The organism is Pseudomonas mendocina (genome assembly GCF_003008615.1).
Taxonomy (GTDB): Bacteria; Pseudomonadota; Gammaproteobacteria; order Pseudomonadales; family Pseudomonadaceae; genus Aquipseudomonas; species Aquipseudomonas mendocina_C.
This window is the reverse complement of record NZ_CP027657.1, coordinates 168,612-225,841: the sequence shown is the minus strand read 5'-3', so window position 1 is coordinate 225,841 and position 57,230 is coordinate 168,612. Positions and strand designations below refer to the sequence as shown.

General features: G+C 61.4%; 47 protein-coding genes and 3 tRNA genes (2 of these 50 cut by a window edge). 28 read left to right on the top strand and 22 right to left on the bottom strand.

Annotated features, from left to right (window positions below; translation table 11 throughout):
- The 4 genes from C7A17_RS01125 to C7A17_RS01110 all read left to right on the top strand — a co-directional run.
- On the top strand, positions 1-565 hold the 3' portion of the coding sequence (locus C7A17_RS01125; RefSeq protein WP_106736276.1) for a dicarboxylate/amino acid:cation symporter. Its footprint begins 749 nt before the window's first position; the window shows 565 of its 1,314 coding nt (coding positions 750-1,314); its start codon lies off the left edge, out of view; it ends in the stop codon at positions 563-565.
- A 175-nt stretch (positions 566-740) separates the two neighbouring features.
- On the top strand, positions 741-1,880 hold the full coding sequence (locus C7A17_RS01120; RefSeq protein ID WP_106736275.1) for an acyl-CoA dehydrogenase family protein: 1,140 nt from the start codon (positions 741-743) through the stop codon (positions 1,878-1,880).
- Between the two features lie 80 nt (positions 1,881-1,960).
- Positions 1,961-3,607, top strand: a complete 1,647-nt coding sequence (locus C7A17_RS01115; protein ID WP_106736274.1) for an AMP-binding protein — start codon at positions 1,961-1,963, stop codon at positions 3,605-3,607.
- A gap of 72 nt (positions 3,608-3,679) precedes the next feature.
- Positions 3,680-4,861: a CaiB/BaiF CoA transferase family protein gene (locus C7A17_RS01110; RefSeq protein ID WP_106736273.1), complete on the top strand. Its 1,182-nt coding sequence runs from the start codon at positions 3,680-3,682 to the stop codon at positions 4,859-4,861.
- 111 nt (positions 4,862-4,972) lie between these two features.
- Here C7A17_RS01110 and C7A17_RS01105 read toward each other — a convergent pair whose 3' ends face one another.
- The 4 genes from C7A17_RS01105 to C7A17_RS01090 all read right to left on the bottom strand — a co-directional run bounded on the left by C7A17_RS01105 (position 4,973) and on the right by C7A17_RS01090 (position 7,682).
- Entirely contained in the window at positions 4,973-5,467 is a 495-nt protein-coding gene (locus C7A17_RS01105) for a SprT family zinc-dependent metalloprotease (protein WP_106736272.1), read from the bottom strand.
- A gap of 61 nt (positions 5,468-5,528) precedes the next feature.
- On the bottom strand, positions 5,529-6,191 hold the full coding sequence (locus C7A17_RS01100; RefSeq protein ID WP_106736271.1) for a Yip1 family protein: 663 nt from the start codon (positions 6,189-6,191) through the stop codon (positions 5,529-5,531).
- A gap of 132 nt (positions 6,192-6,323) precedes the next feature.
- Complete coding sequence (locus tag C7A17_RS01095; RefSeq protein ID WP_106736270.1) at positions 6,324-6,923, bottom strand: Yip1 family protein; 600 nt, start codon at positions 6,921-6,923, stop codon at positions 6,324-6,326.
- A 165-nt stretch (positions 6,924-7,088) separates the two neighbouring features.
- The gene (locus C7A17_RS01090; RefSeq protein WP_106736269.1) at positions 7,089-7,682 is read right to left on the bottom strand and encodes a DNA-J related domain-containing protein; all 594 of its coding nucleotides are present in this window, start codon (positions 7,680-7,682) and stop codon (positions 7,089-7,091) included.
- A gap of 101 nt (positions 7,683-7,783) precedes the next feature.
- Between C7A17_RS01090 and ttcA the strand changes: the two genes are divergently transcribed.
- From ttcA to C7A17_RS01075, 3 genes are all read left to right on the top strand, one after another.
- Entirely contained in the window at positions 7,784-8,608 is an 825-nt protein-coding gene (gene ttcA, locus C7A17_RS01085) for a tRNA 2-thiocytidine(32) synthetase TtcA (RefSeq protein WP_106736268.1), read from the top strand.
- A gap of 513 nt (positions 8,609-9,121) precedes the next feature.
- Positions 9,122-10,180, top strand: coding sequence for a 3-deoxy-7-phosphoheptulonate synthase (locus C7A17_RS01080; protein WP_106736267.1), 1,059 nt, complete (start codon positions 9,122-9,124; stop codon positions 10,178-10,180).
- A gap of 122 nt (positions 10,181-10,302) precedes the next feature.
- Positions 10,303-10,974, top strand: coding sequence for a DNA-3-methyladenine glycosylase I (locus C7A17_RS01075; RefSeq protein WP_106736266.1), 672 nt, complete (start codon positions 10,303-10,305; stop codon positions 10,972-10,974).
- Here C7A17_RS01075 and C7A17_RS01070 read toward each other — a convergent pair.
- The 5 genes from C7A17_RS01070 to C7A17_RS01045 all read right to left on the bottom strand — a co-directional run bounded on the left by C7A17_RS01070 (position 10,964) and on the right by C7A17_RS01045 (position 19,265).
- Complete coding sequence (locus C7A17_RS01070; RefSeq protein ID WP_106736265.1) at positions 10,964-11,215, bottom strand: YheU family protein; 252 nt, start codon at positions 11,213-11,215, stop codon at positions 10,964-10,966. The genes C7A17_RS01075 and C7A17_RS01070 overlap by 11 nt on opposite strands.
- A gap of 242 nt (positions 11,216-11,457) precedes the next feature.
- On the bottom strand, positions 11,458-14,202 hold the full coding sequence (locus tag C7A17_RS01060; protein WP_106736264.1) for a hybrid sensor histidine kinase/response regulator: 2,745 nt from the start codon (positions 14,200-14,202) through the stop codon (positions 11,458-11,460).
- Between the two features lie 160 nt (positions 14,203-14,362).
- Entirely contained in the window at positions 14,363-15,562 is a 1,200-nt protein-coding gene (locus C7A17_RS01055) for an osmoprotectant NAGGN system M42 family peptidase (protein WP_106736263.1), read from the bottom strand.
- A gap of 62 nt (positions 15,563-15,624) precedes the next feature.
- Positions 15,625-17,364 (bottom strand): N-acetylglutaminylglutamine synthetase, encoded by a 1,740-nt coding sequence (gene ngg / locus C7A17_RS01050; RefSeq protein ID WP_106736262.1) that lies wholly within the window; start codon positions 17,362-17,364, stop codon positions 15,625-15,627.
- 131 nt (positions 17,365-17,495) lie between these two features.
- A complete protein-coding gene (locus C7A17_RS01045; protein ID WP_106736261.1) occupies positions 17,496-19,265 on the bottom strand; it encodes an N-acetylglutaminylglutamine amidotransferase in 1,770 nt (589 codons plus the stop codon).
- 113 nt (positions 19,266-19,378) lie between these two features.
- Between C7A17_RS01045 and C7A17_RS01040 the strand changes: the two genes are divergently transcribed.
- From C7A17_RS01040 to C7A17_RS01025, 4 genes are all read left to right on the top strand, one after another.
- On the top strand, positions 19,379-19,852 hold the full coding sequence (locus C7A17_RS01040; RefSeq protein WP_106736260.1) for a MarR family winged helix-turn-helix transcriptional regulator: 474 nt from the start codon (positions 19,379-19,381) through the stop codon (positions 19,850-19,852).
- 97 nt (positions 19,853-19,949) lie between these two features.
- Positions 19,950-20,025, top strand: a tRNA-Val gene (locus C7A17_RS01035).
- Between the two features lie 35 nt (positions 20,026-20,060).
- A tRNA-Asp gene (locus tag C7A17_RS01030) sits at positions 20,061-20,137 on the top strand.
- Between the two features lie 108 nt (positions 20,138-20,245).
- Positions 20,246-20,322, top strand: a tRNA-Asp gene (locus C7A17_RS01025).
- A 219-nt stretch (positions 20,323-20,541) separates the two neighbouring features.
- Here the strand turns inward: C7A17_RS01025 and C7A17_RS01020 are convergent.
- Entirely contained in the window at positions 20,542-21,393 is an 852-nt protein-coding gene (locus C7A17_RS01020; protein WP_106736259.1) for an IS5 family transposase, read from the bottom strand.
- Between the two features lie 313 nt (positions 21,394-21,706).
- Between C7A17_RS01020 and C7A17_RS01015 the strand changes: the two genes are divergently transcribed.
- Together C7A17_RS01015 and C7A17_RS01010 are read left to right on the top strand one after the other, a co-directional pair.
- Positions 21,707-22,501, top strand: a complete 795-nt coding sequence (locus C7A17_RS01015; RefSeq protein ID WP_106736258.1) for a hypothetical protein — start codon at positions 21,707-21,709, stop codon at positions 22,499-22,501.
- Between the two features lie 395 nt (positions 22,502-22,896).
- Complete coding sequence (locus tag C7A17_RS01010) at positions 22,897-23,703, top strand: hypothetical protein (RefSeq protein WP_106736257.1); 807 nt, start codon at positions 22,897-22,899, stop codon at positions 23,701-23,703.
- Between the two features lie 41 nt (positions 23,704-23,744).
- On the opposite strand, the gene C7A17_RS01005 is transcribed toward C7A17_RS01010, so the two are convergent.
- The 5 genes from C7A17_RS01005 to C7A17_RS00985 form a co-directional block, all read right to left on the bottom strand.
- Entirely contained in the window at positions 23,745-24,698 is a 954-nt protein-coding gene (locus C7A17_RS01005; RefSeq protein ID WP_106736256.1) for a relaxase, read from the bottom strand.
- Between the two features lie 3 nt (positions 24,699-24,701).
- Positions 24,702-25,058, bottom strand: a complete 357-nt coding sequence (locus tag C7A17_RS01000) for a relaxase/mobilization nuclease domain-containing protein (RefSeq protein ID WP_106736255.1) — start codon at positions 25,056-25,058, stop codon at positions 24,702-24,704.
- Positions 25,055-25,507: a hypothetical protein gene (locus C7A17_RS00995; RefSeq protein WP_199796383.1), complete on the bottom strand. Its 453-nt coding sequence runs from the start codon at positions 25,505-25,507 to the stop codon at positions 25,055-25,057. Before C7A17_RS00995 ends, C7A17_RS01000 begins: the two co-directional genes overlap by 4 nt.
- A gap of 290 nt (positions 25,508-25,797) precedes the next feature.
- Positions 25,798-26,880 carry an AraC family transcriptional regulator gene (locus C7A17_RS00990; RefSeq protein WP_106736254.1) on the bottom strand — a complete coding sequence of 361 codons (1,083 nt, stop codon included), beginning with the start codon at positions 26,878-26,880 and terminating at the stop codon, positions 25,798-25,800.
- Positions 26,877-27,902 carry a carbon-nitrogen hydrolase family protein gene (locus tag C7A17_RS00985; protein WP_106736253.1) on the bottom strand — a complete coding sequence of 342 codons (1,026 nt, stop codon included), beginning with the start codon at positions 27,900-27,902 and terminating at the stop codon, positions 26,877-26,879. The genes C7A17_RS00990 and C7A17_RS00985 overlap by 4 nt, the downstream gene beginning before the upstream one ends.
- A 202-nt stretch (positions 27,903-28,104) precedes the next feature.
- Here C7A17_RS00985 and C7A17_RS00980 point away from each other — a divergent pair, with 202 nt between their 5' ends.
- A complete protein-coding gene (locus C7A17_RS00980; protein WP_106736252.1) occupies positions 28,105-30,138 on the top strand; it encodes an NADPH-dependent 2,4-dienoyl-CoA reductase in 2,034 nt (677 codons plus the stop codon).
- A 205-nt stretch (positions 30,139-30,343) separates the two neighbouring features.
- Positions 30,344-30,775, top strand: a complete 432-nt coding sequence (locus C7A17_RS00975) for a nuclear transport factor 2 family protein (protein ID WP_106736251.1) — start codon at positions 30,344-30,346, stop codon at positions 30,773-30,775.
- An 8-nt stretch (positions 30,776-30,783) separates the two neighbouring features.
- Here C7A17_RS00975 and C7A17_RS00970 read toward each other — a convergent pair whose 3' ends face one another.
- Positions 30,784-31,740 (bottom strand): TAXI family TRAP transporter solute-binding subunit, encoded by a 957-nt coding sequence (locus C7A17_RS00970; protein ID WP_106736250.1) that lies wholly within the window; start codon positions 31,738-31,740, stop codon positions 30,784-30,786.
- 595 nt (positions 31,741-32,335) lie between these two features.
- Here C7A17_RS00970 and C7A17_RS00965 point away from each other — a divergent pair.
- From C7A17_RS00965 to C7A17_RS00955, 3 genes are read left to right on the top strand one after another with little or no spacing between them, the layout of a single operon-like run.
- Positions 32,336-33,703, top strand: coding sequence for a chromosome partitioning protein ParA (locus C7A17_RS00965; protein ID WP_106736249.1), 1,368 nt, complete (start codon positions 32,336-32,338; stop codon positions 33,701-33,703).
- 2 nt (positions 33,704-33,705) lie between these two features.
- The gene (locus C7A17_RS00960; protein WP_106736248.1) at positions 33,706-34,644 is read left to right on the top strand and encodes a 1-aminocyclopropane-1-carboxylate deaminase/D-cysteine desulfhydrase; all 939 of its coding nucleotides are present in this window, start codon (positions 33,706-33,708) and stop codon (positions 34,642-34,644) included.
- Positions 34,645-34,666: 22 nt separating this feature from the next.
- Positions 34,667-35,776, top strand: coding sequence for a cyclic nucleotide-binding domain-containing protein (locus C7A17_RS00955; RefSeq protein ID WP_106736247.1), 1,110 nt, complete (start codon positions 34,667-34,669; stop codon positions 35,774-35,776).
- A gap of 47 nt (positions 35,777-35,823) precedes the next feature.
- Here the strand turns inward: C7A17_RS00955 and C7A17_RS00950 are convergent, their stop codons facing one another.
- A complete protein-coding gene (locus tag C7A17_RS00950; RefSeq protein WP_106736246.1) occupies positions 35,824-36,750 on the bottom strand; it encodes a DUF1853 family protein in 927 nt (308 codons plus the stop codon).
- Positions 36,751-36,834: 84 nt separating this feature from the next.
- Between C7A17_RS00950 and C7A17_RS00945 the strand changes: the two genes are divergently transcribed.
- The 10 genes from C7A17_RS00945 (at position 36,835) to C7A17_RS00900 (ending at position 51,235) form a co-directional block, all read left to right on the top strand.
- Positions 36,835-37,722 carry an NAD(+) kinase gene (locus C7A17_RS00945; protein WP_106736245.1) on the top strand — a complete coding sequence of 296 codons (888 nt, stop codon included), beginning with the start codon at positions 36,835-36,837 and terminating at the stop codon, positions 37,720-37,722.
- A complete protein-coding gene (locus tag C7A17_RS00940) occupies positions 37,723-38,697 on the top strand; it encodes a metallophosphoesterase (RefSeq protein WP_106736244.1) in 975 nt (324 codons plus the stop codon). It begins immediately after the preceding gene.
- Complete coding sequence (locus C7A17_RS00935; protein ID WP_106736243.1) at positions 38,694-39,554, top strand: rhomboid family intramembrane serine protease; 861 nt, start codon at positions 38,694-38,696, stop codon at positions 39,552-39,554. The genes C7A17_RS00940 and C7A17_RS00935 overlap by 4 nt, the downstream gene beginning before the upstream one ends.
- A 57-nt stretch (positions 39,555-39,611) precedes the next feature.
- Positions 39,612-39,875 carry a YeaC family protein gene (locus C7A17_RS00930; RefSeq protein ID WP_074681470.1) on the top strand — a complete coding sequence of 88 codons (264 nt, stop codon included), beginning with the start codon at positions 39,612-39,614 and terminating at the stop codon, positions 39,873-39,875.
- Positions 39,875-40,711: a DUF2797 domain-containing protein gene (locus tag C7A17_RS00925; protein WP_106736242.1), complete on the top strand. Its 837-nt coding sequence runs from the start codon at positions 39,875-39,877 to the stop codon at positions 40,709-40,711. The genes C7A17_RS00930 and C7A17_RS00925 overlap by 1 nt, the downstream gene beginning before the upstream one ends.
- A gap of 50 nt (positions 40,712-40,761) precedes the next feature.
- Complete coding sequence (gene pepN / locus C7A17_RS00920) at positions 40,762-43,419, top strand: aminopeptidase N (RefSeq protein ID WP_106736241.1); 2,658 nt, start codon at positions 40,762-40,764, stop codon at positions 43,417-43,419.
- A gap of 483 nt (positions 43,420-43,902) precedes the next feature.
- Positions 43,903-45,912 (top strand): DUF1302 domain-containing protein, encoded by a 2,010-nt coding sequence (locus tag C7A17_RS00915; RefSeq protein WP_106736240.1) that lies wholly within the window; start codon positions 43,903-43,905, stop codon positions 45,910-45,912.
- A gap of 67 nt (positions 45,913-45,979) precedes the next feature.
- The gene (locus C7A17_RS00910) at positions 45,980-47,350 is read left to right on the top strand and encodes a DUF1329 domain-containing protein (RefSeq protein ID WP_106736239.1); all 1,371 of its coding nucleotides are present in this window, start codon (positions 45,980-45,982) and stop codon (positions 47,348-47,350) included.
- A gap of 410 nt (positions 47,351-47,760) precedes the next feature.
- Complete coding sequence (locus C7A17_RS00905) at positions 47,761-48,840, top strand: WD40/YVTN/BNR-like repeat-containing protein (protein ID WP_106736238.1); 1,080 nt, start codon at positions 47,761-47,763, stop codon at positions 48,838-48,840.
- 16 nt (positions 48,841-48,856) lie between these two features.
- The gene (locus C7A17_RS00900; RefSeq protein WP_106736237.1) at positions 48,857-51,235 is read left to right on the top strand and encodes an efflux RND transporter permease subunit; all 2,379 of its coding nucleotides are present in this window, start codon (positions 48,857-48,859) and stop codon (positions 51,233-51,235) included.
- A 444-nt stretch (positions 51,236-51,679) separates the two neighbouring features.
- Here C7A17_RS00900 and C7A17_RS00895 read toward each other — a convergent pair whose 3' ends face one another.
- The 5 genes in view from C7A17_RS00895 to C7A17_RS00875 are tightly spaced (each overlapping or abutting the next) and all read right to left on the bottom strand, a layout consistent with a single transcriptional unit that may run on beyond the window.
- Positions 51,680-53,317 carry a BatD family protein gene (locus C7A17_RS00895; protein ID WP_106736236.1) on the bottom strand — a complete coding sequence of 546 codons (1,638 nt, stop codon included), beginning with the start codon at positions 53,315-53,317 and terminating at the stop codon, positions 51,680-51,682.
- Entirely contained in the window at positions 53,314-55,065 is a 1,752-nt protein-coding gene (locus C7A17_RS00890) for a VWA domain-containing protein (RefSeq protein ID WP_106736235.1), read from the bottom strand. The genes C7A17_RS00895 and C7A17_RS00890 overlap by 4 nt, the downstream gene beginning before the upstream one ends.
- A complete protein-coding gene (locus C7A17_RS00885) occupies positions 55,062-56,069 on the bottom strand; it encodes a vWA domain-containing protein (RefSeq protein WP_106736234.1) in 1,008 nt (335 codons plus the stop codon). Before C7A17_RS00885 ends, C7A17_RS00890 begins: the two co-directional genes overlap by 4 nt.
- Entirely contained in the window at positions 56,062-56,556 is a 495-nt protein-coding gene (locus C7A17_RS00880) for a DUF4381 domain-containing protein (RefSeq protein WP_106736233.1), read from the bottom strand. The genes C7A17_RS00885 and C7A17_RS00880 overlap by 8 nt, the downstream gene beginning before the upstream one ends.
- Positions 56,553-57,230, bottom strand: the 3' portion of a protein-coding gene (locus tag C7A17_RS00875; protein ID WP_106742659.1) for a DUF58 domain-containing protein. Its footprint extends 270 nt past the window's final position; 678 of the gene's 948 nt are visible here — the last part of the coding sequence; its start codon lies beyond the right edge, outside the window; the stop codon is at positions 56,553-56,555. Before C7A17_RS00875 ends, C7A17_RS00880 begins: the two co-directional genes overlap by 4 nt.

The following is a 57,230-nucleotide window of genomic DNA, read 5'->3' as shown; positions in this document are numbered from 1 at the left end:
CGGTTTCAGCGTCGTGCGCCTGATCCGTTACATCCGTGAAGAGCTGATGATCGTGCTCGGCACCTCGTCGTCCGAATCGGCACTGCCGCGCATGCTGACCAAGATGGAGAAGCTGGGCGCGAAGAAATCCGTGGTCGGCCTGGTGATCCCCACCGGTTACTCCTTCAACCTCGACGGTACGTCCATCTACCTGACCATGGCTGCGGTATTCATCGCCCAGGCCACCGATACGCCGATGGACATCGGCCACCAGATCACCCTGCTGCTGGTGCTGCTGGTCGCTTCCAAAGGTGCTGCAGGCGTGACCGGTAGCGGTTTCATCGTTCTTGCCGCGACCTTGTCTGCCGTTGGCCATCTGCCGGTTGCCGGCCTGGCGCTGATCCTCGGTATCGACCGCTTCATGTCCGAAGCCCGTGCGCTGACCAACCTGATCGGTAACGGCGTGGCCACCATCGTGGTTGCCAAGTGGTGCAAGGAGCTGGACGAAGACACCCTGCAGCGCGAGCTGGCATCCGGTGGCAAGCCTGAGGTTGCCGCTGCTCCGGCCAATCGCGAACTGGTCTGACGTACTGCTCCTGCCACGCACAGGAGTCACCTTCGGCCCGCCTTCATGGCGGGCTTTTTTTGGCCCGGCGTTACGTGACCGAATGGGTCAACCCGGCTGAGCGCATGGGTCATTGAGCAGGGCGAGGCGGCGCACCTAACCTTCGTGCAATAACAAGCAGCGGAGGAACCGCACCATGCAGCGCAACCATTTCGATACCGAGCACAACCTGTTTCGCGACGCGTTCGCCGCCTTCCTGAGCAAGGAGGTAGTACCGCATCAGGAGGCCTGGGAGGAAGCGGGCGTGGTGGATCGCAGCGTCTGGCGCAAGGCTGGCGAGATGGGTTTCCTGCTGCCCTGGGCGGATGAGGAGTACGGCGGCGCCGGGCTCAAGGACTTTCGCTACGAACAGATCATGTGCGAGGAGCTGGCGCGCATCAACGAGCCGGGATTCATGCTGCCGCTGCACTCGGCGCTGTGCGGCCCTTATATCGCCGAGTACGGCAATGCCGAGCAGAAGGCGCGTTTCATGCCGGGCATCATCAGCGGCGAGACCATCCTCGCCGTGGCCATGACCGAGCCTTCGGCTGGCTCCGACCTGGCCGGCATGCGCACCACCGCCGTGGACAAGGGTGATCACTGGCTGCTCAACGGCTCCAAGGTATTCATCTCCAACGGCTACCTGGCCGATGTGGTGATCGTCGCGGCCAAGACCGACCCGGCCAACAAGCACGCCATGGGCCTGTTCCTGGTGGAGCGTGATATGCCCGGCTTCGAGCGCGGCAAGAAACTGAAGAAGCTCGGCATGCACAGCCAGGACACCGCCGAGCTGTTCTTCAATGACGTCAGGGTGCCCAAGGAAAACCTGCTGGGCGATGCCAAGGGCGGTTTCTTCTACCTGATGAACATGCTCGCCCAGGAGCGCCTGACCAACGCCTGTGGTGCGGTGGCCGGGGCAGAGGCCGCGTTGCAGACCACCATCGAGTACGTGAAGGAGCGCCAGGCGTTTGGCCGTCCGGTATCGCACTTCCAGAACACCCGCTTCAAGCTGGCGGAAATGCGTACGCAGGTCGACGTGGCGCAGGTGTTCACCGACCGCTGCGTGATGGATCACAACCAGAAGAAGCTCACGCCAGAGGTGGCCGCCGAGGCCAAGCTGTTCACCACCGAACTGCTCGGCAAGGTGGTGGATGAGGGCGTTCAGCTACACGGCGGCTGGGGCTACATGTGGGAATACCCGATCTGCAAGATGTACGCGAACGCGCGCATCCAGCGCATCTTTGCCGGTACTTCGGAAATCATGAAGGAGATCATCAGCCGAGGGATGAAGCTGTAGGATCGTGCAGGCTTCATCCGTAGGGCGGGTTGCACCCGCCCTACGGGCAGCTACCTATAACAAAAACCAAGGTCAGCGCGATGAGTCAATCCCTGCAACTGCCTCTCGAACGTTTCAACCATTGGCTGGATCGGCAGCCCGATGCCATCTGGCTGCGCCAGCCTGTAGAGGGCGTCTGGTATGACTACAGCTGGCGTCAGGTCGATGACCAGGCGCGTCGGCTGGCCAGCGCGTTACTGGCGCTGGGCTGCGTGCCGGGTGAGCGCGTGGCCCTGTTGGCGAAGAACTGTGCCGAATGGTTCATCAGTGACCTGGCGATCCAGCATGCCGGGTTGATCAGCGTGCCGCTGTATCCGCTGCAGGCGCCGGAGCAGATCGCCTACGTGCTGGAGCACGCCGGCTGCAAGGTCATACTGGTGGGCAAATTGGACGAGCCGGACAAACTGGCGACCGGTATCGCGCCGCATATCACCCGCATTGCCATGCCGTATCCGACCATGCCTGCCGAGCATCAATGGCAGGCCTTGCTGGAGGCGCATGAGCCGCTGCCCGGTACGCATCTGCAGCATGGCGAGGATCTGCTGTCGATCCTCTATACCTCCGGCACTACGGGGCAGCCCAAGGGCGTCATGCTGTCGGCTCATGCCATGGCCTATTCCGCCGCCAACGCCACGGCGGAGATGAAGATGACGCCGCAGGATCAGTTCTTCTCCTACCTGCCGCTCTCGCATGCCGCCGAGCGCTTTCTAGTGGAGTTCAACAGCCTCTATTGCGGTGCGTCGGTGGCTTTCGTCGAGTCGCTGGAGACGTTCGCCAGCGACTTGCGCCAGGTTCGTCCGACCGTCTTCTTCTCCGTGCCGCGGCTGTGGACGCGCTTCCAGCAGGGCGTGCTGGAAAAACTGCCGGCGCAAAAGCTCGAGCGTTTGCTGCGCATTCCGTTGCTGGGGCGTCTGGTGGCACGCAAGGTGCGCGCAGGGCTCGGTCTGGATCGAGCGCGCATTCTGGTATCCGGCGCTGCGGCGATTTCCACCGGTTTGCTGGCCTGGTATCAGCGCCTGGGCATGACCATCTGCGAGGGCTACGGCATGACCGAGCACTTCGCCTATGGTTGTTTCAACCGACCAGGGCAGGTGCGCTTCGGCACGGTCGGGCGACCGATGCCGCATTTGCAGCTGCGCCTCGATGACAGTGGGGAAATTCTGCTGCGCAGCGAGACGCTGATGCAGGGTTATTACCGCGAGCCGGAAAAGACCGAGGAAACCCTCAAGGATGGCTGGCTGCACACCGGCGACCGGGGACAGCTGGATGACGCGGGTTATCTGCGCATTACCGGGCGGGTCAAGGACATCTTCAAGACCAGCAAGGGCAAGTACGTGGCGCCGGCGCCCATCGAAGGCGAAATCGCCAAGAATCACTGGATCGAGCAGGTGTGCCTGATGGGCAGCAACCTGGATCAACCCTTGGCGCTGATCGAACTGTCACCGGCCGCCCGCCAGCAGCAGCGCCAAGCGCTCGATCGATCCCTGGCGGAGCATCTATCCGTGCTCAACCAGCAGTTGGCCCCGCATGAGCGGATCAGCCATTTCTATCTGGTAAACGAGCCCTGGACGGTGGATAACGGCAGCATGACGCCGACCATGAAGATTCGCCGCAATGTTCTGGAGGCGCGCTATGCCGAGGTCGTCGCCAGGTTACCCGGCGATGAAGTCATCGTCTGGGAAGACTGATCTGCAGGGCGGGGGAAATCCGCCACTGAACCATTGGGCGGCTCGCGCCGCATCGTCAGAATTGGAGTCACCATGTCCGGCCCGCTGTCATCGTTGAAAGTTCTCGATTTCTCCACCTTGCTGCCGGGGCCGTTCGCGTCGTTGCTGCTGGCCGACATGGGCGCCGAGGTGTTGCGGGTGGAGTCGCCCACGCGCATGGATCTGGTGCGCGTGCTGCCACCGCACGAGGGGGGTACGTCCACCAGCCACGCCTACCTCAATCGCAACAAGCGCAGCATTGCCCTCGACCTCAAACGCCCCGAGGCGGTGGAAGTGGTCAAGCAACTGGTGAGCGAATACGACATCGTGCTGGAGCAGTTCCGCCCAGGCGTGATGGACAAGCTGGGCGTCGGCTATGAGGCGCTCAAGGCGATCAATCCGCGGCTGATCTACGTCTCGATCACCGGTTACGGCCAGAGTGGGCCTTATCGCGACCGTGCCGGGCATGACATCAACTACCTGGCGTTGGCCGGCATCGCCAGCTACACCGGCCGCCGCGACAGCGGTCCGCTACCGCTGGGGGTGCAACTGGCCGACCTGGCCGGTGGCTCGTTGCACGGCGTGATCGGCCTGCTTGCTGCCGTGGTGCAGCGCCAGGTGACTGGCCTGGGCCAGCAGGTCGATGTGAGCATGACCGACTGCGCATTCAGCCTGCATGGCATGGCCGGGGCTGGCTTCCTTGGGGCCGGAGTACAGCCTGAGATGGAAAACCAGGCGCTCAATGGGGGCAGCTTCTACGACTACTACCGCACCCGCGACGGCCGCTGGTTTTCCGTTGGCAGTCTGGAGCCGCAGTTCATGCAGCAGTTCTGCGCCGCCATCGGCCGGCCGGAGCTGGCCGCACGTGGCTTGTCGCAGAAGCCCGAGGATCAGCAAGCGCTCAAGCGCGAGATCGAGATCGAGTTCGAGAAACGCGATTTTGCCGAATGGAGCCAGGTGTTCGCCGGGCTGGATGCCTGTGTCGAACCCATGCTGCCACTGGCCGAGGCGGTCGAGCACCCGCAGATCAAGGCGCGTGGCCTGGTGGTGGAGGTGCCTCGCGAAGGATTGCCGGCGCAGTCGCAACTGGCCTGCCCGCTGAAATTCTCCGAAGGTTTGCCACCGCCCAGGCATGTGGGGACGGCAGTCGGCGCACACACCGAGCAGGTGCTGCTGGAGTTGGGTTATGACGCCGAACAGATCGCGGCGTTGAGGGCAGCCAGGGCACTGGGGTGAGTCGAACGGTGCAGCGCGTGGCGATTGTCGGTGCGCGCGGCGCACCCTACGGGATTTCGATACTGGTGTAGGGTGCGCTGTGCGCACCAATGCCTTATGGAGGGCCTGCGGTCATTCCTGGCGGTGTTCACCGGTAAAGTGCAGCGTCACCTTGCAGCGTCGGCAATAGTAGCGACGCCCCTTGGCCACCAGGGCGTGGCGCTGGGCGGAGAAGGGAAACTCGCCATCGGGGCAACTGCAGCGATAGATGAAGCGGCTGACCTGGCGTCGTTCCACCTCGTAGCTGTGACAACGATGTGGCGGCAGTTCGTACACGCCACGCATGATCAATTGCCACTCTTCGCCATGCGGCTGAATGCGTGGGCCGAACAGTTGGTGGGCGATCATATGTGCCACTTCATGAGGCACCGTCTGACGCAGGAAGTCTTCGTGATTGTCCCGGTACAGCTGCAGGTTGAAGCGCAGCTTGTTTTCCGTCAGGTGCGCGACGCCCGCTTTCTGCCCACGCAACTTGAAGCTGACTTCGGGGCGGGTAAAGCGCTGCTTGAAGAAGGCTTCAGCCTGCTGGTAGCAGGCTTCGACACGGGCGTGAATCTGTTCGGGCATGGTGGGGCGCAGGTGCAGGCTGACGGCGAATTATGCCGCAAGCCGCCAACCAGCGCAGGTATCACTCGTCGCCAGGCGCCTGCATTCGCTCTTCCTGCGTGCCACGACTCTGATCCTGCTGCACGGTGCGCTGATAGTCAGGCTCCAGGGTATACGTCCAGAACAGGATCATGTTGACCAGGATGGTCACGATTACCAGCAGCCCCACGCCAAGCATCGAGGAGGCGTAGAGAAAGCCCTGCTGGTTGTCGATGCGCATGAAGCGCGGCAGCCCGACGTACATCAGGTACGCGGCATGGGCGCAGGCGAGCAGCAGCACGCCGATCGCCAGCCAGCGCGTGGGGTAGAGCGCTGCGATACCGGCCAGAAAAAAGGGCGTGCAGGTGTAGGCGATAAAACCGATGCACTGGTTGAAGGTGGGCCTGGCTTCGAAGGTGCGCGACATGTAGCGCAGGAAGTAGCCCATGATGATCACGCCGATCAGGGTGGCCAGGTAGAGCAGCACACTTAGTTGCAGTGCGCTTATCGCTTCCAGGCGGATGCGCTCCTCGTCGACCAGGCTCCAACCGACCCAGTGAGTGCCGATGAACAGGCTGACTGCCGGCAACAGACTCCAGAGCAGCAGGTAGGGCAGGTAGCTGGCGCTGTTGCGTTCCTCGTCCTGGCGAATGGCCGTCCAGGCCTGGTCGGGGCGAGTGAGGACGGTGAGAGGGTTCATGAACATAAGGAGATTCCATCCGTTGACTGCTTCTAAAGTTCGGGCAGTCATAACGCCGGGTGGTTCAACCCAAATCTTTTCCCTGTAATGACAAAGCCGCCCGAAGGCGGCCTGTCGTTCAGTGGGTGTACGTTCGATTCAACTGGTGTAGACCGGGCCGATGCCCATACCCCAGAGAATGACCGAACTGGCGATCATTGCCACCAGCACTACAAGGCCTACTGCAAGCACCGAGCTGGAGAACATGAAGCCCTCGTCTTCGGGGATGTTCATGAACGTCGGTATGCCGACATAGAGCAGGTACACCGTGTAACAGATGGCGACCGTGCCGACGACCATGCCTAGCCACAGGTGTGGGTAGAGCGCCGCGAGGCCGGCGATGAACAGCGGAGTAGCAGTATAGGCCGCGAACACGATGCATTGGGTCAGGCTTGGGTTGGCGTCGTAAGTGCGCGCCATCCAGTGGATGAAGGCGCCCATCACGGCCACGCCGGCAAGCATCGCCAGGTAGGACATGATGGTCATCACCATCGCACTGCCTTCGGTCAGCATCACCGGGGCTCGGTCACCGATGGCCCAGCCTACCTGGGTGGTGCCGATGTAGGCCGAGATTGCGGGAATCGCCGCAAGGATCAGCACATGAGTGAGGTACATGTGGCTGATGGATTCCTCCTCGCCACGGATTTCTTGCCATTCTTGGTCGGGATGGGTGAAGAGCCCCCAAACGTGGTGGATCATGTCAGACACCTCCTTTTTCTTATTACGGCCGCCCCCCAGCGCAAGTCCGGTTCGCATGTAGCGTTACCGGGTGCCAGACCGAATCTGTGCGACCTTATGTCGCAGTATAGGCAGGGGCTGGAGGGCGCGTGGTGTCTGGCTTTAGAGCAAATCGCTCTCTATATGTCAGCTGTAATAGCGCTCAAGAATTTCCATGGCCTTGTTGATCGACTGCAACCGCTCTGTGCTGCCGCCTCGGTCCGGATGATGCTGGCTGACCAGTTGCCGATAGCGGTGCTTGATACGCGTCATATCCAGTGGTTTTTCGTCGTCCAGTTCGAACAGCCCCAGAGCGGCCTGCTTTTCTTCACCGCCCTGCATGCGCGTCCAGAAGCTGGCCAGCAGGCGTTCGACGTCGCGCTCATCGGTGTCGCGCAGGTTGTCGAGGTTCAGATAGTAGTCACGTAGCGCGTCACGTTCGCTCAGGGCTGCACTTGCGGCCTGGTAGGGCAGAAGCTGGATGCACAGCGGGCTGATTTGCAGCAGATGGGTTTGCCGCTGCCAGAGCGTATCGCGCAGACGATAGAGGGCGTTGAACAGGAGAAAATGGGTGCGAAACAGCACCAGCCTGTCGGTCAGTGGCAGGTTGGGCAGGTGGCCGCTGTGGCGGGCCTTGAGTTGCTGGATCAGGGCATATTCAGCCAGTCCGTTGGGCGCTGCTTGCAGCACCTGCAGCACCTGATCGGCAAGATCCTGGCTGGGGTCGAGGTCGTCGTTCATCGGCCGAGCCTAGCATTTCGTTGCGGGTGGGGTAGGGCGCAGGCGCCATTGTGCGTAAAATGTCGCGCTTTCGTTCTCACCCCCTCGGATCTCGACGCACCATGGGCACCCTCTCGGTCAACCAGAACAAACTGCAGAAGCGCATTCGCCGCCTGGCCGGCGAAGCCATCACCGACTTCAACATGATCGAGGATGGCGACAAGGTGATGGTCTGCCTGTCCGGCGGCAAGGACAGCTACACCATGCTCGACGTGTTGCTGTATCTGCAGAAAGTGGCGCCGATCAAGTTCGAGATCGTCGCGGTGAACATGGATCAGAAGCAGCCCGGCTTCCCCGAGCACGTGCTGCCGGCCTACCTGGAATCGATCGGTGTGCAGTACCACATCATCGAGAAGGACACCTACTCGGTGGTCAAGGAGAAGATCCCCGAGGGCAAGACCACCTGCTCGCTGTGCTCGCGCCTGCGTCGCGGCACCCTGTACACCTACGCCGACGAGATCGGCGCGACCAAGATGGCGCTGGGGCACCACCGCGACGACATTCTGGAAACCTTCTTCCTCAACATGTTCTACGGCGGCACGCTCAAGGCCATGCCGCCCAAGCTCTTGTCCGACGATGGCCGCAACGTGGTGATCCGCCCGCTGGCCTACTGCGCCGAGGCCGATATCGAGGCCTACAGCCAGCTCAAGGAATTCCCCATCATCCCGTGCAACCTCTGCGGCTCGCAGGAGAACCTGCAGCGCCAGGTGGTCAAGGAAATGCTGCAGGACTGGGAGCGCAAGAGCCCGGGCCGCGTCGAGATCATGTTCCGCGCCCTGCAGAACGTGCACCCCTCGCAACTGGCCGACCGCAACCTGTTCGACTTCAAGAGCCTGAAGATCGACGACAGCGCCACGCCGCGCTTTCTCGATGTGATGAGCCTGTAAGGCATCGCGGCTGAAGCCGCTCCCACGGTTTGTCTTGCGTGTGGGAGGGGCTTTAGCCGCGACGCTTGCCAGGCGATAAAAGCCTGGAGTATGGTTCGGCCATCGCTTTGGAGAATTCCATGTCCGCCAGCCTCAACCTCCTGTCCATGCTGCAAGCCGGTGCCTCGCGCGCTGCGTTGGCGTGTGCGCAGTCGGTCGCGGCTGCGGCGTATTACTTCTTTGGGTATTGGTTTAGCCACAGGCGCGCCTGATACCCCACAGGCGGCCTGAGAAACCAGGGTCGCCACCAGAGACGTTTTCCACAAAACCCCCGGTCGGCAACCTGATCGGGGGTTTTGTTTTTTCCGGCCGAAAACGGCCACAGATCGAGGACTCACAGATGAACCGTTATTACCGTAACTACCGCAACGACTGGCGATTTAGCAGCGTCACCACCGCCCTGATACCCCTCGAACGAACAACTCGATAGCGCCGCCGCGGCATCGACCGCGCCGGCCAAGGAACCGCCAGATCATGAACAGCTCCGCTCAACTCGCTTCCACCGTCACCACCATCGCCCGCCGCAGCGCCCAGCCGCTGCCCAGCCCCGCCGTATTGCGCCAGCGCCTGCCATTGTCCGTCGCACTTGCCGAGCGTATCGCCGCTGACCGCGACGCCATCCGCGCCGTGCTCGATGGCACCGATCCGCGCCTGCTGGTAGTCGTCGGCCCCTGTTCCCTGCATGACCGCAGCAGCGCCCTCGAATACGCCGAACGCCTGGCCGAACTGGCACCGCAGGTCGATGACCAACTGCTGCTGGTGATGCGCGCCTATGTGGAAAAACCGCGCACTACCGTGGGCTGGAAGGGACTACTGTACGACCCGCATCTGGATGGCAGTGGCGACATGGCCGAAGGCCTGCGCCAGTCGCGGCAGTTGATGCTGGATATCCTCGAACGTGGTTTGCCGCTGGCCACCGAGCTGCTGCAACCGATGGCGGCCGGTTACTTCGACGACCTGCTCGGCTGGGCAGCGATTGGCGCACGCACCAGCGAGTCGCAGGTGCATCGCGAGATGGTCAGTGGCCTGGATCTGCCGGTCGGTTTCAAGAACGGTACTGACGGTAGCGTCGGCATTGCCTGTGACGCCATGCGCTCGGCGGCGCATCCGCACCAGCACTTCGGCATCGACGATCTCGGTCACCCCGCGCTGCTGCACACTGCCGGCAACCCAGACACCCACCTGGTGCTGCGTGGCGGCCACGGCGCGCCGAATCATGATGCCGCCAGCGTCGCCGCCGCGCGCGATGCCCTGCAGCGCCAGGGTATTGCGCCGCGCATCATGGTCGACTGCAGCCACGCCAACAGCGGCAAGGATCCGCTGCGCCAGCCGGCCGTACTCGACAGCGTGATCGACCAGCGCCTGGCCGGTGATGCCAGCCTGCGCGGGGTAATGCTGGAGAGCCATCTGTTCGACGGCTGCCAGGCGCTGTCCGGCGAGCTGCACTACGGCGTATCGATCACCGACGGCTGTCTGGGCTGGAACGGTACCGAGGCTACGTTGCGTCAGGCAGCGGCACGTTTGCGCGGGTAGGGCGGGTGCAACCCGCCGGTTCGAGATTGGCGGGTTTCACCCGCCCTACGGTTTTACAGGGCTTGCGGTGTTCGGCTTACTGCATGCAGGCTTCGTCATCCGTCTCATGAAGGGTTCGATTCATGCGTGATTACAAGTGGCTGCACGAGTTCTGCCTCAACCGTTTCGGCTCGGCGAAGGCACTCGAGGCCATGCTGCCGCAGCCGCGCAGCGACGCCGAGTTGCGTGCGCTGAGCGATGACCGCTACCTGTCGCTGATCAGCCTGCGCATCTTCCGCGCAGGCCTCAAACACAGCCTGGTGGATGCCAAATGGCCGGCGTTCGAGGAGGTCTTCTTCGGCTTCGATCCGGAGAAGGTGGTGCTGATGGGCGCCGAGCGTCTGGAGAACCTGATGCAGGATGCGCGGCTGATCCGCCATCTGGGCAAGCTCAAGAGCGTGCCACGCAATGCCCAGTTCATTCTCGACGTGCGCCGCGAGAAGGGGAGTTTCGGTGCGCTGATCGCCGACTGGCCGGTAACCGATATCGTCGGGCTGTGGAAATACCTGGCCAAGCACGGCAGCCAGCTAGGTGGATTGTCTGCACCGCGCTTTCTGCGCATGGTGGGTAAGGATACTTTCATCCCGACCGACGATATGGTCGCGGCGTTGAAGGCGCAGGGCGTGATCGACAAGGCGCCGACCAGTCAGAAGGATCTGGCTGCGGTGCAGGCTGCTTTCAACCAGTGGCACGCCGAAAGCGGCCGACCACTGTGCCAGCTATCGGTGATGCTGGCGCACACGGTCAATCACTGAGTGAGTCCTGCAAGGCCTCCAGCCATTCCTTGGGCACGTCGCGCTTCATCGCCAACTGGCATTGCTGGCTGTCCGGGTCGAAGACGATCACCGCTTCACTCTTGTCCAGGGCTCGGCGTACCCGTTGTACACGGGTTTCCAGCGGGGTTTCGTCACCGTTGTCGGTACCGTCGCGGGTGACGAAGTCTTCGATCAGCGCGGTGAGCGTTTCGGCTTGCAGCAGGTGAGCGGGGATCAGCACGGTAGGTAGGCTCCAGTTGGCGCTGTCTATGATAGAGCTGTCGCCGACTCCCCGCGACAGCGCCTGCTGGGCATCTCTAAAAACTACCTGCGTTGTCATCGCTGCGTTAAAAACAGGCTCAAAATGCTCATTTACAGCTCGTAAAGTCGAGTGCGACTCCGAGCGTTTTTCGCCTGTTTTTGCGGGGCCGCCATCGGTATTGCGCTGACTGCCTCGCCTACGTTTTTAGAGGTGCCCTGCAGTCAGGAACCGGACATTTTCAGGTAACGTTCCAGCGTGCTGTAGAGCAGTGTGCTGTCCAGCGGCTTGCCGAGGAAATCGTCCATGCCGGCGTCCAGGCCGTGCTGGCGGTGTTCGTCGAGGATGTGTGCGGTCAGGGCGATGATGGGCACCGCGCCGAGCTGCCTGTCGTGCTCCAGGCGGCGAATCTGCCGGGTAGCTTCGAAGCCGTCCATCACCGGCATCTCGCAATCCATCAGGATCAGGTGCACGGCGCCCGGGGCGCGGCTGTATTCGTCGAGAGCGGCCTGGCCGTTGGTCACCAGGCGCACGTTGTAACCGCGTTTCTTCAGAAAACCCTGAACCACCAGCTGGTTCACCGGGTTGTCCTCGGCGACCAGGATGCAGGGGGCGTCGCCATTGTCGCTGCGTATCTCTCTGACCAACTGATGTACCTGTGCTTTGGGTTTTTCGTAGAGTCCGCGCAAGGCCTGACGCAGGGCAGTGATCGCCATCGGTTGGGCCAGGTGTTGCAGGCGCAGTCCCTGGCTCGCCGGCAATTGCTGGCAGGCCTCGGGTGGGCAGACCAGCAGTACGCGCTGCTGTATCTGCAGCATGGGTCTGAGCGAGTCGAGCCAGTGATTGACGCTGCCGGGCCAGGGTGCCATCAGCACCAGCAGCGGCGGTGCGTCGAAGTCTTCCAGATAATCTTGCAGGCGCTCTGGTGTCTGACAGCGTTCGGTGCGCATGCCCCAGCGGCCGAGCAGTCTGCTCAGGGCATCCAGGCCGAGGCCGTCTAGTGAGGCGAGCAGGGCAGTGCGCCCAGCCAGCAGGCGGGTGAGCTCGTCAGGGGCTTCCTGTTCGCTGAGCAGCGGGATGTCGAAGGCGAAGCGAGTACCCTGACCAAGGGTACTCTGGACTTCGATGCGTCCACCCATCATTTCCACCAGCTCCTTGCTGATGGCCAGGCCCAGGCCGCTGCCGCCATAACGGCGGGTGGTGCTGGAGTCACCCTGGGCGAAGGATTCGAACAGCTGCGCCAGGGCCTGCTCGCTGATGCCGATGCCGCTGTCACTGACGGCGAAGATCAGGTGCGGATGACCGTGGCTATCGCTGCGGCGGCTGACGCTGATCGCCACATGACCTTCTGCGGTGAATTTCAGGGCGTTGCTGAGCAGGTTCATCAAGATCTGCTTGAGTCGCGTCGGGTCGCCCTGGATGCGCCGTGGTACGCCGTTTTCGAGGCTGACGTAGAGGCGCAGGCGCTTGTCCAGGGCTTGCCCGGTGAACAGGCTGAGGGTCTCGGAAATCAGGTCTTCGAGATCGAATTCGATCTGCTCCAGGCTGAGCTTGCCGGATTCGATGCGGGCGTAGTCGAGGATGTCGTTGATCACTGCCATCAGCGAACTGCCGGAGCTGGAGATGGTATCGACGTAGAAACGCTGGCTACGATCCAGCGGCGTTTCACGGAGCAACTGCAACATGCCCAGCACACCATTGAGTGGCGTGCGAATCTCGTGGCTCATCTTGGCCAGGAAGCGGCTCTTGGCCTGGCTCTCGAATTCGGCCTGTTCCGCCGCGCGGCGTGAGCGGAAGCCTTCTTCCTTGAGCAGGTTGATGCGATCAGCAAGACCGATGGACAGGGTGATCAGCTCGATGGTCACGCCGATCTTCACCGCCGTGGCACCGAACACGCCGAACACCTCGAGCCCCAGCGAGCCGGTGGTGGCCTGGATGAAGGCGAACAGCAGGATGGCCCAGGCCAGGGTGTAGTAAGAGCCGTAGCGAACACCACGGCGCCAGACGTAGATGCCGGTGAGCAGCAGTACCAGCGACACCAGGGACACCGTGACGCTGGCCAGGATGTTCCAGGCGGCGAAGCCCACCAGCGGCACCGACAGCAGGCAGCCTACGCAGATGAGCATCATCAGACGCAGGCCAGTGTCCAGTTTCGGGAAGTACTGGCGGGCGTGGAGAAAGTGACGGCTGAACTGGATGGCAGTGAGGCAGTGCACAAACATCAGGATGTAGATGCTGACCGACTGGAAGGCCACGTGCTCGGGCAGCAGCTTGAACAACATGCCGTCGAAGCAGGCGGCCAGCAGGCCGACGTTGAGGTTGTAGGCCAGGTACCAGAGGTAGGCCGACTCACGTAGCGACAGATAGAGGAACAGGTTGTAGCAGAACATCGCGAACAGCACGCCGTAGAACGCGCCGTTGAAACCCATCAGGTTTTCCTGTGCCGCCGCGCTGGCGCCGTAGGTGGCGAAGAACAGCGGTACGAACACCGTGCTGGTGGTATCCACGCGGATCAGCAGAGTGCTGACGCCCGGCTCCAGCTGCATGGGAAACCAGAAGTTGCGCACCTGCACCGGACGCTGCGAGAAGGCAAAGCGGTCGCCGCTCTCCTGTTCCAGGCGACTGCCGTCGGGGCCGACGAGATACACCTGCAGATGATCGAGCAGCGGATAGTTGACTTCCAAGTAGCCGCCCAGCGAGTGCTCCAGGCCATTGCGCAGGCGTATCTTGAACCACCACACCGAGTCGTTCTTGCCCAGGTTCGCGTGCTCGCTGCGCAGGCCTTTGAAGGCATCGTCGTCCAGCGCCTGGATCTGTTCGAGGCTCAGGGTGCCGTCTACGTCTTCGTAATAGCTGGTGTAGGTGCCTAGAGAAATACGTATGTCGTCGCTGTCCAGCGGCGCAGGCGTAAGGGCCCAACTGGGGCAGGCAAGCCATAACAACAGCAAGGCCAGGCAAAGACGAGGCATCCGTGAACCTCAGTGGGCCATGACAAATGGCCGGGAGTCATTTTTAACGTCGCGGGGCGACGTCCCTAAGGGTAGCCGGCAGAGATAGCAGGCCATAAAAAGGGGAGCTGATGCTCCCCTGTCGTCCTTTGTGTCACTTTGCCTTTATGTGCCGAAGCCTTCAAGCATCCCGATCATGTTGGCCGACCAGGCTGTCCACCGGAGGAACACGGGTATCGCTTTCCATCTGTGCGTCGTGCTCCAGCTGGTGACTGAAACGCTCCAGTGAACCCTGGGCTGGCTGCGCATCACTGGCGAATACCGGTGGGCTCATCATGTACGCCGTGAGCAGGCGGCTGAGGGCCTTGAGACTGTCGATATGGGTGCGTTCGTAGCCATGAGTGGCATCGCAGCCGAAGGCCAGCAGCGCAGTGCGGATATCGTGGCCGGCGGCCACCGCCGACTGTGCATCGCTGTGGTAATAGCGGAACAGATCGCGGCGTACCGGTACCTCCTGTTCCGCGGCCAGGCGCAGCAATTGGCGTGACAGGTGATAGTCGTAGGGGCCGCCGGAGTCCTGCATGGCGACGCTGACGGCGTGCTCGCTGGACTGCTGGCCTGGTGCGACCGGCGCGATGTCGATGCCGACGAACTCGCTGACGTCCCAGGGCAGGGCGGCAGCGGCACCGGAGCCGACCTCCTCGGTGATGGTGAACAGCGGGTGGCAGTCGATCATCGGCTGCAGACCGTGATCGCGAATTGCCTTGAGCGAGGCCAGCAAAGCAGCTGCGCCGGCCTTGTCGTCAAGGTGACGGGCACTGATATGACCGCTTTCGGAAAACTCCGGCAGCGGGTCGAAGGCGACGAAGTCACCCACGGCAATGCCCAGTGAATCGCAATCGGCGCGCGTGGCGCAGTAGGCGTCCAGGCGCAGTTCGACGTGATCCCAGCTTACCGGCATGGTATCGACGGCGGTATTGAAGGCATGCCCCGAGGCCATCAGCGGCAGCACGCTACCGCGAATCACGCCGTTGTCGGTGAACAGGCTGACACGGCTGCCTTCGGCGAAGCGGCTTGACCAGCAGCCGACCGGGGCCAGCCCCAGGCGGCCGTTGTCCTTGATTTCGCGAACGATGGCGCCAATGGTGTCCAGGTGTACGGAAACGGCGCGGTCGAAACGCTCGTACTCGCTCTGACGCCCACGCAGGGTAGCGCGGATGGTGCCCCGGCGGGTCAGCTCGAAGGGAATCTCCAGCTCTTCGAGACGCTCGGCGACATAGCGCACGATGGTGTCGGTGAAACCGGTGGGGCTGGGGATGGCGAGCATCTCCAGCAGCACCTTCTGCATGTAGTCGAGGTCGGGTTCGGGGAATTGTTGCATGCAAGCTCCTCGGCGTTCAGGTGTCCCCTCTCCCTGTTCGAGAGAGGGCCGGGGGAGAGTGTTCAGCTCGGTACCTGGCTGAGCGGAAACAGCAGGTCGACGAAACGTTCGGCGGTCGGCTGCGGCTCGTGGTTGGCCAGGCCGGCACGCTCGTTGGCTTCGATGAATACGTATTCTGGTTGATCGGCGGCCGGCACCAGCAGGTCGAGGCCGACCACGGGAATCTCCAGCGCGCGCGCGGCCTTGATGGCGGCATCGCGCAGCGTCGGGTGGAGGATCGCCGTGACGTCCTCCAAGGTGCCACCGGTGTGCAGGTTGGCGGTCTTGCGTACGGCCAGGCGCTGGCCGGCAGGCAGCACGCTGTCGTAGTCGAGGCCGGCACCGTGCAGGGTGCGCAGGGTTTCTGCATCTTTGGGAATACGGCTCTCGCCACCGGTGGCAGCCTGGCGCCGGCGGCTCTGTGCATCGATCAGTTTGCCGATGCTGTGGCGGCCATCGCCGATGATCTCGGCCGGGCGACGGATGGCGGCGGCCACCACTTCATAGCCGATCACCAGCACGCGCAGGTCATGGCCTTCGTGGTAGCTCTCCAGCAGTACGCGCTGATCGAACACACGGGCGCGCTCGATGGCTTCCTGTACTTCGCCCGGCGTGCGCAGGTCGACCGCCACGCCTTGGCCCTGTTCGCCGTCGACGGGCTTGACCACCACCGAATCGTGCTCGGCGAGGAAGGTAGCGTTGTCTTCGGCGCTGCCGGCCAGGCATTGCGCCGGCACACTGAGACCAGCGCGCGACAGGGTGCGATGAGTCAGGCGCTTGTCCTGGCATAGGGTCATGCTCACCGCGCTGGTCAGGTCGCACAGCGATTCACGGCAGCGAATGCGTCGGCCGCCCTGGCTGAGGGTGAACAGCCCGGCTTCAGCGTCGTCCACCTGCACCTCGATGCCGCGCCGCAGCGCTTCGTCGACGATGATCCGCGCATAGGGGTTGAGTTCGGCCTGCGGGCCGGGGCCGAGGAACAATGGCTGGTTGATGCCGTTCTTGCGTTTTAGGCTGAAGGTTTGCAACTCGCGGAAACCCAGCTTGGCGTAGAGTTTCTTCGCCTGCTTGTTATCGTGCAGCACCGACAGGTCGAGGTAGCTCAAGCCGCGACTCATGCAGTGTTCGATCAGGTGGCGTACCAGCACTTCGCCGACGCCGGGGCGGCTGCACTGCGGGTCGACCGCCAGGCACCAGAGGCTGCTGCCGTTTTCCGGGTCGCGGAAGGCGCGCTGGTGGTTCAGGCCCATCACGCTGCCGATCACCGCGCCGCTGTCTTCGTCCTCTGCCAACCAGTACGTCGGGCCGCCCTCGTGATAGGGCGTAAGTTTGTCCGGGTCGATCGGCAGCATGCCGCGTGTCTGGTACAAACAATTGATAGCCTGCCAGTCCGCCTCGTTCTGTGCACGGCGAATGCGGAAGCCGCGGAAGCTGCGGCGTGCCGGTCGGTAGTCGGTGAACCACAGACGCAGGGTGTCGGAGGGGTCGAGGAACAGTTGCTGCGGGGCGTGCGCCAGTACCTGGTGCGGGGCGGCGACGTACAGGGCGATGTCGCGTTCACCCGGTTGCTCGCCGAGCAGTGCTTCGGCCAGATCGCTGGCATCCGGATAGGTATGGCCGATCAGCAGGCGACCCCAACCGCAATGGATGGCTTGTGGTTGGCTGGGCTGGCTGGTGTGATCTTCGGCCAGGCGCGCCTGTAGACGCTCGTAGGAGGGTGTCTGGCCGCGCAGCAGGCGCTGATTGAAGGCAGTGGAGCGCATGAATAGTAGTCCCTGTCCGTTATCACTACGTCCGGTCTGAGCCGAATCGTCATTGAGTCGCGACAAACTCCGGTCTAACCGGACGACGACCTTGATCCTGCAAGAGCGGCCCGTGGGCCGCTCTGTGTGACTTACAGGCCCTGTTCGCTCAACCACAGGTTGAGCGCCGCGAGTTGCCACAGTTTGGAGCCGCGTAACGGCGTCAACTGGCTCTGCGGGTTGGTCAGCAGCTGATCGAGCATGGTCGGGTTGAACAGGCCGCGATCCTGGCTCGGGTCGAGCAGCAGGTCGCGTACCCAGCCCAGGGTGGCGCCCTCCAGGTGCTTGAGGCCAGGCACCGGGAAATAACCCTTGGGACGGTCGATCACCTCGCTGGGGATGACCTTGCGCGCCGCTTCCTTGAGCACATGCTTGCCGCCGTCGGGCAGCTTGAACTGCGCCGGAATACGTGCCGACAGTTCCGCCACGCGGTAGTCGAGGAACGGCGTGCGCGCCTCCAGGCCCCAGGCCATGGTCATGTTGTCCACGCGCTTGACCGGGTCGTCGACCAGCATCACCGTGCTGTCCAGGCGCAGCGCCTTGTCCACGGCAGCCTCTGCGCCAGGCATGGCGAAGTGTTCGCGAACGAACTCTCCGGCCATGTCACCGGTCAGCCAGGCAGGCTGCACGCAGGCTGCGTATTCGTCATGCTCGCGGTCGAAGAAGGCGGCGCGGTAGGCGGCGAAGGCATCCTTGGCGCCATCGACCTGCGGATACCAGTGGTAGCCGGCGAACAGTTCGTCGGCGCCCTGACCGCTCTGTACCACCTTGCAGTGCTTGGCCACTTCACGCGAGAGCAGGTAGAAGGCGATGCAGTCGTGGCTGACCATCGGCTCGCTCATGGCGCGGAAGGCCTGTGGCAACTGATCGAGAATCTCGTGTTCGCCGATGCGCAACTGGTGGTGGCGGGTGGCGAAGCGCTGGGCGATCAGATCCGAATACTGGAATTCGTCACCACGCTCGCCACCGGCATCCTGGAAGCCGATGGAGAAGGTCAGCAGATTGTCCACGCCGGCTTCGCGCAGCAGGCCGACCAGCATGCTCGAGTCGACGCCGCCGGAGAGCAGTACGCCGACATCCACGGCGGCGCGCTGACGGATCGCCACCGCTTCGCGCATGGTGTTCAGCACCTGCTCGCGCCATTCTTCCAGGCCGTAGCCGGCTTCCTCGCCTTGCGGGCCGAATTGCAGCGACCACCAGGTTTTCTGCTGAACCTTGCCGTCGGCATCGATACGCATCCAGGTGGCTGGCGGCAGCTTCTCTACGCCGGCCAGGATGGTGCGCGGTGCCGGTACCACTGCGTGGAAGTTCAGGTAGTGGTTGAGCGCGACGGCGTCCAGCGTCTTGGCGATGTCGCCGCCTTGCAGCAGGGCTGGCAGCGACGAGGCAAAGCGAAGGCGTTCGCCGGTACGCGACAGATAAAGCGGTTTGACGCCGAGACGGTCGCGGGCGATGAACAGGTTTTGCTTGTCGCGTTCCCAGACGGCGAAGGCGAACATGCCGTTTAGCCTGGGCAGCAGCGCCTCGCCCCAGGCGTGGTAGCCCTTGAGCAGCACTTCGGTGTCGCCACCAGAGAAGAACCGGTAGCCCAGGGCTTCCAGTTCGGCGCGCAATTCGGGGTAGTTGTAGATGGCGCCGTTGAACACCATCGAGAGGCCGAGATCGCTGTCGATCATTGGCTGGCCCGAGGCTTCGGCCAGATCCATGATCTTCAGGCGGCGATGGCCCAGGGCGATGGGGCCTTGGCTGTGGAAGCCGTGGGCGTCGGGGCCGCGAGGGGCCAGGTGGTGGGTGATGCGCTCGACTGCCGCCAGATCCGCGGGGCGTCGATCAAAACGTAGTTCTCCAGCTATTCCGCACATATTTCCTTACCGGTATTGCCGTTGGGGAGAGTGGTTCGGGCAGGCCGAACCTTTTACACCAAAACAAGAAAATGCTTTCATGTCAAAGTTTTGGGTAGTGTGTATTGGTGCTTATGGTCGATAAAAAAGTTCCTTCTGAAATGGATTTGTCATCTGTCATGGCGTTTGAAATGCCACTTTTTCAGGCCCTGCGGCGCCTGCAGCAGGCCGGGGAGGTGCACGCCAAGCGCCTGGCCCGTTTCGGTGGCCTGACCCCCATGCAGTTGATGGTGCTGCAGGTGTTGGCCAGCGAGACACGTCTGACTGCCAGCGTGCTCAGCAGTCGGGTCAGCCTGACGGCGGCGACGCTCTCTGGTCTGCTCGATCGCCTGGAGGAGCGCGGCCTGTTGCAGCGTCAGCGCGACGATCAGGATCGCCGTCGCCAGTGGCTGTTGATCAGCGATGCCGGCCGTGAACTGATCCAGCAGGCGCCTTCACTGATGCCGCCGGAGTTCAATCAGCGTTTCGCTGCCCTGACCGAGTGGGAGCGGCACAGCCTCACTGCGGCACTGCTGCGCGCCGCCGAGCTGTGCGGGGAGATGGAATGAAGAGAGCTGTGGAACTCGCCTTTTGCAGAAAAAATTCAAGCAGGGTGTTGACTTAGCATCGCCGCCTGCATAAAGTGCGCGCCTCGCTAAGGCACATGGGTGATTAGCTCAGCCGGGAGAGCATCTGCCTTACAAGCAGAGGGTCGGCGGTTCGATCCCGTCATCACCCACCATAGCCTTAGAGAGAAGGACGAAAGTCCACCGACGCGCAGCGGTAGTTCAGTCGGTTAGAATACCGGCCTGTCACGCCGGGGGTCGCGGGTTCGAGTCCCGTCCGCTGCGCCATTATTTCCCAGATCGACGTTTCGTCGGTTTGAGATGGCAAAGCCCGCAAGGGCGCCATCAGATGCAACAACGCTTCAAGAGTTTTCTGGACGAAAGTCCAACCGACACGCAGCGGTAGTTCAGTCGGTTAGAATACCGGCCTGTCACGCCGGGGGTCGCGGGTTCGAGTCCCGTCCGCTGCGCCATATATGAAACCCGCTGATCGCAAGATCAGCGGGTTTTTTATTGCCTCTCGTGCAGAGTCATCGCCTCAGAAGCGATGAAGTTCTGTGGATCGCAGTCGCGCCAAGTCTGTCGATGCCTTTTCAAGGCTTTTGGCGGAACCTCCGTCCGCTGCGGCAGCAACACAAGTGCTCTGAGGCAGATGGGGGGGGGGAGCTCCGTAATCATCGATTGCAGCAAGACTAGGCTCTGTACGAAAAGTACTGTCGTAGGCACTGCAGCGTGCAAGCCAGAGTGACCATGGCGGCAAAACTTCTTGCCAGCTTGTCGTAGCGAGTGCCAATCCTGCGATTCTCCTTCAGCCGGCCGAACATCCGCTCGATGATGTTCCGTTGCCAGTATTTCGGACGGTCGAACAGTCGAGGCAGTCCCGGCTTGGGCTTGCGCTTCATGGTTCGCTGCGGAATCACAGGCTGCGTCCGGTAACGATCACAGTACTGGCGCAAGTGCTCGGCATCGTAGCCTTTGTCTGCGAGCAACCAGCTGCAGCGCTTGCGAGGTCGACCTTGTTTGCCGGAGATGCGGATCTGATCCAAGAGTGCTTGAGCATTCGAGATGTCGCTGGCCTGACCCGGCGACAGTAAAAAGCGTAGGGGGACGCCATTGGCATCGCAAACCATATGAATCTTGGTAGTTAGGCCACCCCTGCTGCGTCCCAACGCATATCTACCGGCTCTTCTGGCCCCCTTTTTTCCGGCGCCAGAAGAGGCTCGCGTTGCTCGTACCACCGTGGAGTTGATCATCCAGGTATCCAGATCGATCAGCCCTTCCTGATCCAGGCGAATGTGCAAACTCTTAAGCACCTGATCGAACGTGCCGTCGTCTCTCCAATCACGAAAGCGTTGATACACAGTCGACCGTGGGCCGAAGCGTTCCGGCAGATCGCACCAGGCAGCACCAGAGCACAAGATCCAGAAGATGCCGTTGAGCATCAGTCGATCATCACTGCGAGGTCGCCCCATTTTCTGTTCGGGGGAAACCAAATCGGCGATCAACTCACAAGCGGCATCTGGGAGTTCGTAGCGCTTTGCCATGCGGGCTTCCAGCCTGTCATGGCGCCGATTTTAACCGTTCGGACTTTTCGTACAGAACCTAGTAGACCACTACAGATGCCATAACAAATCCGGTCTCGGAAAATCCAGAAAAAGCGGAACTGCAATACAGGGGGATGGAGAACGGTCCGAAGTGCCTCCATTGCAACGACCTGGGCAAGAGGGGGGTGGTTGCTTTTGGCTAGGCAATCTCTAGAATGTGGCCATTAGCCATAGTATTGACTTGGATCGTAGTGTCGGCGCAGGAGCCATAAATGGCAACGAAAACACAAAGCCCAAAGAGTGCTTTATCATCATGCCCATCGCGGATGTTGATGGTTATCCCAAAGGCCATTTTAAGCATGTCTACGAAAATATAATCTATCCATCCTGCGAATTAGCAGGCTACCAAGCTGTCCGCGCCGATGAAGTCAAAGCAACAAACCTCATCCACTTGGATATCCTGAAAAAGCTGATTGATGCCCCAATTGCAATTTGCGACTTAAGTACGCGCAATCCTAACGTGCTTTTTGAGCTCGGTATTCGTCAGGCTTTTGATAAGCCTGTCGTGCTTATTCAGGAGGCGGGAACCCCTAAAATCTTCGATATCGCACCCCTGAGATATTTAGAATACTCAAAGGATATGAAATATCATGAAGTCCTCCGGAGCCAGAACGAGCTAAAAGATGCCATAGAAGCGACCGTTTCTGCGGATGGAGAGGCCGGAAACGTAAACTCTATTGTCAAGCTCCTTGCCTTAAATAATCCAGCCCGAATCCCTGAATTAAAAGGGCAGAAAGAAGAGCTTGCCATGGGTATTCTTCAGGCTGAAATGCGCGAAATGAGAAAACTGATGGAAGTCTCCATGATGGAGCGGCATCGTGGCCCCCGCCGTAGTTCCATCACCGCGATAGAGTATGAGCGTATTTCAAATACCTTGGAAAAACTGCAATCTACCAAGCGGCTGCCCATACCGGAAAGAATGGAGCAGCTTCACACCCTCATGCGTGAAACCGAAGATTTGATGATGCGCTGTGAAGAGAAATCCGACCACATCCATTTCCACCACCTGATGGAACGCATCCATAGGGCGATATCAGAAACCGCCTGAATGTAATACAAGCCCACCAGCAAAACCCGCGCGCACCGTAACCGCAAGATGTGTGTTGTAGTACAACACCCTATCTTGCCAAAGGGGGGGCGTGCCGTCCCCTGCTGGATACTCCCTGCATACGGGCGCATTCAGGCATGAAGGCCACCTGGGCCCGTGCAACGTCTGGCCGTTGCATCACCAGTCAGGGCGCTTTAAGGCTCCCCCGGCACCCCATGACCAAGGTGGAGATGTCCGCTCTCCCCTTGGAACCCCTTCGACCACACCGCATGAGCATGAGGTGTCGTAGTTTGCCGAATAGCGTTTTGCCATCTACGTTGAAAACACAGCAGGTGGCAGAACGCCATAGCCTCTGTAGTTAGAAGTCCTTCATTAGCGTAAAGGAGTTCGCTGGTATGAATAAGACCGTTTCAATAATCATGTGTCTCGCCATCCTTCCGGGCTGCGTATCATGGGAAATACCAATGACCCCCGGAGACGTGAAGAGTGCGCAAAACTACGGTTATCACCCCATTGATCCAATTCCTATAGAACTAAATATAGCAGATTCAAGACTGCCCGTATCAAATGCACATTTATTGAACGCGCTTCCTGATGAAACCATGAGGTTGGCGATAGGTCAGTTTGATGGGAAAACGGGGCTAACTTTTGGAGTTGCGGCAACAGGAATAAAAGGTAATCAATATGTAGTAATACTTGACTACATAAAATTCAACACAAATTCGCTACCTGTAATTCTTGAGAAAGAGAATGCAAATATAAAGGCAAATATTACACCTAATGCGCCAGAGCCAGACGCTCTGGTGCCTACTTATATTGGTGTTGGATTGCGCCTGACTGCCAATATATTAGTTACGGAAGGAAGTGTGGACTTAGGTAATCTTTTTGCATTAGGGGCTGCGGCAGAGGCTAAGAAAATTTCAGGATCACTGGTAATTCAAACACTGGGGGTCAGTGGAGAAAATGTTTCATCCGTAATCCCCATGCCAAGCGAAATTAACACATCAACAATCCAGAATGCGATATTGGCACTTGGAACCATCAAGGCCAAAATGTATGCGAATGACACAAAAATCACCCCAAGAGTCGTAGGGGTCTACAACAATCTAGGAGGGGGCGCAGAAACAATAAATGGCTTTATATCTTCAATGCTTCTAAAGCCTAGAAGCATTGACATCAACAATGCTGTCGCCGTCAATTAATCTCTATAATCAAAGGCCACCTCATTTGAGGTGGCTGTTGTTCATTGGCCCAATTCAATTTCCCGGTCTGGACGCTCACGGCCATTGTCGTTCACCGGGCTATGCCCGCGCCCGAAATGCCCCTTCAAGTCCAGGGAGTGAGAGGCCGGGCGTTCAAGGCAATCCGCAATGTCCCGGTGAAGCTCGGCAACCTGTCGGGCGTGCTCCTGCTTCATCTGGCGGATTTCCGCGTGTAGTAGCTGCCGATCCTCAATTTGCTTGAAGATCAGGCGTTCCCGTTCGGCACGATCCCGTTGCCAGTTGAGCAGGGCTTCTTGCTCATTCTGGCGGCGGATACGGGCGTGCTTGCCCGTCATCCAATCCCGCACGCCCCGAACCCCGGTGGAGAAACGCCGGGCGCGTTGCTGGGCTTCACGCTCGCGGCGAGCCCTGTGTGCTTTCTCCAGCTCCGCCCGTTGTTCGCGTTGGTGCTGGACAGTCTCTTTACGGCGTTGCTGGAGCGTGCTGGCTTGCCGTTTGTGGAGGGATTCAAGCATCTGGATATGCTCGCGGAGCATGGCCGTCATCCGCTCGGTATGGGCCTGTTTGGCCTGATCCACCGACATTAGGTCGGCGGCATCCCCAAGGCGGGCTTTCACCTCCTTGGCTCGGGCACCGACATACTTGGCAATGGCGTAAACCTCACCCCGAAAGTCCACGGCCACATGCCCGCGACGGTCGCCGCGGGCCAGCGTATAACCGCGCACTTTCAGAGCCTTGGCGAACGTCTGACGGGAATCGGCAATAGCCCAGCATTCCTGAAACATCCGTTTCAGGGCTTTGAGGTCATGACCGCCACGCTTGGCCTGTTGCCATTCGTTCAGCGTGAAATTCGCCGGGTCGCGCTCCTGGCTGTCCATGAAACCCCGTGGCATCTGCCAGCCGTTTTCAAGATAAAGCTGTTTGGATAAATCCCGGAGCTTCAGCTTGTAGTGCGGGAGGTTGATGGCCTTCATCTGTTAGGTGTCGATCCGTGACCAGACAACATGCGCATGACGGCGGCCTTCCTTTTCGTGGAAGACCACCGCACGGGGCTGGCCATCCAGCCCCAGCTTTTGTTCCACGGCCTCGATAGCCATTTCAAAGGTATGCGTGGGAACATTTTCCTGTAGTGGTGGATTCATGCTCAGCGAGAACAGGAATTGTCGAGCACGGGTGCCACGGCTGACCGCGTAGGCCTCCTGAAAAGCCGCCTCCAGGTCATCGGCCATGAATCCCCGTAGCTCATGTACATGGACATGCTCATTCTCTGCGGTATTGAGCAGGTGGCGGGCGAGCTGTTTGGCTCCCCCGCGCTGGCTTCCCTTGAGGATCATGGCGAATCCTCCCCGCCTAGGCCGAGGGCGCTCATAAGATCGTTGCGGATTGCCCGGACGGCCTCGCAGGCCTCCAGCAATTCCGCCTCGATTTCTTTAGCGACAGGCAGTGACCCGGTATGGGCGGCCTTGGCCAGTTGATTTAGGTTGCTGGAGAGGCAGGAACGCCCCAGCTCGCCCAGTACCTTGGCCAATGCCTGCTGATCCTTCACGGGCCTGTTTTTCCGCCGCCGAGGGGGCGGGAATGAGCCGTTAAACAACCGCTCCCGGATATAGGCCCCAAGGGGCATACATCCGGCTTCCTCTTCCAATTGCGCCCGTTCCTCCCAGCTCAAACGCAGGGAGAATGGAAGCGGTGTTTTACGCTTGCTCAGGGCCGGATCAGGCCCGACCGCATCCTTAAAAAGCCCGGAAATCGTGGGGGCCGACACATCATCTAAATGATTCATGGCGGCACCTATGGAGCAGGGCTATTGCGCTTCAAAAGCGCGTTCCATTCCTCCAAGGTTTCGAAAAGTCGGTTCGACGTTTCTTCGTCGAGGTGCGCCATATATGAAACTCGCTGATCGCAAGATCAGCGAGTTTTTTATTGCCTGTCATCCTGGGCGATCACCCTGCGGCTTTTCGTCATCTTGTCTTCATATCGACAACGTAGCTTGCTAATGAACAGACGAAATGACTCAGGAGAACGCCCGATGGATGACTATCAGGAAGAATTGCTCGAACGCGACGCCCTCGATCAGGATGCGTCCGACGTCGACGACGCCACCGAACTCTGACTGTCACTGCCGACTCGGCGCTGCGCGCGTCGATAGTCGCCCGGCGTTTGCCCAAGCCAGCGTTTGAAGGCGCGCTGGAAGGCTTCGGCCGAGGCGAAGCCGAGCAGGTAGGCGATCTCACCGAAAGCCAGTTCGGTGTCGCGGATGTAGGCCGTGGCCAGGTCGCGGCGGGTGTCGTTGAGGATGGTGCGAAATTGCGTGCCTTCCTCGGCCAGCTTGCGCCGCAGCGTCCAGCTGGGCAGATGCAAGCTGCGGGCGACTTCCTCCAGATCCGGTTCATGGCCGTGCAGCAATGGGCCGAGCAACTGGATCACCCGTTCACGCAGGCTACGGGTGCGGGTCAGCTGATCCAGTTCGCGCTCGCACAATTCCATCAGGTGCCGCCAGGTGCCTGGGCAATGCTGTGGGTTGCGCAAGGCCAGGCTTTCGTTGCTCAGGCGCAGGCGATTGGCGCTGGCGCTGAACTCCACCGGACAATCGAATAGCGCCTCGTAGCGTTCTCCGTATTCAGGGTGCGGGAATTCGATTTCGACCTTTTCCGGGGTGATGGGGTGGCCAACCACCTGGCCCAGATTGGTCTGCCAGCCGGCCAGCACCGAATCTACCACGAAGCGGTTGTAGGCGTTGTACGGGCTGATCGAGTAGAAGTGCAACCAGGCGCCGCGTGCGTCTTCGCTGAAGCCCGAGCGTCCTCGGTAGTTGGCGGCATACAGCGGCTCGAAGCGTGTCAGAGTGCGCGCGGCCTCGCGCAGGTTGGGCGCCTGCGCAGCGCAGATGCCCGCCAGGCCGACCTGGCTGAGGCGACTGTGCTGTCCCATCTCCAGACCCAGTGCCGGGTCGTTGCACAGGGCAACTGCACTGTGCCCGAGGCGCATGAAACGTGGGATCGACAAGCGCGCTCGTGGCTCGCTCAGGCGCGTGGCGTCCAGTCCGAACTGTTCGAGCAAGGGCTCGGGGCTCAGGCCTTTGGCGCGCAGTGCGTCAGCCAGTGCCTGGGTGAAACCGACGGAAAGATCGCCCAGGCGAACGCGTGAAGCTTTCATAACCACAGGTTGATCAGTTGCGCGCCAGGGTCGTTGGCGCCTTGGCTCAGTTGGCCAGCATCGAATGCCTGGGCCTGGGATTGTCCGCTGCGCTCCCACAGTCGTCCACGCAAGTGGACTTTCAGGCCTGCACGGATGCCCTGGGTCTGTAGCTGTTGATTGAGCTGCATGTCATTCGAGTGGCTTTGCAGATCGCTGGGCATGGCGAGCAACTCGACCTGCTCGCCAGCCAGTGACTTCTCGCCTGTGAGTTGGCTGGCGTCGCCACCGAGCAGTACGCCGAGCTTGCCGGCTGGGGTGTCCAGCACCTGCAGTACGCTTGGCGCCGTGGTGGTAAGCGCGCTTGCGCTGAACAGGTGTCGCTGTGGCTGGCCCAGCGGATTGCCGGCCTGATCGAATACCAGGCTGACGTTGTACAGCGGCCCGCGGCCGACTTCGAGACGGCCGAGTTCCACGCGCGGTTCGGGCAGGACGATGGAGCCGGCCACCAGGGTGATGCCGTAATCGCGGGCCAGCTCGCCGAACAACTGCTGATAGTCGCGTGCCATCGCTTTTGCCTTGGTGCGCAGCAGGGCATCGTCCAGTCGCGTGTCGCCTTCGGCGCTGAGCAGGGCTCCGAGGAAATCCAGAGGGTTGCTCGCGGCCAGCCAATGCAAGGCCTGGTGGCGGTCGCTGGCGCGGTAGAACTCTTCCTTCTCGCCGACGGCCAGCAACCAGGTGCCAATGTGCTCGGGCAGCACGACGACGGTGCGTTCGCTGAGCATGCCTTGCTCACGGGCGCGATCCAGGTAGGCGGCCAGTTTCAGGCGCAGGCGGTCAAGGCTCTGGTAGTCGGCGGCGAACAGTTCCGGTTGGATGCCCAGCAGGTTGCCACGTGGGCCGGGCTGACCAAGATCAAGCGCGATCTGGCTGCGCAGATCGGACAGGTAATGGCCGCTGGGACGCTGCTCGATCCAGTAGGCGTAGCTGCCAAGACCGGCCAGCAGTGCAAGTGAGAGCAAGAGAGTGATCAGTAAGCGCATTTCAGGATTTTCGGCTTCAGTGCGGTGCAGGTTAGGTCGGTCGAGCCGTGCTGCCAAGCCATGTTGCTATTTTTGATCATTATCTTGTTAGTTTTGATCATTGAGCATGCCATGCAGCCTCTTTATCGTCTGGCTCCATAACCGACCGCGTGACCATGAGACCGCGGCAATCCGTGAACTGCACCGCGATGTGGAGATTTCCATGACTGCTCGTTACCCGCACATGCTGGCCCCGCTCGACCTCGGCTTCACCACGCTGAAGAACCGCACGCTGATGGGCTCCATGCACACTGGTCTGGAAGAGAAGCCGGGCGGCTTCGAGCGCATGGCGGCCTACTTCGCCGAGCGTGCCCGTGGCGGCGTCGGTCTGATGGTCACCGGCGGCATCGGCCCGAACGAAGAAGGTGGCGTGTACGCCGGGGCGGCCAAGCTGAGCACGCCGGAAGAAGCCGAGAAGCACAAGATCGTCACCCAGGCCGTACATGAGGCGGATGGCAAGATCTGCATGCAGATCCTGCATGCCGGACGTTATGCCTACAGCCCGAAGTCGGTGGCGCCGAGTGCCATCCAGGCGCCGATCAACCCGTTCAAGCCGCGTGAGCTGGACGAGGAGGGCATCGAGAAGCAGATCGCCGACTTCGTCAATTGCTCCGTGCTGGCTCAGCAGGCCGGCTATGACGGCGTCGAGGTGATGGGTTCGGAGGGCTATTTCATCAACCAGTTCCTGGTCGCCCACACCAACCACCGTACCGACCGCTGGGGTGGCAGTTTTGACAACCGCATGCGCCTGCCGGTGGAAATCGTCCGTCGTGTGCGCGAAGCGGTCGGGCCGAACTTCATCATCATCTATCGCCTGTCGATGCTCGATCTGGTCGAGGGCGGCAGCACCTGGGACGAGATCGTGCTGCTGGCCAAGGCCATCGAGAAGGCCGGCGCCACCATCATCAATACCGGTATCGGCTGGCACGAAGCGCGTATCCCGACCATCGCCACCAAGGTGCCGCGCGCGGCCTTCACCAAAGTCACTGCCAAGCTCAAGGGCGAGGTGTCGATTCCGCTGATCACCACCAACCGCATCAACACCCCGGAAGTCGCCGAGCAGGTGCTGGCCGAGGGCGATGCCGACATGGTGTCGATGGCGCGCCCGTTCCTCGCCGACGCTGACTTCGTCAACAAGGCGGCTGCAGGCCGCGCGGACGAGATCAACACCTGCATTGGCTGCAACCAGGCCTGCCTGGATCACACCTTCGGCGGCAAGCTGACCAGCTGCCTGGTCAACCCACGCGCCTGCCACGAGACCGAGCTGAACTACATTCCCACCACCGCTGTGAAGAAAATCGCCGTGGTTGGTGCCGGCCCGGCCGGGCTGGCCGCTTCCACCGTCGCTGCCGAGCGTGGCCACAGCGTGACCCTGTTCGACTCTGCCGGCGAGATCGGCGGTCAGTTCAACGTGGCCAAGCGGGTGCCGGGCAAGGAGGAGTTCTTCGAGACCCTGCGCTACTTCAAGCGCAAGCTGGAAACCACTGGTGTCGACGTGCGCCTGAACACTCGCGTGTCGGTGGACGATCTGGTCAAGGGCGGCTTCGACGAAATCATCCTGGCCACCGGCATCGCCCCGCGTACGCCGGAAATTCCGGGTATCGATCATGCCAAGGTGATCGGCTACCTGGACGCCATTCTCGAACGCAAGCCGGTCGGCCAGAAGGTCGCGGTGATCGGCGCCGGTGGCATCGGTTTTGACGTGTCCGAGTTCATCACCCATCAGGGTAAAGCCACTAGCCTCGACCGCGAAGCGTTCTGGAAGGAGTGGGGCATCGATACCGCGCTCGAAGCCCGTGGCGGTGTGGCCGGTATCGAGGCGCATCCGCACCCGGCGGCGCGCGAGGTGTTCCTGCTGCAACGCAAGAAATCCAAGGTCGGCGATGGCCTGGGCAAGACCACCGGCTGGATTCACCGCACCGGGCTGAAGAACAAGAATGTGCAGATGCTCAACAGCGTCGAGTACGTGAAGATCGACGATGCCGGTCTGCATATCCGCATCGCCGGTGGTGAGGAACAGGTGCTGCCGGTCGATACCGTGATCGTCTGCGCCGGTCAGGATCCGCTGCGCGAGCTGCAAGAAGGTCTGGAGAACGCCGGCCAGCGTGTTCACCTGGTCGGTGGCGCGGATGTCGCCGCCGAACTCGATGCCAAGCGGGCGATCAACCAGGGTTCGCGCCTGGCGGCCGAGCTCTGATCGAATTGACGCCTCGCTTACAGACCGTTTGAAAACGTAGCGAGCGAAGGTCAGGCAAGGCAAAAAACGGCGAGAAAACGCAGTTTACGAGTTGTAAATGAGCATTTTGAGCCGTTTTTAACGCAGCATGGCCGAGCGCAGTAGTTTTCATACGGTCTGCTGCGGGGCGTTTGCTATCTGGCCTGACAATAACAAGGAGAAGCCGATGTCCCTCAATGCCCAACTGCATCCTGCCGCCGCTGCCAGTCTGGAGCGCTGGCATCAGTTCGTCGCCGCCAAGGATCTCAGCGCCTTGCCCGAACTGCTGCATCCGCAGGCCGTATTTCGCTCACCCATGGCGCACACCCCTTATCCGGGGGCGCAGGTGGTCAACCTGATCCTCAATACCGTGCTCAAGGTGTTCGAGGACTTCGCCTATCACCGCGAGCTGGCCACGGCCGATGGTCTCAACGTGGTGCTGGAGTTTTCTGCGCGGGTCGGTGGCCGTGAGTTGAAAGGGATCGACATGATCCGTTTCGACGAATCGGGACGGATCGTCGAGTTCGAAGTGATGGTGCGACCGATGAGTGGCCTGCAGGCGCTCGGTGCGGAAATGGCGCAGCGCCTGGCGCCATTTCTCGCCGCAGCCAAGGGCTGAGGCCTACATCAGCGCAGAACGCCAGCCTCGCGGTAGAAACGCTCGGCTCCTGGGTGCAGTGGAATAGGCAGCCCGCTGACGGCTCGCTCCAGGCGGATATCGCGGGCAGCTGGATGCGAGTCGGCGAGGCGATCGAGGTTCTCGAACAGCAATCGGGTCATCTCGTAGGCCAGCTCTTCCGACACGCTGGTCTGGCTGACCAGGATATTGGTGATGGTGGCTGTCGGCACATCGCTGGACTGTCCTTCATAGGTGCCGGCCGGAATGATGCCCGACTGATAGGCTCCACTGCCGATGCGTGCGACGATGTCTGGCGGGATCGCTACGAAGGTAGTGGGAACGCGTTCAGCCAGTTCGCGAATCGCCGCCATGCCCAGGCCGGCTGACTGAAGGGTGGCATCCAGTTGCCCTTTCTCGATCAATTCGACCGATTCGGCATAGGGCTTGAATTCGACATGGCCCATGTCCTTGTAGCTCAGACCGGCGGCCTTGAAGATCGCCCGTGCGTTGAGTTCGGTGCCCGAGCGCGGTGCGCCGACGGAAATGCGCTTGCCGCGCAAGTCCTGCAGGCTGTTGATTCCCGACTCCTTGCTGGCGACGATCTGAATGTAGTTCGGATAGATGCCGGCGATCGCGCGAAGTCTGTCGCGCGGTGCCCTGAAACCGGCTTCCTCGTTGCCTTTCCAGGCATCGGCCACCGAGTCGCCAAGGGCAAAGGCGAGCTGGCCGCGGGCGATTTGCAGCAGGTTGAGGTTTTCCACCGAGGCCTTGGTGGCGCGCACAGTCGTGTCCGAATTGTCGATGCCCTCGCTGTAGAGCGTGGAGAGGGTCATGCCCAGCGGATAATAAACTCCGCTGGTGCCACCAGTGAGAATGTTGATCGATGTTGGGTTGGCGTGGGCGTTGGGGCTGTTGACCAGGATCGCGGCAGCGACGAGCAGGCCAAGACGCTTGGTTAAGCGCATGGAGTTTCTCCGTTGTTGTTATGTTTTCGGCCGGAAGCGTTTCAGGCCTGTGCGTTATTCGCGGCCAGGCTTCTCCTGCTTCTGCTTGAACAGGCAGCGCTATGCGAGGGGACAGTGCGAGGGGGAACTCGATGGCGGAACATGGCTGACCTCTTATCTTTTTTATCAGTCCTGCCTGCGCGATCATCGCGTGCGGGCGATCGAGGGCTGAGCAGATGGCGTGCCAGGTCTAGCCTCTCGCGCGCTAGAGCGTGCGGAGTGATCGGAAATCGGATCCAGTCGGCGGAAAGATGCTGATGGCTAGTGCGTGGTGAGCGGAACTTCGCTTATTTCTTGGCGGTATGCGCAGGACGGCAGGTTTTTCTCATCGAGCGCGAATGGTGGCTGCGTTTACCTGCTTCGTCACAGTTTCGCGCTGCCGCCGGTCTATCTGTCGCCTGTGGCCGATTGAGTGCCAACCGAGTCACATTGCCGCGGCTGGGTTTTCCCCTAGACTTGCCTGACCGATCAAGGACGACATCTGCGCCAAAGCCTGTGCTGCTCTGGCGCACGATGCCGTGCGCGCATATTCCCCCGTTGGTTCAGAGGGCCCTCGATGAGCATGCAGAACAAGCCGCAGATGGTGGAAGCCGTGATGTTCTTCAGTGAGCGCGGTATCTGCAAACAGATGATGTTCCCTGAATTCGAAGCCTTGCTCGATGGCGTGGTGAACATGCCCGAGTTCGCTGACGAACAGATGCGTGCTGTTTTCGTGGTGATCAACCCGCGTCTGCTGGTCAGGGCCGCGGTGTTCTTCTATCTGGACTTCGACGAGGATGGCCGGCCTGACAAGGGCTGGAACATTCCCCTGCAACACCTGGCCGAGCGCGCCGGTCGTGGACCTGACCTGGGTGCTGGGCCGATCCGACTGGCTTGCCGCAGCCAGTGCCCGGTCTCCTGGCACCAGATGCATCTGTGGGATCCGAGCCTGGCGCCTGGGCAGAACGATCTGGTGATCCTGCGCGATGCGGTCAAGCGCAATCAGCTTGGCCTGCTGGTCGAGGACGATAGTGCCCAGGCCGTGGTGGCCGAGCGTTTGCAGGTGGCGTCCGAGGATAAATGGTACGCCCCCGATCCAGCCAAGGAAGTGGCCGCTCAGTTGGCGCAAAAGATGGATCAGGAGCACAGAGCCAAGACGGCTCAGCTGATTCAGCAGCAACGTTTGCGCATCACCAGCCTGACCCAACAGCACGAAGAGGAGCTGGCCAAGTTCAAGCTGGCCAGCGAAGAGCAGAGCAAGAATCTGCAAGGGCAGATCCACGGGCTGCACCAGGCATTGCGTCAACAGGAAGAACTCAACGCCAATCTCAAGGCGCAGCTGGCTGCACAGGCTGAGAGCTTTCAGTGCAGTCGCGAAGAAATGACCCAGCAATTGCGTGCACTGGAGCGTCATGGACGTACCGAGGGCGATATCCTGCGTGCCCAGTTCGATGGCGAGCTGCAGGCGAAGGTCGCCGCTGCTGTGGCGCAATATCAGGAACAGATTGCCATCCGCGATGTGGAACTGGCCTACCGTAATGAACTGGATGCCCAGCTACAGGCCGAGGTCGAACGGCTCAAGCGTGAGCGTGATGAGTTCGCCAGCCAGGGAGGGGATCAGGCCCTTGAGCGTCTGGCCAAGCTCGGCGTAGTCTTCGTGGTTTATCACCCCGGCGCCGGGCACCTGACCATTGCGCTGCCGGATGTCGCGCGCTATCAGGACAACCCCATGGCCTACGCTGCCGCCAAGTGCTTCGTTTCCGAAGAACAGTACCGCCATTGGCTGGCTCATTATCAGCAACCGACCTGCGATACGACGCTGCCCAGCGGCGAGCGTTGCGGTATTCCCATCGACCGAGTGGATACGCCCAGTCGCTTCATCCTCGGCGACTCCAACTGTTGCACGCGCCACAAGGCCAGTAACCGCCTGCGCACCGTCAGCTGATCTTGGCACTGCGATTTCCTGATTGGTGCCCGCAGGCACCTCTGCAGCCGCTAAGGCTGGACTGGCTCGAGGCGGCCGGCATCGAGCTGGCCTGTCTGCGTCTGGATCTGGTCGATCCGCTGGTATCGGGCAATAAATGGTTCAAGCTCGCTGCGCATCTACGTGCTGCCGAGGCCGGTGGCGCGCAGGGCGTGATCAGTCTGGGTGGCGCGCACTCGAATCATCTGCATGCGCTGGCTGCGGCGGGCAAGCGCTTCGGCTTCGCCACCGTTGGCTTGCTGCGTGGCGAGCCGCAACGGACGCCTACCATCGACGATCTGCAAGCGCTGGGCATGCAACTGCACTGGTTGGGTTATGCCGGTTATCGGGCGCGTCATCAGGCCGACTTCTGGCAGCCCTGGCTGGCGCGCTACCCCGGTTTTCATCCTGTAGGCGAAGGTGGTTTGAGCCTGGCAGGTGCTGAAGGCTGTGGCGCGATGGTCGATATGGCTCAGGCGCAACTGCAGCGCATCGGCTGGCAGGATTTCGATGCCTGGTGGTTGGCCGCCGGTACCGGCACGACCTTGGCTGGCCTGGTGCTGGGTGAGCAAGGGCAGCGGCTGGTGTATGGCGCCCTGGCGGTTCCAGCCAGTCATGGTGTCGCTGCCCAGGTGGCGGCGTTGCTGGACGAGGCTCAGGTTGTGGAGCAGGGCTATCGCCTGGTCAACGCGGCGCGCGGTGGTTTCGCACGGCTGGATGAGCCGCTACGCCAATTCATCTTACGAACCGAGCAAGACAGCGGTCTGCCCTTGGAGCCTGTTTATACCGGCAAGGCATTGATGGCGTTACGTGATTTTTGCGGCAGCGGTCATCTTCCTCGCGGTTCTCGCCTGATCTTCGTTCATACTGGCGGCTTGCAGGGCCGCCGCGCGCTGATGGGCGCCGACTACACTCAGGTCTGACCAGCGGAGTCTGGAAATTCTCATGAACGAACCTCTCACTCCCGAGCAGTTACGCATTCTTACCCCGCTCAATGTGCTGTCCGAGCAGCAATGGCGTGAGCTGCGTAGCCAACTGGTACCGCAACCGTTGCTGGCCGGCCAGTTGTTGTTCCGTCAGGGAGATCAGGCCCGCCTCACGTATTACCTGCTGGCAGGCGAACTGCAGTTGCAGGATGCCGAGGGGCGGACGCAACGCGTGTCGGCGGGGAGCGCGATCAGCTGTCATCCGCTTTCCCCCGGGATGCCGCGTCTGCACGAGGCGCGCGCCCTGACTGATGTCAGCGTGCTGATGATCGACAGTGTCACGCTCGACCGCCTGCTGACCTGGCGCCTGGCCTATCAGGATCTGTTGCTGGCGATGCAGCAGGGTGGTGCCGACATCGAATGGCTGGAGCGACTGCTGGAGAACCCGCTGTTCACCAAGGTGCCACCAGCGAACGTGCAGAACATGCTTGGCCGGTTACAGCGCGTCGAGATCGAGGCGGGGCACCAGGTTCTCACCGAAGGCGAGGCGGGCGACTGCTGTTTCTTCCTCGAAAGCGGGCGCGCCGAGGTGATTCGCAGCGCCGGCAGTGATCGCCAGGTGTTGGCCGAGCTGGAAGTAGGCGCCTGCTTTGGTGAGGAGGCGCTGTTGTCGGATAGACCGCGTAACGCCACGGTAACCATGGTCGAAGCCGGCAGCGTGTTGCGCTTGGATCGCCAGGATTTTTTCGCTTTGCTCAAGGCTCCGGTGGTGGCCGAGGTTTCCCTTGGGGAGGCTGCCAGGCTGCTGGCCCAGGGTGCACAATGGCTGGATGTGCGGCTGCTGGAAGAGTACGAGAAGGCGTATGCGCCACAGGCCTTGCACATGCCGCTGCAACTGCTGCGGCTGAAGGCTCGCCTGTTGGACAGGTCGCGCACCTACCTGTGTTATTGCGACAGTGGCAAGCGCAGCAGCAGTGCGGTGTTTCTGCTCTCGCAGCTCGGCTATAGCGTCTACGCCTTGCGCGGTGGTCTGGACGCCTTGCCGGCGGTACAGCGTGATGCGCTGCTTTGCGAGAGCGGGGCTGGTTATCTGGCGCGCTCCGGCGGGCGCACCGAACGTAGCCGGTAGGATGTGTGCCGCTTGCGTAGGGCGGGGGATGGCGGGTTGTACCCGCTCTACGACGGCCACTGATCGCTGACCAGAAACACACGCTCGGCTTCGCGCCAGTCGCCTTTCGAGTCGGGCTCCAGGCGTACCAGCAATTGCGCGCGGTTTTGTGTCGGCAACGCTGCCAGCCATTGTTGGAAAGTCTCCTCTGACCAGCGCTCGCCATCGTCAATCAGCGCCGGTGCCAGCCAGGCCAGCCTTGGCAGCGGTTGCCAGCATGCCCCTGGCCGCTCGGCGACGAAGTGGTTCCAGTCGCGTTGACGCAGCCATCGTCCCTGCAAGTGCGCAGGCGTGGCCCCGCGAGGTGGCGAGCAGCCATCGGGCCATGGGTAGAACAGGTAGCCGCCGAGCCAGAAGGCCGCTCGGGGCTCGGCCAGTTGCAGTTCGTTCAGTGCGCCTCGTGTTTCACGTCGTGACGACAGAGGCAGTTGATGTTGGGCGAGATGGCTTAACTTCAGATCGAGTCGGTCATGGCTGCCAGGGCCTAGCCAATGAGCGGCATCGCTGCCTCCCGTGCCCAGATAGAACTTAACCGCCAGCTCCAAGTGGTGCTCGCCCTCGGCGTCGCGCAGCAGCAGATCCAGTTCCCCCAGGGTCTGGCCGTTCTGGCGAATCGGCAGATTGGCGGCGACGATTTCTATATCCGGTGCGGCGTGCAGGGCGAATTGCCAGAGACGCTCGTAGTGCATGCCGAGGCGCCGCACCGGCTTCTCTGCCAGCCAGTCATGCAGGACGCTGGCATCCCTGTCTTGCTTCGCCAGCCAGTCCGTCAGCAACTGCGGTCGCTGCAGCCAGCAACTGGCCTGGAGAGGGTGGCGCTGGGGTTTCGTTGTCTCACCCAGCAAGGGTGGTGAGAGCAGCACCCACGCCAGGTCGCGTACCGCAGGGGTGCGCAGCGTCTGCAACAGTTCGTGCAGCGAATCGGAAGTGGTCATGGCCCGAGCATAGCGCGGTTTGCCGGGGCCTTGGCCTTTGGCCGATAATCCCTGTTCGTTTCTTATTCGGCTGTCGGGAGTCCCATGGATCAATTTCGCAATGTCGGCATCATCGGGCGCCTGGGCAGCACGCGGGTGTTGGAGACCGTTCGCCGGCTCAAGCGCTTTCTCATTGACCGTCATCTGCATGTGATCCTTGAAGACACTATCGCTGAGGTATTACCCGGCCACGGTTTGCAGACTTCCTCGCGCAAGATGCTGGGCGAAGTGTGCGATCTGGTGATCGTCGTCGGGGGTGACGGCAGCATGCTCGGCGCCGCGCGCGCGCTGGCGCGGCACAAGGTGCCGGTGCTGGGGATCAACCGCGGTAGCCTCGGTTTTCTCACCGACATTCGTCCTGACGAGCTGGAGCTCAAGGTGGCGCAGGTGCTGGAAGGCCAGTACCTGACCGAAAACCGCTTCCTACTCGAGGCTGAGGTACGCCGCCAGGGCGAAGCCATCGGCCAGGGCGACGCGCTCAACGACGTGGTGCTGCACCCGGGCAAGTCGACGCGGATGATCGAGTTCGAGCTGTATATCGATGGTCAGTTCGTCTGTAGCCAGAAGGCCGATGGCCTGATCGTCGCCACACCCACCGGTTCGACTGCCTACGCCTTGTCTGCCGGCGGGCCGATCATGCATCCCAAGCTCGATGCTATCGTCGTGGTGCCAATGTACCCGCATACCCTGTCCAGCCGGCCCATCGTGGTCGATGGCAACAGTGAGCTGAAGATCGTCGTGTCGCAGGATCTGCAGATTTATCCGCAGGTGTCCTGCGATGGCCAGAACCACTTCACCTGCGCCCCGGGTGACACCCTGCACGTGGCCAAGAAGGCGCAGAAACTGCGGTTGATCCATCCGCTGGATCACAATTACTACGAGGTCTGTCGTACCAAACTGGGCTGGGGGAGCCGCCTCGGAGGGCACGACTGAATGTCCCTCGACCCCCGTCGTGGCTATGACCTGATCGGTGATATCCACGGTTGTGCGCGCACGCTCGAACGTTTGCTCGAACGTCTTGGCTACAGCCGGCAAAGTGGTGTGTGGCGCCATCCTTCGCGCATGGTGATCTTCCTCGGCGACCTGGTCGACCGTGGCCCCGGCATTCGCGAAACCTTGCACCTGGTGCACGATATGGTTCGCGCAGGCCAGGCGCTGTGCATCATGGGCAACCACGAATTCAATGCGCTGGGCTGGAGTACACCGGCGTCACCGGGTAGTGGTCGTCATTATGTGCGTGAGCACAGCCCGCGCCACCACCGCCTGATGCGTGAAACCCTGGCGCAGTTCGAGGCGTATCCACAGGAGTGGCGCGAGTTTCTCCACTGGTTCTACGAAATGCCGTTGTTCATCGATGCCGGACGCTTCCGCGTTGTCCACGCCTGCTGGGATGACGAACTGATCACGCCGCTCAAGGCGCAATTCCCCGATGGCTGCATCGACGAGCACTTTCTTCAGTCGGCAGCCGTGCCCGGCAGCTTCGCCAACATGGCGCTGGATCGTTTGTTGCGTGGTACCGACATGCGTCTGCCGCATGGCCTGACCCAGACCAGCGGTGACGGCTTTACTCGTTCGTACTTTCGCACCAAATTCTGGGAAGAGAATCCGCAGACCTACGGCGACATCGTGTTCCAACCCGATGCCCTGCCGGAGCTGGCCGCACAGACGCCGCTGACCGAGCTGCAGAAGGACGAGCTGCTGCGCTATGGCGCCCACGAGCCGTTGTTGTTCGTCGGCCATTACTGGCGGCGTGGTAAGCCGGCACCGATTCGTCCGAATCTGGCCTGCCTGGATTACAGTGCGGTGATTGGCGGCAGGTTGGTGGCCTATCGTCTGGATCAGGAGCATCGTTTGGACGCAAACAAATTCGTCTGGGTCGATGTCGACCCGCAGGAGGCGCCACGATGACGGCTGTTGCTGTACTACGTTTGCCGCTTGAGACCGATCTGAGTGGTTTCGTCGCCTTGCTGCAACGGTTGCGTGTTCCTCATCGGGTGGCTGAGGAAGGGGGCGAGCAAGTGCTCTGGGTGCCTGGCGAGGAGCTTGCTGAACAGGTGCGGGAGCTCTATGCGCGTCACCCGCAGGGCGACGCCGGCGGAGAGTTGCCGGCAAGCGTTGCGCCTGCGCGGGACAGCTTCTTCACGCAGCTGCGGCGCAGCCCGGTCACGGCGTTGGTACTGCTGGCGACTTTCATCGTCTTTGCGGTGACCCTGGCCGGCGAGAATTTTTCCACCATTCGCTGGCTGAGCTTCGTTGATTTTCGAATCGATGGCGAGCACATCTATTTGACTTATCTGGATGCCACGCTCGAAAGCGGCCAGTGGTGGCGCCTGATCACGCCCATGCTGATCCACTTCGGCTGGCTGCACCTGGCAATGAACAGCTTGTGGTACTGGGAACTGGGGCGGCGTATCGAATTTCGCCAGGGCGCCATTGGTCTGCTCGGTCTGACCCTGCTGTTCGGGCTGGCGTCGAACTTCGCCCAATACTGGTGGGCTGGCCCGTCGTTGTTCGGTGGCCTGTCCGGCGTGCTTTATGGCCTGCTTGGGCATTGCTGGATCTACCAGCGCCTGGCGCCCAACCCGGCCTATCGCTTGCCGCCTGGCGTGCTGGTGATGATGCTGGCCTGGCTGGCGATCTGCATGACTGGCGTGTTCGAGCTGTTGCAGTTCGGCGCCATCGCCAATGCCGCGCACGTGGGTGGTCTGTTGGTCGGCTGCCTGACCGGGCTGCTTGGCGGTATGCTGGCCCGACGTAGCGTTTGATTCGACTTTAGTGTTTCGGCGGGTTTCACCCGCCCTACGATTTACCTGGAGACCTGTATGTCGTCCTTTCTCGATGCGATTGAAAACATCACCCCGGAAATCTACGAGAGCCTCAAGCTGGCCGTGGAAATCGGCAAGTGGCCCGATGGCCGCAAGCTGACCCAGGAACAGAAGGAGCTGAGCCTGCAGGCGATGATCGCCTGGGAAGTGCAGAACCTGCCGGAGGAAGAGCGCACCGGCTACATGGGGCCGCAGGAATGCAGCAGCAAATCCGAGCCGGTGCCCAACCTGCTGTTCAAATCCTCGGATACCCTGCACTGATGAGTGAGTTGGGACGTGGCTCGCTGAGCAAAATGAAGGCGCGCCTGGATGCGCCAGTGCAATACGCCTTCCGCCTGGGCGAGGAAGAGGTGCCGGTCAACCCGCTGGTGGGTAAGCACCTGCGCCTGGAATACCTCGGCGCGATCCATTGCACGCACTGCGGGCGCAAGACCAAGACCAGCTTCAGCCAGGGCTACTGCTACCCCTGCATGCAGAAGCTGGCGCAATGCGATGTCTGCATCATGAGCCCGGAACGCTGCCATTATGATCAAGGCACCTGCCGTGAGCCGAGCTGGGGCGAGCAGTTCTGCATGACCGACCATATCGTCTACCTGGCCAATTCCAGTGGCGTGAAGGTCGGCATCACCCGTGCCAGCCAGGTGCCGACGCGCTGGATCGACCAGGGCGCGACTCAGTCGCTGCCCATCCTGCGCGTGGCTACCCGGCAGCAGTCCGGCTTCGTCGAGGATTTGCTGCGTACGCGCGTGGCGGACAAGACCAATTGGCGCGCGCTGCTCAAGGGCGATGCTGAGCCGGTCGACCTGATCGCGATTCGCGAGCAACTGTTCGACAGCTGTGGTGCGGGCATTGCTGAGCTGCAGCAGCGTTTCGGCCTGCAGGCCATCCAGCCGCTTTCCGCTGCCGAAGTGCTGGAAATCCGCTATCCCATCGAAGCCTATCCGGCCAAGATCACCAGCTTCAATCTGGACAAGCAGCCGCTGGCCGAAGGTACCCTGCTCGGTATCAAGGGCCAGTACCTGATGTTCGACACCGGTGTGATCAATATTCGCAAGTACACCGCTTACCAGTTGGCCGTCCACGAGATCGCCGCCTGACACCCGATGCCACCGGCGCACCACGCGCCGCAGACGAGAGGCCAAGCGCCATGCGCACCGAGCAATCCAAGACCATCTACCTCAAGGACTATCAGGTTCCCGACTACCTGATCGACGAAACCCACCTGACCTTCGAGCTGTTCGAGGATCACAGCCTGGTGCACGCGCAGCTGGTCATGCGTCGCAATCCCGAAGCGGGCGCCGGTCTGCCCAAGCTCGTGCTCGATGGCCAGCAACTGGAGCTGCTGGAGCTGAAGCTCGACGACCGCGAGCTGAGCGCAGGCGATTACACACTGACCGACAGCCACCTGACCCTGCAGCCGACCCAGGAGCGCTTCGTGGTCGACAGCAGCGTGCGCATCCACCCGGAGAGCAATACCGCGCTGGAAGGCCTGTACAAGTCCAGCGGCATGTTCTGCACCCAGTGCGAGGCCGAGGGTTTCCGCAAGATCACCTTCTACCTCGACCGCCCGGACGTGATGAGCAAATTCACCACCACGGTCAGCGCCGAGCAGCATGCCTACCCGGTGCTGCTGTCCAATGGCAACCCGATTGCCAGCGGCAGCGAGGAGGGCGGTCGTCATTGGGCGACCTGGGAAGACCCGTTCAAGAAGCCGGCCTACCTGTTCGCCCTGGTCGCCGGTGATCTCTGGTGCGTCGAGGACAGCTTCACCACCATGAGCAATCGCGAAGTGGCGCTGCGCATCTATGTCGAGCCGGAGAACATCGACAAGGTGCAGCACGCCATGGACAGCCTCAAGCGCTCGATGAAGTGGGACGAGGAGGTCTACGGCCGCGAGTACGACCTGGACATCTTCATGATCGTCGCGGTCAACGACTTCAATATGGGCGCCATGGAGAACAAGGGGCTCAATATCTTCAACTCCAGCTGCGTGCTGGCCAAGGCCGAAACCGCCACCGATGCCGCGCACCAGCGCGTCGAGGCTGTGGTGGCGCACGAGTATTTCCACAACTGGTCGGGCAACCGCGTGACCTGCCGCGACTGGTTCCAGCTGTCGCTCAAGGAAGGCTTCACCGTGTTCCGCGACAGCGAGTTCTCCGCCGACACTCACTCGCGCACCGTCAAGCGCATCGAGGATGTGGCCTACCTGCGCACCCACCAGTTCGCCGAGGACGCCGGCCCTATGGCCCACCCGGTGCGCCCGGATGCGTACATGGAAATCTCCAACTTCTACACCCTGACCATCTACGAGAAGGGTGCCGAAGTGCTGCGCATGATCCATACGCTGCTTGGCCCGGAGCTGTTTCGCAAGGGCTCGGATCTGTACTTCGAGCGCCACGATGGCCAGGCCGTGACCTGCGACGATTTCGTCAAGGCCATGGAAGATGCCAGTGGCATCGACCTGACCCAGTTCAAGCGTTGGTACACCCAGGCCGGCACGCCGCGCCTGGCGGTCAGCGAAGCTTATGATGCCGCTGCGCAGACCTACAGCCTGACCTTCCGCCAGAGCTGCCCGGCCACGCCAGGGCAGAGCGAGAAGCTGCCGTTCGTGATTCCGGTGGCGCTCGGCCTGCTCGATGCTCAGGGCAATGAGCTGCCGCTGCGCCTGCAAGGCGAGAGCGATGCGCAAGGTACCAGTCGCGTACTGTCGGTCACCGAAACCGAGCAGACCTTCACCTTCGAAGGCATCGCCGCACAACCGCTGCCCTCCTTGCTGCGCGGCTTCAGCGCGCCGGTCAAGCTGAGCTTCCCCTACAGCCGCGATCAGCTGATGTTCCTCATGCAGCACGACAGCGACGGCTTCAACCGCTGGGAGGCTGGCCAGCAGTTGTCCGTGCAGGTGTTGCAGGAGTTGATCGGCCAGTACCAGCGGGGTGAGGAAATGGTGCTCGATCAGCGTCTGGTCGAGGCGCTGCGCACCCTGCTCGAAGACGAGTCGCTGGATCAGGCGATGGTCGCCGAGATGCTGTCGCTGCCAGGCGAGGCGTATCTGACCGAGATCAGCGAAGAGGCCGATGTCGAGGCCATCCACGAGGCGCGCGAGTTCGCCCGCCTGCAACTGGCTGATGCGCTCTATGCACCGCTACTCAAGCGTTATCAGGCCAACCGCGAAATCTCCAAGACCACGTCATACGTGGCTGAGGCTGCGCACTTCGCTCGGCGCAGCCTGCAGAACATCGCCCTGTCGTACCTGATGCTCAGCGAGCAACCTGAAGTGCTGGCCGCCTGCGTCGAGCAGTTCGACAGCGCCGACAACATGACCGAGCGCCTGACTGCGCTGGCGGTGCTGGTGAACTCGCCGTTCGAGGCCGAGCGCAGCCAGGCACTGGCGTCCTTCGCCGAGTTCTTCAAGGACAACGCGCTGGTCATGGATCAGTGGTTCAGCGTGCAGGCATCCAGCACCCTGCCGGGCGGTCTGGCGCGCGTGCAGGCGCTGATGCAGCACGAAGCCTTCACGTTGAAGAACCCGAACAAGGTACGCGCTCTGATCGGGGCCTTCGCCAACCAGAACCTGATCAACTTCCATCAGGCGGACGGTTCGGGCTATTGCTTCCTTGCCGACCAGGTGATCACCCTCAATGCCCTCAACCCGCAGATCGCCTCGCGTCTGCTGGCGCCGCTGACCCGCTGGCGCAAGTACGCGCCGGCTCGCCAGGCACTGATGAAGGGTGAGCTGGAGCGCATCCTCGCTTCCGGTGAGCTGTCCAGCGATGTCTATGAAGTGGTGAGCAAGAGCCTGGCCTAAGGCGGGTTTTGCTGTACAAAAAGTGTTACCCGTCTCTGATGGGTAACACTTTTTTGTTACCCAATGGAATGTGTATGCGATCTCTTATTCGTTTGCACACTAAAGTTAGGGCATCACGACTTGACAGTTGATCAGTCGTCGCCGTGCCACGAGGCTGCAAGCCCCGTGGTGAGTGGCATAAAGCGTCGGATCGTAGGACAAAGTGCGCCAGATTTTCCGTGAATTGCTGACGTATTGGTCAGTGGCTGATCAGTCACGAAAAGAAACTGGCCAAAGGCTCTTGCAAGCGTGTTTGCGCTGATACACCCGTTTGAATTGGCACCATGGTTGCAACGCCGTGTTGGATTTGACCGCGCGTGATGGCGCTTTGGTCGTTCAACCTTTTTGCAGTACTTACAAAAAACAAGCCGTCGCCAGTACGGCATATCGCGACCCGGTTACGGGATCGCTCAAAAGAATGATCTGTCCACGGAGTGAGTCTCGATGGAAATTAAGTCCCGCAAGCCCGTTCTACGTTTTGCCCCGGCCAAGGCCGGCTTTGCGTTCGCTGGTGTTCTGCCATTGCTGGTCGCCGCCCAGGCTCAAGCGGTGGAGTTCAGCTTCGCCGATAACGAAGTTACCGGCTCCATCGACACCACCCTTTCCTATGGCCAGTTGTGGCGTGTTCAGGGGCAGGACAAGACCAATAACGATATCAATACCAACGACGGCAACCGTAACTTCGATACCGGCTTGGTTTCCGAAGTCTTCAAGATCACCTCGGATCTTGAGGTCTCCTATCAGAACTACGGCGTGTTCGTTCGGGGTACCGCTTTCTATGACACCCAGATCATGGACAAGCGCAACGATTACTATGACGCCAATACACCGGCCCAGCCGAGCCAGAGCTATCCGCGCGATAACACCTTCACCCGTGAAACCCGCCACAAGGCCGGCCGTGATGCGCAGATTCTCGACGCCTATGTCTATGGCAACTGGGATATCGCCGACATGCCGGTTTCCGGCCGCTTCGGTAAGCAGGTATTCAACTGGGGCGAGGGTCTGTTCTATCGCGGTGGTGTGAACACCACCAACCCGGTCGATGCTGCCAAGTTCCGCCTGCCTGGTTCGGAAGTTAAGGAAGTGTTGGTACCGGTCGAAGCTTTGAGTTTCAACATCGGCCTGACTGACAATTTATCGATGGAGGCCTTCTATCAGTTCAACTGGAAAGAGTCCGCAATCGATCCGGTAGGTACTTATTTCTCGGAGACGGATCTGTTTGCAGACGGTGGGCACACTGCATATAACCAGAGTGGTGCTCTGGCTGGTGCTCTTACGCCAAACCCTCTGCTCGGAGGTCTTTCTCTTTATCAAGCCTCTGTCTTGAACCCTGCTTATGGTTTGAACGGCAGCTCGTTTGCTACTCCTGACGCTTTCAAGGTCGCGTCGATCAAGAATGACCTCAATGCTAAGAATGATGGACAGTTTGGCGTGGCATTCCGCTATATCGCGGAGGAGTTGAACTCGACCGAGTTTGGCTTCTACTTCGTTAACTACCACGCTAAAGAGCCTGCGATTTATGCTCAGCTTGACGACGCTTATGGCGGTATGACTGCAGGGCAGTTCGGCGCTCTGGTTGGTAGTGCACCTGTTCAGGGGGCAGCGTTGCAGGCTGCTGCTGCAGCAGGCGTTGCAGGTAACCCTGCTGCTGTGGCTGCCATTGCTCAGCAAATTGCCGGTGGTCTGGTCTCGGTAGACCTGGCTGATCAGATTCAGGCAAGCCGGCAATACGCCGAAGATGTCCGGATGATGGGGCTTAGCTTCAACACTACCGTAGGAAACGCCTCGGTGTTCGGTGAGTTCTCCTATCGCCCTAATTTGCCGATTGGTATCGCCACCACCAACGACCTCTTGGGGCAGGTCCTCCAGCAAGCACCGCAGATCGCGCTGGGACAACAGGTGCAAGTGGGTGGGCAGACAGTAAGTCTTGATAATCGTCGCTTGAGCAACTACGAGCGTGTAGAGGCTTTCAATACGTCCATCGGCACTATCTACAACTTCGGACCATCTTTGGGCTTTGACTCCCTGTTTGGTGTTGCCGAACTTGGTTCTGAGCATATTCGTGGTAGCAGCCTGAAATACACAGACTTCCAAGGTAATGTGCGTTATTACTCTGGTCGTGCGAATGGCTCCTACATTTCCGGCTACGGCCGCGACGACCAGATCAACAAGAACGCCTACGGTTACACCCTGGTGCTCTCGGGCACCTGGAACGACGTCTACGCCGGCGTGAACCTGTCGCCGTTCGCCGTGTTCAAGCACGACTTCGAAGGCAACTCGCACCAGACCGGCAACTTCATCGAAGGTCGCAAGGCATACACCGTTGGTATGCGCGCCAGCTACCTGAACAGCCTGGAAGCCGAGATTCAGTACACCGAGTTCTACGGCGCAGGCCAGAACAACGGTGCGCGTGATCGCGACAACATTGGCCTGAACGTCAAGTACTCCTTCTGATACCTATAACCAGAAACATGCCGGGTGCTTTGGGGCGCTCGGCAATACTCTTCACGGAGAATTACCCATGCTGAACAAGCACAGGCTGATGGCTGTAGCCATTGCACTGGCGTTTTCCGCCGGCTCCGCACTGGCTGCCGTTTCCCCGCAGGAAGCTGCCAAGCTCGGCGACACCCTGACTCCTTTCGGCGCCGAGAAGGCCGGCAACGCTGCCGGTACCATTCCCGCCTGGACCGGCGGCATCACTCAGGCTCCGGCCGGTTACACCCGCTCGGGCCAGCACCACGTCAATCCGTTTCCGGACGACAAGCCGCTGTTTACCATCACTGCGGCCAATCTGAGCCAGTACGAGGCCAATCTGACTCCGGGTCAGATCGCCATGTTCAAGGCTTACCCGGAAACCTATCAGATGCCGGTGTACCAGACCCGTCGTTCCGGCTCCGCGCCGCAATGGGTCTATGACAACACCATCAAGAACGCCACCACTGCCAAGCTGGTCGACGGCGGTAACGGCTTTTCCGATGCCTATGGCGGTATCCCCTTCCCGATTCCGCAAAACGGTGTCGAGGCGCTGTGGAACCACGTCGCCCGCTACCGTGGTACCTACATCGTGCGTCGCGCCTCGGAAGTAGCAGTGCAGCGCAATGGCGCCTACTCGCTGGTCACCTCGCAGCAGGAAGCACTGTTCAAGTACTACCTGCAGAACGGCTCCTTCGCCGATCTGAACAACATCATGTTCTACTACCTGTCCTTCACCACCAGCCCGGCGCGCCTGGCCGGTGGCGCGGTACTGGTTCACGAGACGCTGGATCAGGTCAAGGAACCCCGTCAGGCCTGGGGCTATAACGCTGGTCAGCGTCGCGTGCGTCGTGCGCCGAACCTGGCTTACGACACCCCGATCGCTGCTGCTGATGGTCTGCGCACTGCCGACGACACCGACATGTTCAACGGTGCCCCGGATCGCTACGACTGGAAACTGGTCGGCAAGAAGGAAATCTACATCCCGTACAACAACTACAAGGTCACCAGCCCTGACGTTAAGTACAAGGATCTGCTGCAGGTCGGTCACCTCAATCCGGCGCTGACCCGTAACGAGCTGCACCGCGTATGGGTTGTCGAGGGCACGCTGAAGTCCGGCGCTCGCCACATCTACTCCAAGCGTACCCTGTTCCTCGATGAGGACAGCTGGCAGGCTGCGGTAGTGGATCAGTACGACGGCCGTGGTGAGCTGTGGCGTGTGTCCATCGCCTACCTGAAGAACTACTACGACCTGCCGACCACCTGGTCCGCGCTCGATGTGTTCCATGACCTGCAGGCGCGTCGTTACCACGTGCAGAACCTGGACAACGAAGAGAGCAACACCATCGACTTCACCCAGGCCACTCCGGACGACGGTTATTTCAAACCAGCTGCCCTGCGTCGCCGTGGTACTCGATAATAGTCGTGTAGTCTCACGTGAAGGCCGCTACAGTAGTAGCGGCCTTTTCGTATCAGCCCGGCGAATAGGCTGTAATAAAGCGGTTCGACCTTACAAAACATAACGTCGCGCTGATTGTCAGGGCTTTCCGAAGCTCGCTAGGATGAGTGGCCTGGTAAGAGTCTATTCACGAGTTCGCGAGCTAGAGCAATGCAAGGCAAAAACAAGCGAGAAAGCAGAGTGTACTTTTGTACATGAGCATGACTCGCTTCGCTCGCCCCTTCGGGGCCGCACTGAAGTGCGTTGGCCGCAAGCGGCCTACCGAGCTTGGTTTTAACGCAGCAGGGCCGACGCGCAGCAGATCGTGAACAGGCTCTAAAAGCAGTACCGCCTATAACAAGAAAGGGGGAAGGTATATGAGTGAGCCCGTCATGCGGCGCACCCAGTCCGGTCTGGCGTCGATTCTGGCGCGTAAACCGGCGCTCCGTGTCCATTCGCCGCTGGCTAAAGCGCTCTCGCTGTGCAGTGTGCTTTCCGTTCTGGTTCTTGCCGCCGCGCCCGTGCAGGCCGAAACCTCGGCTGCCGCAGAGGCTGGTTATTCCATCGAATCGCCCAAGGCGGTTCACAGCTTGTTGCTCGACGTCGTCAACACGGGTCAACGTCTGGTCGTTGCCGGTGACCGTGGCCACATTCTCTATTCCAATGATCAGGGACAGACCTGGGTGCAGGCCAAGGTGCCGACCCGGCAGATGCTCACCTCCCTGTTCTTCCTCGATGCGCAGCGTGGTTGGGCTGTCGGCCATGATGCCGTGATTCTCGCTACCACCGACGGTGGCGAAACCTGGGTCAAGCAGTTCGACGACCTCGAGCGTGAAGCCCCTCTGCTGGATGTCTGGTTCAAGGATGCCGATCACGGCTTTGCCGTCGGGGCTTACGGTGCGTTGCTGGAAACTATCGACGGCGGCAAGACCTGGGACGACGTCAGCGATCGCCTCGATAACGAAGATGCCTATCACCTCAACGGCATCGCTGCGGTCAAGGACAGCGGTCTGTTCATCGTTGGCGAGATGGGCGTCATGTTCCGTTCCGCCGATTGGGGCGAGAGCTGGGAGAAGATCGAAGAGCAGCCTTACGAGGGGTCACTGTTTGGTGTGATCGGTACCGATCAGAGCGGCGTCCTGCTGGCTTATGGTCTGCGTGGTCATCTGTTCCGCTCCAGCGACTTCGGTAACAGCTGGCAGCAAATTCGACTCGAGAACCCCGGTAACGGCCCACTGGAATTTGGTCTGTCTGGCGCGGTGTTGCTGGGCGACGGTTCCATCGTGGTGGTCGGGCACGGTGGCACGGTACTGAAGAGTGAGGACGGTGGACGCAGCTTCAGCCTGTTCAATCGTCCGGATCGTCTGTCCCTGGCAGCGGTAGCTGCAGGCGACAAGGGTCAACTGGTTCTGGTTGGGCAGGGCGGTGTTCGCCTGGCTACACCGACTGGCGCCATGCCGACCGCACAATAATAAGGGGTAGTCTTCGATGACCGATCATCACCAGGACAAGGCGAGCTTTCTTGAGCGCCTGATCTTCAACAATCGGCCGGCGGTCATTCTGCTCTGCCTGCTGACCACCATCTTTCTGCTCTATCAGGCCACTCAGGTTCGCCCCTCGACCAGCTTCGAGAAGATGATCCCGCTGTCGCATCCGTTCATCGAGAAGATGATGGAGCACCGCAATGACCTGGCCAACCTCGGCAACACCGTGCGTATCTCGGTAGAGGCCAAGGACGGCGACATCTTCGCCAAGGAGTACATGGAAACGCTGCGGCAGATCCATGACGAGGTCTTCTACATCAATGGCGTCGACCGTTCCAACCTGAAGTCGCTGTGGAGTCCGAGCGTACGCTGGACCGAAGTGACCGAAGAAGGTTTCGCTGGCGGCGAAGTGATTCCGCAGACCTACGACGGCAGTGCGCAGAGCCTCGAAGAACTGCGCAGCAACGTGCTCAAGTCCGGGCAGATTGGCCGTCTGGTGGCGAACAACTTCAAGTCCAGCATCATCGACGTGCCGTTGCTGGAGTCCTATCCGGATCCTAACGATCAGGGCAAGCTGATCAAGCTGGATTACCAGAAGTTCTCCCACGAGCTGGAAGAGAAGATCCGCGACAAGTACCAGTTGGAAAATCCCAACGTACAGATCCACATCATCGGTTTCGCCAAGAAGGTGGGTGACCTGATCGATGGCCTGATCATGGTGGTGGGCTTCTTCGCCATCGTGCTGCTGATCACTTTCGTCCTGCTGTACTGGTTCAGCTGGTGTATCCGCAGCACCATCGGCGTGCTGGTCACCACCTTGATCGCGGTGGTCTGGCAGTTGGGCTTGATGCACCTGGCCGGCTTCGGTCTCGACCCGTACTCGATGCTGGTTCCGTTCCTGATCTTCGCCATCGGCGTGTCCCACGGCGTGCAGAAAATCAACGGGATCGCGCTGCAGTCCAGCGGCGCCGAGAACTCACTGATGGCGGCGCGACGCACCTTCCGTCAGTTGTTCCTGCCCGGCATGATCGCCATCCTGGCTGATGCCGTGGGCTTCATCGCGTTGCTGATCATCGATATCGGCGTGATCCACGAGCTGGCCATCGGTGCTTCCATCGGTGTGCTGGTGATCGTTTTCACCAACCTCATCCTGTTGCCTGTGGCGATCTCCTATCTGGGTATCAGCAAGAAGGCGATCGAGCGTAGCAAGAAGGATGAAGTGACCGAGAAGCCGATGTGGCGCCTGCTGTCCAAGGTCGCCCATCCCAATGTGGCGCCATTCATGGTGGTGCTGGGCCTGCTCGCTGGCGTCAGTTGCTTCTTCTACCAGAAGGCTCACCTGCAAGTTGGCGACCTCGATCAGGGGGCGCCGGAGCTGCGGCCGGACTCGCGCTATAACCTGGATAACGACTTCATCATCCAGAACTACTCGACCAGCTCCGACGTGCTGGTGGTGATGGTCAAGACGCCTGCCGAAGGGTGCTCCACCTACGAAGCCCTGTCCGCCATGGACGAGCTGATGTGGAAGATGGAGAACACCAAGGGCGTGCAGTCCGCCATTTCCATGGTCACGGTGTCCAAGCAGCTGATCAAGGGCATGAACGAGGGCAACCTGAAATGGGAAACCCTGTCGCGTAACCAGGACGTGCTGAACAACTCCATCGCCCGTGCTGACGGTCTGTACAACGCCGACTGCTCGCTGGCGCCGGTGTTGCTGTTCCTTGAGGATCACAAGGCCGAGACGCTCAAGCGTACCGTTGCGGCGGTGCAGGCGTTCGCTGACGAGCACAACCGCGATGGCCTGGAGTTCCTTCTGGCTGCCGGTAACGCAGGTATCGAGGCGGCGACCAACGAGGTGATCTCCACCTCCGAGCTGCTGATGCTGACGCTGGTCTACCTGTGGGTGGCGATCATGTGCCTGATCACCTTCCGCTCGATCCCGGCGATGATCTGCATCGTGCTGCCGCTGATCCTCACCTCGATTCTCGGCAATGCGCTGATGGCTTTCCTCGGCATCGGCATGAAGGTCGCGACCCTGCCGGTGATCGCACTCGGCGTGGGTATCGGTGTGGACTACGGCATCTACATCTACAGCCGCCTGGAGAGCTTCCTGCGCGCGGGTCTGCCGTTGCAAGAAGCCTACTACCAGACGCTCAAGTCGACCGGTAAGGCGGTGCTGTTCACCGGCCTGTGCCTGGCTATCGGCGTGGCGACCTGGATGTTCTCTGCGATCAAGTTCCAGGCCGATATGGGCCTGATGCTGACCTTCATGTTCATCGTCAACATGTTCGGTGCCATGCTGCTGCTGCCGGCACTGGCGCGCTTCCTGATCAAGCCCGAGAAGCTGGTGGGCAAGAAGGGTGGTTCGCTGCTGGCTCACTAAGGCAGTGTTTAACGAAAACCGCGGCCCTTGGGCCGCGGTTTTTTCGTTATGGCCCTAGGGAAGGGCGCGCTCGGTACGCTTATCGAAGCGTGTCTACATTCACGTAGGGTGCGCCGTGCGCACCGCTGATATTGCTGTCCTTGAGGCGATTCGTCGCCTGGAGAAATCTTGTCAGTGGTGAGGGGGGGCCGATGTGCCGGAGTCGGGGGCCGGTGCGCGCGGCGCACCGTACCACGCGTGGCTGCGATCATCCGTGGGGTGCGCCATGCGCACCGCCGATTGCGGCGCTGGAGGCGATGCGTTTGCGCAGATCGTTGTCTGGAGACATTGCCCGTCAGTGCTCAGGGTCGATCCGATGTGCCGGAGCTGGTGCGCTCGGCGCACCCTACGACGTGTGGCTGCGATCATCCGTAGGGTGCGCCATGCGCACCGCGGATATCACTGTCAGCGTGGATAGAGCGGCGGCAAGGCGCTGCTTTCCTGCGGCGCGGCGCTCGGCTCCTGGCTGGCGGGCAGGCTGCGAATGGCTTTCCACAGTTCTTCGCCTTGCCAGAACTGGCCGCTTTCGCTGTAGAGGGCGCCGTTGAGACCATCGAGTGCATCCGACAAGGGCACGTAGCGCGCCGCCATGTCGGCCAGGGTTTCCGGTTGCTGGCGCGCCCAGGCGTCGAGGGCGTGGCGGGTGGCCTGGGCATCGCCGGCCAGGCAGGCACGTTTCAGATCGTCGAGCAGGGTACGCGGGCTCGGGCCGGTCTGCGCGGCGCGCTGGATCGCCGGTTGGCGACGGGCATGCCACCACAGGCCGAAGCCGATCAACGTGCTCAGACTCAGCAGGGCGCAGGCCAACTGCCAGGGCCACAACGCCGGCCCCTCGACCACCTGAGTGGTCACCATCGGCGTATTGGGTTGTTCGTCGTTCTGCAGTTGAGGATTCTCCGCAACCTGCAACGTGCGAGCTGACAGGGTGGTGCGCTCCAGGCTGTCGGTCTGGGTGTTCCACCACACCACCTCCAGCGGCGGCAGGTCGAAACTGCCGCTGCGATTCGGCACCAGCGCCTCACGCTCTTCACGTGTACCGATCATGCCGGTTTCGCTCTTCTGATCGCTCAGCTGCGGTTGATCCGGGTAGCGGCGCAGGCCGTCGACCTGAGTGGCCGGCAAGGGCGGTAGCTGGGCACTGGACAAGCCGTCGACCTTGAGGATCAGCCGGCGAGTCAGCGACTCACCGACCTGGCTCTGCTCCGGCTGCGGGTTCCAGGTTTCCGCCAGGCCCAACGCCCGTGCCGGTAGCCAGGGGGCGTCGGCCGGGTAACTGGCAGGCTTGGCTTTGACATGCAGCGGGATGTCCGGCGACTTGACCCGCGAGACCTTGCCGGCGCGCGGGCCGAAGGGCAGGAAGTCGTTGCCGCGCGAGCGGTCGACCAGGGTCGCGCTGAACATTTGCCCGGGGATGATCAATTCACCGCTGCGTTGTGGGTAGATGGCGTACTGCAGCTCGATGACGCCATGGCGCACGCCGCCGATATTCTTCTCGTAGGTGCGCGGCTCACCCAGTTGTTCGATGCGGGCATTGTTCATCTGCAGCGGCGTCAGGCTGCTGTCGTCATACATCGACACCGAATGATAGATGCGCAACGTCAGTACCGCCTGGGCCTGCACGTAGATACTGTCCTGATCGAGGCTGGCGTCGATGAATACCGGGGCCAATTGCTCGCCGCCGGCTGATTTGCTGCGTGCCTCGACGTGCAGGGTAATCGGCAGGGTTTCGGCGTCTTCCAGGCGGATCGGCGGGATCACCACGTCGCCGCTCTGGCGCGGTTGCAGGGTGAGAATCCAGCGGGTGCTGGCGCGCGGGGTGTCGCCAATGCTGCTCAGGCGGTTGACCTGACGGCTGCCGAGCACCTCGAAATGTTCATCCAGAGGGCTTAGATCCGGCCTGCCGAAACGGGTCGGGTCGGTCGACTCGAGGGTCAGCACCACGGTTTCGCCTTCACTCAGGCGGGTGCGGTCGACACTGGCGAAGAAGGCTTCGGCATGGGTCTGACCGGCCAGCAGAAGGAGGAGCATGAGCAAACGCTTCATCGGGATGATTCCTGACGCTGTTGCTGTTCGTACCAGAATTTTCGCCGCAGCAGCTCGGCGGGATCATCCGGGATCTGTCGCAACCATTGTTCCATTGCCTGGCGGCGTTCATCGGCTGAGCCCATGTCCGTATCCTGTGGCGATGGTTCGCCTGAATCGGTATCCGCCGTCTCTTCGCCGGGTTGCGTTTGCTCGGATGGGCTGGTGGCATTGTCTTCGGGGCTTTGCGGCTGATTGCTGTCAGCGCTGTCATCCGCACGTTTTGGTGTGGCGGGTTGGCTGGGCGCCGAGTCCGAGCTCTGGCCGGCAGGGGCTTCGCTGGGCTCTTCGTCGCCCTCATCCTGTGCTTGCGTCTGCGAGTTTTCGTCAGCGCTTTGCTGTTCCTGGCGACGACGCAGCGCTTCTTCGACCAGGGCGCGATTGTACTGTGCCGCTTCCAGTTCGGGTTGGCGCTCCAGCGCCTGGTCGTAGGCGTCCAGAGCCGCCTCCAGTTCGCCTGATTTGGCCAGTGCATTGCCGCGATTGTAGTGGTCGGCGGCGCTGTCGCCCTGGGCAAAACGCTCGGCCGCACCGGCATAGTCGCCGGACTCGAAGAGCGCTTTGCCTTGCCACTGCAGATCCTGGAAACGTTGCGCCGCTTCATCCGGGCGGCCGGCATCGAGCAGGCGCTGACCCTGCTGATCCGGGCGCAGCCAGAGGTCGTCGAAGGTAAAGGCATGGCTGGTCTGCGGCGGCAACATCAACAGTAGGGGCAGGCAGAACAGCCAGCCGCGTCGCCCGGCGCAGGCGGCGAGCAACAACAGTGGCAGCAACAGCCAGTAGCCTTGATCGATATGACTGTCGAGCAGGGTCGGCTCGGTGGCATCACGCAGGGCTGTAGGGCCGTCGAGCAGGCCCAGACGCTTGAGGTCTTCATCATCGAGGCGGATCGGCGTGTAACGGCCGTCATGCGCTTGCGCGACTTCGCGCAGGCCGCGTGCGTCCAGGCGGGGGATGAGGATGGCGCCACGTTCGTCCTTGAGAAAACTGCCATCTTCCTGCGCCACCGGTGCGCCTTCACGGCTGCCGACGCCTAGAATCAGCAGGGGCACCGAGCGTTTTTCCAGTGCCTTCTGAATACCGCTGCGCTCCTGTTCATCCAGGGCGCTGGTGATGAGCAGCAGGCGACCCTGGCCCAGTTGCGCCTGATCCAGCAGTTGCAGGGCGCGGCTGACGGCCAGGTCGGCGCGGCGGCCCGGCTCTGGCATCAGCGAGGGCTTCAGCGCTTCGAGCAGGTTGCGGCTGGTGGCCAGGTCATCCGACAGTGGCACCAGGCTGTGGGCGCTGCCGGCATAGACGATGATGGCGGTTTGCGCGTCGTTGCGTGCTTCGAGCAGGTCGAGCAGTTTGCGTCTGGCTTGCTCCAGGCGATTGGGCGCGCCATCGGTGGCGAGCATCTGCGGCGTCAGCTCCAGCAGCACCAGTAGCGGGTCGGCAGGCTTCTGGTTGCTCTGCTCGACACGCTGCCAGCTCGGGCCGAGCAATGCCACCACGGCCAGCAACCAGGCCAGGCCGAGCGCCAGCCAGGGCAGTTTGCTGGTGCGGCCATCGCCGCCCTTGAGCAATACCTGATGAAACGCTGCTGGCAGCAGCAGTTGCCAGCGTCCGCTCTGCCGCTCGCGGTGCCATAGGCGCCACAGCAACCAGGTAAGCAGTGGCAGCGCCAGCAGCCACAACGGGCGTAGCCATTCCGGCCAGAGCAGGCTCATGTGCGCCTCCGCAGGCGTTGTGGCAGGTCGGGCCAGAGTATCTGGCTGACCAGCAGCACCGAGCCGAGCAGCGCCAGTGCCAATGGCCAGGCATACAGCGCCTGTGCCGGGCGAGCGAGGGTGGGTTGCTGGGCGACGGGTTCCAGGCGATCCAGGCTGCGTTCGATCTGTTCCAACTCGGCCTGGTTGCGTGCGCGGAAATACTCGCCGCCAGTGGCGTCGGCAATCGCGCGTAGCGTCGGTTCGTCCAGGTCGAGGCCGCTGGTGAAACCCAGGGCGCCGAGTACGCCGCTTTGTTGCGGGTCGGCGCCGATACCGATGGTGTAGATACGCACGCCTTCGTCGGCTGCCAGCTGTGCCGCGAGCATCGGCTCGATTTCGCCGCCGTTGTTGGCACCATCGGTGATCAGCACCAGCACGCGGCTTTGCGTCGGCCGTTGGCGCAGACGTTTGACCGCCAGGCCGATGGCATCTCCGATGGCGGTGTTCTTGCCGGCGATGCCGATCAACGCCTCGTCCAGCCAGGTGCGCACGGTATGGCGGTCGAAGGTCAGCGGCGCCTGCAGGTAGGCCTGGCTGCCGAACAGGATCAGCCCGACGCGATCGCCACGGCGATCCTCGATGAAGTCACCGAGCAGGCGCTTGACCAGCTCCAGACGGCTGATCGGTTCGTCGTCCCATTGCATGTCGGCGTAATCCATCGAGCCGGAAACATCCACCGCCAGCAGCAGGTCGCGACCGCTGGCCGGTAGCGGCAAGGGTTCGCCGACCCACTGTGGCCGTGCCGCCGCGCACAGCAGCAACAGCCAGAGCAACGCCAGCGGTGCTTGCTGACGCCAGCTCGGCAACGCCGCACGCGCGCGGCGGCCGCTCATGCTCTGCAGCTCGTCGAGAAAGCCCACGCGCAGTGCGGCATCGCCACTGTCGGCTGGCGGCAGGAGCAGACGCAGCAGCCAGGGTAGCGGCGCCAGCAGGAATATCCAGGGCCAGGCGAACTCAAACATGCTTGCGAATCCAGGTGGCGACGGCCAGGTCGAGTTCGGTGATGGCCTTGTCGCTGAGGGTGCACTGCGGTTTGTAAGCGCCTTCGACGAGAATCATCCAGCGTGTCAGGCCTGCCGCCGGACAACGGTTGTCGAGAAAGGCCAGCCAGGCGCGGCTGCTCAGGATGTGGCTGCCCGCGTCCGGATAGCGTTCGCGGCACAGGCGCTTGAGCAGGGAGTTGAGCTGTTGCAGCCAGGGGCCAGCGGCCTGGCCATCGTAGGGTTTGCGCAACTGAGCCAGTTCGTCCAGTGCGGCCTGGCGCAGGGGATCGAGTGCCTGTTCGCGAACGACCTGGCGCGGCCTGTTGCGCCAGCGCTTTAACAGGTGCCAGAGTCCCCAGCCGAGCAGCGGCAAGAGCACGGCCAGCAACCACCAGCCAGGAGCGGGTGGCCACCAATGCACTGGCGCAGGGTCGATCAGCGGCTGCAGCTGCTCGAGTGGATTCATGGCGCCTTCCTCGGGCGTAGCGCGCTGAGTTGTTCCTGCAGTTGCTCGACCAGTTCGAACTGGGTGCTCAGCGGCAGTAGCGGGACGCCGAGTTTTTGCGCCAGACGTTGCCAGCGTTGTTCGCGCGTTTGCGCCTGCTCCCGGTAGCGCTGACGCAGGTCGCCGTTGTGGCTGTCCAGTTCCAGCTGGGCATCGTTCTGGGTGAAACGCAGCAGGCCGGCGGCGGGCAGGGCGTGATCGAGCGGGTCGGACAGCGGCAATAGCAGCAGGTCGGTATGACGGGCGAGCAGGGTCAACTGCTGCTCGGCGTTATCGCTCAGCGCACGTTCGTCGCACAGTACCACCACCAGACTGCCAGGACGCAGCACTTCACGAGCGCGGCGCAAGGCCAGGCCGAAGGCATCGCGCACCCCGCCAGGCTGTGGCTCCGGCTGCAAGGCCTGATTGGCGCGTGCCAGCAGATTGAGCAGTTGCAGCAGGCTCTGCTTGCTGCGCCGTGGTTTGACTTCGTGATGCTCGTTGTCGGCGAATACCAGGCCACCGATACGGTCGTTGTGGCCCAGCGCGGCCCAGGCGACCAGTGCTGCCGCTTGCGCTGCCAATACCGATTTGAAGCACAGGCTGGAGCCGAAGAACAGGCGCTGGCTCTGTTCGGCGATGATGAAGATCGGTCG

What these genes read in the sequence shown, in the direction of transcription:
- C7A17_RS00925 (WP_106736242.1), top strand. Translation starts at nt 39,875, where the DNA reads ATGAGTGAGTTGGGACGTGGCTCGCTGAGCAAAATGAAGGCGCGCCTG.
- C7A17_RS01100 (WP_106736271.1), bottom strand. Translation starts at nt 6,191, where the DNA reads ATGTTCATGAACCCTCTCACCGTCCTCACTCGCCCCGACCAGGCCTGG.
- C7A17_RS00915 (WP_106736240.1), top strand. Translation starts at nt 43,903, where the DNA reads ATGGAAATTAAGTCCCGCAAGCCCGTTCTACGTTTTGCCCCGGCCAAG.
- C7A17_RS01090 (WP_106736269.1), bottom strand. Translation starts at nt 7,682, where the DNA reads ATGAACGACGACCTCGACCCCAGCCAGGATCTTGCCGATCAGGTGCTG.
- C7A17_RS00975 (WP_106736251.1), top strand. Translation starts at nt 30,344, where the DNA reads ATGTCCCTCAATGCCCAACTGCATCCTGCCGCCGCTGCCAGTCTGGAG.
- C7A17_RS00930 (WP_074681470.1), top strand. Translation starts at nt 39,612, where the DNA reads ATGTCGTCCTTTCTCGATGCGATTGAAAACATCACCCCGGAAATCTAC.
- pepN (WP_106736241.1), top strand. Translation starts at nt 40,762, where the DNA reads ATGCGCACCGAGCAATCCAAGACCATCTACCTCAAGGACTATCAGGTT.
- C7A17_RS01015 (WP_106736258.1), top strand. Translation starts at nt 21,707, where the DNA reads ATGCCCATCGCGGATGTTGATGGTTATCCCAAAGGCCATTTTAAGCAT.
- C7A17_RS00985 (WP_106736253.1), bottom strand. Translation starts at nt 27,902, where the DNA reads ATGCGCTTACTGATCACTCTCTTGCTCTCACTTGCACTGCTGGCCGGT.
- C7A17_RS01005 (WP_106736256.1), bottom strand. Translation starts at nt 24,698, where the DNA reads ATGAAGGCCATCAACCTCCCGCACTACAAGCTGAAGCTCCGGGATTTA.
- C7A17_RS00980 (WP_106736252.1), top strand. Translation starts at nt 28,105, where the DNA reads ATGACTGCTCGTTACCCGCACATGCTGGCCCCGCTCGACCTCGGCTTC.
- C7A17_RS01060 (WP_106736264.1), bottom strand. Translation starts at nt 14,202, where the DNA reads ATGCCTCGTCTTTGCCTGGCCTTGCTGTTGTTATGGCTTGCCTGCCCC.
- C7A17_RS00995 (WP_199796383.1), bottom strand. Translation starts at nt 25,507, where the DNA reads ATGAATCATTTAGATGATGTGTCGGCCCCCACGATTTCCGGGCTTTTT.
- C7A17_RS00890 (WP_106736235.1), bottom strand. Translation starts at nt 55,065, where the DNA reads ATGAGCCTGCTCTGGCCGGAATGGCTACGCCCGTTGTGGCTGCTGGCG.
- C7A17_RS00935 (WP_106736243.1), top strand. Translation starts at nt 38,694, where the DNA reads ATGACGGCTGTTGCTGTACTACGTTTGCCGCTTGAGACCGATCTGAGT.
- C7A17_RS01110 (WP_106736273.1), top strand. Translation starts at nt 3,680, where the DNA reads ATGTCCGGCCCGCTGTCATCGTTGAAAGTTCTCGATTTCTCCACCTTG.
- C7A17_RS00945 (WP_106736245.1), top strand. Translation starts at nt 36,835, where the DNA reads ATGGATCAATTTCGCAATGTCGGCATCATCGGGCGCCTGGGCAGCACG.
- ttcA (WP_106736268.1), top strand. Translation starts at nt 7,784, where the DNA reads ATGGGCACCCTCTCGGTCAACCAGAACAAACTGCAGAAGCGCATTCGC.
- C7A17_RS01075 (WP_106736266.1), top strand. Translation starts at nt 10,303, where the DNA reads ATGCGTGATTACAAGTGGCTGCACGAGTTCTGCCTCAACCGTTTCGGC.
- C7A17_RS00910 (WP_106736239.1), top strand. Translation starts at nt 45,980, where the DNA reads ATGCTGAACAAGCACAGGCTGATGGCTGTAGCCATTGCACTGGCGTTT.
- C7A17_RS01055 (WP_106736263.1), bottom strand. Translation starts at nt 15,562, where the DNA reads ATGCAACAATTCCCCGAACCCGACCTCGACTACATGCAGAAGGTGCTG.
- C7A17_RS00905 (WP_106736238.1), top strand. Translation starts at nt 47,761, where the DNA reads ATGCGGCGCACCCAGTCCGGTCTGGCGTCGATTCTGGCGCGTAAACCG.
- C7A17_RS01020 (WP_106736259.1), bottom strand. Translation starts at nt 21,393, where the DNA reads ATGGCAAAGCGCTACGAACTCCCAGATGCCGCTTGTGAGTTGATCGCC.
- C7A17_RS01040 (WP_106736260.1), top strand. Translation starts at nt 19,379, where the DNA reads ATGGTCGATAAAAAAGTTCCTTCTGAAATGGATTTGTCATCTGTCATG.
- C7A17_RS00880 (WP_106736233.1), bottom strand. Translation starts at nt 56,556, where the DNA reads ATGAATCCACTCGAGCAGCTGCAGCCGCTGATCGACCCTGCGCCAGTG.
- C7A17_RS01045 (WP_106736261.1), bottom strand. Translation starts at nt 19,265, where the DNA reads ATGTGCGGAATAGCTGGAGAACTACGTTTTGATCGACGCCCCGCGGAT.
- C7A17_RS00990 (WP_106736254.1), bottom strand. Translation starts at nt 26,880, where the DNA reads ATGAAAGCTTCACGCGTTCGCCTGGGCGATCTTTCCGTCGGTTTCACC.
- C7A17_RS01120 (WP_106736275.1), top strand. Translation starts at nt 741, where the DNA reads ATGCAGCGCAACCATTTCGATACCGAGCACAACCTGTTTCGCGACGCG.
- C7A17_RS00900 (WP_106736237.1), top strand. Translation starts at nt 48,857, where the DNA reads ATGACCGATCATCACCAGGACAAGGCGAGCTTTCTTGAGCGCCTGATC.
- C7A17_RS01115 (WP_106736274.1), top strand. Translation starts at nt 1,961, where the DNA reads ATGAGTCAATCCCTGCAACTGCCTCTCGAACGTTTCAACCATTGGCTG.
- C7A17_RS00970 (WP_106736250.1), bottom strand. Translation starts at nt 31,740, where the DNA reads ATGCGCTTAACCAAGCGTCTTGGCCTGCTCGTCGCTGCCGCGATCCTG.
- C7A17_RS00965 (WP_106736249.1), top strand. Translation starts at nt 32,336, where the DNA reads ATGAGCATGCAGAACAAGCCGCAGATGGTGGAAGCCGTGATGTTCTTC.
- C7A17_RS00955 (WP_106736247.1), top strand. Translation starts at nt 34,667, where the DNA reads ATGAACGAACCTCTCACTCCCGAGCAGTTACGCATTCTTACCCCGCTC.
- C7A17_RS01000 (WP_106736255.1), bottom strand. Translation starts at nt 25,058, where the DNA reads ATGATCCTCAAGGGAAGCCAGCGCGGGGGAGCCAAACAGCTCGCCCGC.
- C7A17_RS01010 (WP_106736257.1), top strand. Translation starts at nt 22,897, where the DNA reads ATGAATAAGACCGTTTCAATAATCATGTGTCTCGCCATCCTTCCGGGC.
- C7A17_RS00940 (WP_106736244.1), top strand. Translation starts at nt 37,723, where the DNA reads ATGTCCCTCGACCCCCGTCGTGGCTATGACCTGATCGGTGATATCCAC.
- C7A17_RS00895 (WP_106736236.1), bottom strand. Translation starts at nt 53,317, where the DNA reads ATGAAGCGTTTGCTCATGCTCCTCCTTCTGCTGGCCGGTCAGACCCAT.
- C7A17_RS01105 (WP_106736272.1), bottom strand. Translation starts at nt 5,467, where the DNA reads ATGCCCGAACAGATTCACGCCCGTGTCGAAGCCTGCTACCAGCAGGCT.
- ngg (WP_106736262.1), bottom strand. Translation starts at nt 17,364, where the DNA reads ATGCGCTCCACTGCCTTCAATCAGCGCCTGCTGCGCGGCCAGACACCC.
- C7A17_RS00950 (WP_106736246.1), bottom strand. Translation starts at nt 36,750, where the DNA reads ATGACCACTTCCGATTCGCTGCACGAACTGTTGCAGACGCTGCGCACC.
- C7A17_RS01095 (WP_106736270.1), bottom strand. Translation starts at nt 6,923, where the DNA reads ATGATCCACCACGTTTGGGGGCTCTTCACCCATCCCGACCAAGAATGG.
- C7A17_RS01080 (WP_106736267.1), top strand. Translation starts at nt 9,122, where the DNA reads ATGAACAGCTCCGCTCAACTCGCTTCCACCGTCACCACCATCGCCCGC.
- C7A17_RS00885 (WP_106736234.1), bottom strand. Translation starts at nt 56,069, where the DNA reads ATGTTTGAGTTCGCCTGGCCCTGGATATTCCTGCTGGCGCCGCTACCC.